This window comes from Amycolatopsis azurea DSM 43854, from assembly GCF_001995215.1.
Classification (GTDB): domain Bacteria; phylum Actinomycetota; class Actinomycetes; order Mycobacteriales; family Pseudonocardiaceae; genus Amycolatopsis; species Amycolatopsis azurea.
The window spans coordinates 480,953-523,329 of record NZ_MUXN01000001.1 but is presented as its reverse complement, the minus strand read 5'-3'; the positions used below and the strand labels follow the sequence as shown (position 1 = coordinate 523,329).

46 protein-coding genes are annotated in these 42,377 nt (G+C 69.6%); 27 read left to right on the top strand and 19 right to left on the bottom strand.

What is annotated here, in order from left to right; translation table 11 throughout:
- Window positions 1–614, top strand: a 614-nt coding sequence (locus tag B0293_RS02565) for an HNH endonuclease signature motif containing protein (protein ID WP_077241210.1), incomplete at its 5' end; no start/stop codon positions are given.
- A 364-nt stretch (window positions 615–978) separates the two neighbouring features.
- On the top strand, window positions 979–1,686 hold the full coding sequence (locus B0293_RS02560) for a hypothetical protein (protein WP_005155904.1): 708 nt from the start codon (window positions 979–981) through the stop codon (window positions 1,684–1,686).
- 8 nt (window positions 1,687–1,694) lie between these two features.
- On the opposite strand, the gene B0293_RS43465 is transcribed toward B0293_RS02560, so the two are convergent.
- Window positions 1,695–1,856: a hypothetical protein gene (locus tag B0293_RS43465; RefSeq protein ID WP_157376423.1), complete on the bottom strand. Its 162-nt coding sequence runs from the start codon at window positions 1,854–1,856 to the stop codon at window positions 1,695–1,697.
- Window positions 1,857–1,907: 51 nt separating this feature from the next.
- Window positions 1,908–2,396: a DoxX family protein gene (locus tag B0293_RS02555; protein ID WP_005155911.1), complete on the bottom strand. Its 489-nt coding sequence runs from the start codon at window positions 2,394–2,396 to the stop codon at window positions 1,908–1,910.
- Between the two features lie 82 nt (window positions 2,397–2,478).
- On the opposite strand from B0293_RS02555, the gene B0293_RS02550 reads away from it, so the two are divergent.
- Complete coding sequence (locus B0293_RS02550; protein WP_005155912.1) at window positions 2,479–3,024, top strand: TetR/AcrR family transcriptional regulator; 546 nt, start codon at window positions 2,479–2,481, stop codon at window positions 3,022–3,024.
- On the opposite strand, the gene B0293_RS02545 is transcribed toward B0293_RS02550, so the two are convergent.
- Window positions 3,025–3,792: an SDR family oxidoreductase gene (locus B0293_RS02545; protein WP_005155913.1), complete on the bottom strand. Its 768-nt coding sequence runs from the start codon at window positions 3,790–3,792 to the stop codon at window positions 3,025–3,027.
- A gap of 171 nt (window positions 3,793–3,963) precedes the next feature.
- Between B0293_RS02545 and B0293_RS02540 the strand changes: the two genes are divergently transcribed.
- The 3 genes from B0293_RS02540 to B0293_RS02530 all read left to right on the top strand — a co-directional run bounded on the left by B0293_RS02540 (window position 3,964) and on the right by B0293_RS02530 (window position 7,209).
- Window positions 3,964–5,520, top strand: a complete 1,557-nt coding sequence (locus tag B0293_RS02540) for a serine protease (RefSeq protein ID WP_052014424.1) — start codon at window positions 3,964–3,966, stop codon at window positions 5,518–5,520.
- A 112-nt stretch (window positions 5,521–5,632) separates the two neighbouring features.
- Window positions 5,633–6,001, top strand: coding sequence for a YciI family protein (locus B0293_RS02535; RefSeq protein WP_005155915.1), 369 nt, complete (start codon window positions 5,633–5,635; stop codon window positions 5,999–6,001).
- Window positions 5,989–7,209, top strand: coding sequence for an RNA polymerase sigma factor (locus B0293_RS02530; protein ID WP_005155916.1), 1,221 nt, complete (start codon window positions 5,989–5,991; stop codon window positions 7,207–7,209). The genes B0293_RS02535 and B0293_RS02530 overlap by 13 nt, the downstream gene beginning before the upstream one ends.
- Here the strand turns inward: B0293_RS02530 and soxR are convergent.
- Window positions 7,199–7,645, bottom strand: a complete 447-nt coding sequence (gene soxR, locus B0293_RS02525; RefSeq protein WP_005155917.1) for a redox-sensitive transcriptional activator SoxR — start codon at window positions 7,643–7,645, stop codon at window positions 7,199–7,201. The genes B0293_RS02530 and soxR overlap by 11 nt on opposite strands.
- Before the next feature lie 52 nt (window positions 7,646–7,697).
- On the opposite strand from soxR, the gene B0293_RS02520 reads away from it, so the two are divergent.
- The 3 genes from B0293_RS02520 to B0293_RS02510 all read left to right on the top strand — a co-directional run bounded on the left by B0293_RS02520 (window position 7,698) and on the right by B0293_RS02510 (window position 10,362).
- Complete coding sequence (locus tag B0293_RS02520) at window positions 7,698–8,321, top strand: antibiotic biosynthesis monooxygenase (RefSeq protein WP_245191932.1); 624 nt, start codon at window positions 7,698–7,700, stop codon at window positions 8,319–8,321.
- Window positions 8,318–9,142 (top strand): SDR family oxidoreductase, encoded by an 825-nt coding sequence (locus B0293_RS02515; protein ID WP_005155919.1) that lies wholly within the window; start codon window positions 8,318–8,320, stop codon window positions 9,140–9,142. Before B0293_RS02520 ends, B0293_RS02515 begins: the two co-directional genes overlap by 4 nt.
- A gap of 125 nt (window positions 9,143–9,267) precedes the next feature.
- Window positions 9,268–10,362, top strand: a complete 1,095-nt coding sequence (locus B0293_RS02510) for a methyltransferase (protein WP_005155920.1) — start codon at window positions 9,268–9,270, stop codon at window positions 10,360–10,362.
- Here the strand turns inward: B0293_RS02510 and B0293_RS02505 are convergent.
- Window positions 10,331–11,215, bottom strand: a complete 885-nt coding sequence (locus B0293_RS02505; protein ID WP_005155921.1) for a LysR family transcriptional regulator — start codon at window positions 11,213–11,215, stop codon at window positions 10,331–10,333. The two genes, B0293_RS02510 and B0293_RS02505, sit on opposite strands and share 32 nt — an antisense overlap.
- 70 nt (window positions 11,216–11,285) lie before the next feature.
- Here B0293_RS02505 and B0293_RS02500 point away from each other — a divergent pair, with 70 nt between their 5' ends.
- Together B0293_RS02500 and B0293_RS02495 are read left to right on the top strand one after the other, a co-directional pair.
- Window positions 11,286–12,620 carry an FAD-binding oxidoreductase gene (locus B0293_RS02500; protein WP_005155922.1) on the top strand — a complete coding sequence of 445 codons (1,335 nt, stop codon included), beginning with the start codon at window positions 11,286–11,288 and terminating at the stop codon, window positions 12,618–12,620.
- 97 nt (window positions 12,621–12,717) lie between these two features.
- A complete protein-coding gene (locus tag B0293_RS02495; protein ID WP_005155923.1) occupies window positions 12,718–13,899 on the top strand; it encodes an acyltransferase family protein in 1,182 nt (393 codons plus the stop codon).
- Between the two features lie 13 nt (window positions 13,900–13,912).
- Here the strand turns inward: B0293_RS02495 and B0293_RS02490 are convergent, their stop codons facing one another.
- Genes B0293_RS02490 through B0293_RS02480 form a run of 3 tightly spaced genes read right to left on the bottom strand, consistent with a single transcriptional unit; the run spans window position 13,913 to window position 15,429 of the window.
- On the bottom strand, window positions 13,913–14,329 hold the full coding sequence (locus B0293_RS02490; protein WP_005155925.1) for a nitroreductase family deazaflavin-dependent oxidoreductase: 417 nt from the start codon (window positions 14,327–14,329) through the stop codon (window positions 13,913–13,915).
- A 34-nt stretch (window positions 14,330–14,363) separates the two neighbouring features.
- Window positions 14,364–14,717, bottom strand: coding sequence for a PLDc N-terminal domain-containing protein (locus B0293_RS02485; RefSeq protein WP_005155926.1), 354 nt, complete (start codon window positions 14,715–14,717; stop codon window positions 14,364–14,366).
- Between the two features lie 37 nt (window positions 14,718–14,754).
- Window positions 14,755–15,429 carry a cytochrome P450 family protein gene (locus B0293_RS02480; protein ID WP_005155928.1) on the bottom strand — a complete coding sequence of 225 codons (675 nt, stop codon included), beginning with the start codon at window positions 15,427–15,429 and terminating at the stop codon, window positions 14,755–14,757.
- Between the two features lie 73 nt (window positions 15,430–15,502).
- Here B0293_RS02480 and B0293_RS02475 point away from each other — a divergent pair, with 73 nt between their 5' ends.
- Window positions 15,503–16,351: a PaaX family transcriptional regulator gene (locus B0293_RS02475; RefSeq protein WP_039917484.1), complete on the top strand. Its 849-nt coding sequence runs from the start codon at window positions 15,503–15,505 to the stop codon at window positions 16,349–16,351.
- 257 nt (window positions 16,352–16,608) lie between these two features.
- Here B0293_RS02475 and B0293_RS02470 read toward each other — a convergent pair whose 3' ends face one another.
- A complete protein-coding gene (locus B0293_RS02470) occupies window positions 16,609–17,007 on the bottom strand; it encodes a RidA family protein (RefSeq protein ID WP_005155930.1) in 399 nt (132 codons plus the stop codon).
- Between the two features lie 48 nt (window positions 17,008–17,055).
- On the opposite strand from B0293_RS02470, the gene B0293_RS02465 reads away from it, so the two are divergent.
- Window positions 17,056–19,407 (top strand): bifunctional salicylyl-CoA 5-hydroxylase/oxidoreductase, encoded by a 2,352-nt coding sequence (locus B0293_RS02465; protein WP_039917486.1) that lies wholly within the window; start codon window positions 17,056–17,058, stop codon window positions 19,405–19,407.
- A complete protein-coding gene (locus B0293_RS02460; protein ID WP_005155934.1) occupies window positions 19,404–20,543 on the top strand; it encodes an acyl-CoA dehydrogenase family protein in 1,140 nt (379 codons plus the stop codon). Before B0293_RS02465 ends, B0293_RS02460 begins: the two co-directional genes overlap by 4 nt.
- Here B0293_RS02460 and B0293_RS02455 read toward each other — a convergent pair.
- Window positions 20,518–21,912, bottom strand: coding sequence for a GH1 family beta-glucosidase (locus B0293_RS02455; protein WP_005155935.1), 1,395 nt, complete (start codon window positions 21,910–21,912; stop codon window positions 20,518–20,520). The two genes, B0293_RS02460 and B0293_RS02455, sit on opposite strands and share 26 nt — an antisense overlap.
- Before the next feature lie 97 nt (window positions 21,913–22,009).
- Here B0293_RS02455 and B0293_RS02450 point away from each other — a divergent pair, with 97 nt between their 5' ends.
- A complete protein-coding gene (locus tag B0293_RS02450; protein WP_005155936.1) occupies window positions 22,010–23,272 on the top strand; it encodes an ROK family protein in 1,263 nt (420 codons plus the stop codon).
- 165 nt (window positions 23,273–23,437) lie between these two features.
- Entirely contained in the window at window positions 23,438–24,679 is a 1,242-nt protein-coding gene (locus B0293_RS02445) for a glycoside hydrolase family 16 protein (protein WP_005155937.1), read from the top strand.
- A gap of 473 nt (window positions 24,680–25,152) precedes the next feature.
- Here B0293_RS02445 and B0293_RS02440 read toward each other — a convergent pair whose 3' ends face one another.
- On the bottom strand, window positions 25,153–25,800 hold the full coding sequence (locus tag B0293_RS02440; RefSeq protein WP_052014425.1) for a GntR family transcriptional regulator: 648 nt from the start codon (window positions 25,798–25,800) through the stop codon (window positions 25,153–25,155).
- A gap of 182 nt (window positions 25,801–25,982) precedes the next feature.
- On the opposite strand from B0293_RS02440, the gene B0293_RS02435 reads away from it, so the two are divergent.
- The 5 genes from B0293_RS02435 to B0293_RS02415 are packed head-to-tail and all read left to right on the top strand — an operon-like array spanning window position 25,983 to window position 30,280.
- A complete protein-coding gene (locus B0293_RS02435; protein WP_005155939.1) occupies window positions 25,983–27,227 on the top strand; it encodes an MFS transporter in 1,245 nt (414 codons plus the stop codon).
- Between the two features lie 26 nt (window positions 27,228–27,253).
- Entirely contained in the window at window positions 27,254–28,048 is a 795-nt protein-coding gene (locus tag B0293_RS02430) for a putative hydro-lyase (RefSeq protein ID WP_005155940.1), read from the top strand.
- Window positions 28,049–28,062: 14 nt separating this feature from the next.
- Window positions 28,063–28,821 (top strand): LamB/YcsF family protein, encoded by a 759-nt coding sequence (locus B0293_RS02425; protein WP_039917585.1) that lies wholly within the window; start codon window positions 28,063–28,065, stop codon window positions 28,819–28,821.
- Window positions 28,821–29,426 carry a 5-oxoprolinase subunit B family protein gene (locus B0293_RS02420; protein WP_039917491.1) on the top strand — a complete coding sequence of 202 codons (606 nt, stop codon included), beginning with the start codon at window positions 28,821–28,823 and terminating at the stop codon, window positions 29,424–29,426. The genes B0293_RS02425 and B0293_RS02420 overlap by 1 nt, the downstream gene beginning before the upstream one ends.
- Entirely contained in the window at window positions 29,423–30,280 is an 858-nt protein-coding gene (locus B0293_RS02415) for a 5-oxoprolinase subunit C family protein (protein ID WP_005155944.1), read from the top strand. Before B0293_RS02420 ends, B0293_RS02415 begins: the two co-directional genes overlap by 4 nt.
- A 28-nt stretch (window positions 30,281–30,308) precedes the next feature.
- On the opposite strand, the gene B0293_RS02410 is transcribed toward B0293_RS02415, so the two are convergent.
- From B0293_RS02410 to B0293_RS02385, 7 genes are all read right to left on the bottom strand, one after another.
- Window positions 30,309–30,938: an alpha-ketoglutarate-dependent dioxygenase AlkB family protein gene (locus B0293_RS02410; RefSeq protein WP_039917493.1), complete on the bottom strand. Its 630-nt coding sequence runs from the start codon at window positions 30,936–30,938 to the stop codon at window positions 30,309–30,311.
- Window positions 30,926–31,063 carry a hypothetical protein gene (locus B0293_RS43640; protein ID WP_005155946.1) on the bottom strand — a complete coding sequence of 46 codons (138 nt, stop codon included), beginning with the start codon at window positions 31,061–31,063 and terminating at the stop codon, window positions 30,926–30,928. The genes B0293_RS02410 and B0293_RS43640 overlap by 13 nt, the downstream gene beginning before the upstream one ends.
- Window positions 31,064–31,149: 86 nt before the next feature.
- Window positions 31,150–32,208: a zinc-dependent alcohol dehydrogenase family protein gene (locus B0293_RS02405; RefSeq protein ID WP_005155948.1), complete on the bottom strand. Its 1,059-nt coding sequence runs from the start codon at window positions 32,206–32,208 to the stop codon at window positions 31,150–31,152.
- 10 nt (window positions 32,209–32,218) lie between these two features.
- Window positions 32,219–32,605, bottom strand: coding sequence for a hypothetical protein (locus B0293_RS02400; protein WP_005155949.1), 387 nt, complete (start codon window positions 32,603–32,605; stop codon window positions 32,219–32,221).
- A 210-nt stretch (window positions 32,606–32,815) separates the two neighbouring features.
- On the bottom strand, window positions 32,816–33,499 hold the full coding sequence (locus B0293_RS02395; RefSeq protein WP_020631721.1) for a metal-dependent transcriptional regulator: 684 nt from the start codon (window positions 33,497–33,499) through the stop codon (window positions 32,816–32,818).
- A 35-nt stretch (window positions 33,500–33,534) separates the two neighbouring features.
- Window positions 33,535–33,984, bottom strand: a complete 450-nt coding sequence (locus B0293_RS02390) for a GNAT family N-acetyltransferase (RefSeq protein ID WP_005155952.1) — start codon at window positions 33,982–33,984, stop codon at window positions 33,535–33,537.
- The gene (locus tag B0293_RS02385; protein ID WP_039917497.1) at window positions 33,984–35,579 is read right to left on the bottom strand and encodes an amidohydrolase; all 1,596 of its coding nucleotides are present in this window, start codon (window positions 35,577–35,579) and stop codon (window positions 33,984–33,986) included. Before B0293_RS02385 ends, B0293_RS02390 begins: the two co-directional genes overlap by 1 nt.
- Before the next feature lie 47 nt (window positions 35,580–35,626).
- Between B0293_RS02385 and B0293_RS02380 the strand changes: the two genes are divergently transcribed.
- From B0293_RS02380 to B0293_RS02365, 4 genes are read left to right on the top strand one after another with little or no spacing between them, the layout of a single operon-like run.
- Entirely contained in the window at window positions 35,627–36,370 is a 744-nt protein-coding gene (locus B0293_RS02380) for an enoyl-CoA hydratase/isomerase family protein (RefSeq protein WP_039917500.1), read from the top strand.
- Entirely contained in the window at window positions 36,367–37,911 is a 1,545-nt protein-coding gene (locus tag B0293_RS02375) for an AMP-binding protein (protein ID WP_005155956.1), read from the top strand. Before B0293_RS02380 ends, B0293_RS02375 begins: the two co-directional genes overlap by 4 nt.
- Window positions 37,902–38,543, top strand: coding sequence for a TetR/AcrR family transcriptional regulator (locus B0293_RS02370; protein ID WP_005155957.1), 642 nt, complete (start codon window positions 37,902–37,904; stop codon window positions 38,541–38,543). The genes B0293_RS02375 and B0293_RS02370 overlap by 10 nt, the downstream gene beginning before the upstream one ends.
- A 58-nt stretch (window positions 38,544–38,601) precedes the next feature.
- Complete coding sequence (locus tag B0293_RS02365) at window positions 38,602–38,928, top strand: hypothetical protein (RefSeq protein ID WP_005155958.1); 327 nt, start codon at window positions 38,602–38,604, stop codon at window positions 38,926–38,928.
- Between the two features lie 69 nt (window positions 38,929–38,997).
- Here the strand turns inward: B0293_RS02365 and B0293_RS02360 are convergent, their stop codons facing one another.
- A complete protein-coding gene (locus B0293_RS02360; protein ID WP_005155959.1) occupies window positions 38,998–40,167 on the bottom strand; it encodes an acyl-CoA dehydrogenase family protein in 1,170 nt (389 codons plus the stop codon).
- A gap of 126 nt (window positions 40,168–40,293) precedes the next feature.
- On the opposite strand from B0293_RS02360, the gene B0293_RS02355 reads away from it, so the two are divergent.
- The gene (locus B0293_RS02355; protein WP_005155960.1) at window positions 40,294–41,634 is read left to right on the top strand and encodes a C4-dicarboxylate transporter DctA; all 1,341 of its coding nucleotides are present in this window, start codon (window positions 40,294–40,296) and stop codon (window positions 41,632–41,634) included.
- Entirely contained in the window at window positions 41,631–42,320 is a 690-nt protein-coding gene (locus B0293_RS02350) for a 4'-phosphopantetheinyl transferase family protein (protein WP_005155961.1), read from the top strand. The genes B0293_RS02355 and B0293_RS02350 overlap by 4 nt, the downstream gene beginning before the upstream one ends.
- Window positions 42,321–42,377 lie beyond the last annotated feature (57 nt).

Sequence of the window (42,377 nt, the reverse complement as noted above, 5' to 3'; positions counted from 1 at the left end):
GAACACTCAAAACCAGAGACGAAACCCGCACCCTCGACCAGCTCCGCGCCGACATCGCACTCGACCTCCTGCTCGGCGGCACCGGCGGCACGAGCGAACGCACCGAAGTGTTCCTGTACCTGGACCTCGACACCTACCTCGGCCTCAACAACGACCCGGCCGAACTAGCCGGACACGGCCACCTTCCCGCCACCCTCGCCCGGCACATCGCCACCGGCCCGAACACGGTGCTGCGCCGGATCATCACCGACCCGCTCTCCGGACAGGTCCTCGACCTCGGCCGCGAAAGATACCGCCCCACCGCGGGTCTCGGCGAGTTCGTCCGGGTCCGGGACCGCGAATGCCGAAGACCCGGCTGTCATCGTGTCGCGCAAGCCTGCGACCTCGACCATTCGCTGCCCTGGCAACACGGCGGCCACACCAACGCCGACGACCTCGTCGCCCTCTGCCGACGAGACCACCGGCTCAAAGACGAACCCGGCTGGACCTACCAGCTTGAGTCCGACGGCACCCTCACCATCACCACCCCCACCGGCCAGACCTATGACAGCACCCCACCACCGCTCCACCAACCCCGCCCACGAAGCATCGAGGAGGAACCGCCACCGTTCTGAGCCCCATCGCCGAAAACCGGCAACAGCTCGACCAACGTGAACCGACTTCGTCTTCGGCCCTTTAGCCACAGAGAAGCAGTAGCCGCGCCCGGCGGCACGGCAGCCATATGGCCGCCGAGAAACCGCCACTCCCTTGAGTCCCGCTGCCGTAAAATGACGATGACTCGCTTCAGTCGAGCCGGCCCGATTTGGATCTTTCGATCCGCGGCGTTCATCGCCCACCCCACCACTGTTCCACGGTCCATCGCCGAAAAACGGCAACGGCAAGGCTTAGCCCTCGAACCGGAGTCCGCCCACGGGCTGAGCCGGAAGTACAGACCGTGAGCCGATCCGTGCCGCCCCCGCGATCGGCAGGCTCGTCGGCATGAACACCGACCACGTCTTCCCCGGCCGCCGCGTCGCCGCGGTCTCGATGATCCTCGGCCCGATCCTGCTGCTCACCGGAACGCTCCTGCGGTCCCAGTTCAACTTCTTCTTCCCCGACCAGCTGAAGGCGATGAGCGCTCATCCGGCGCTGATGACGGCCGCGTACACGTGTTTCCTGGCGGGCAACGTCCTGCTGTGGCCCGCGATCGTCGCGCTCGCCACGAAGATCGGCCGGACCAGGCCGGCACTGGCCGCGTGGGCGGGAGTTTCAGTCCTTATTGGACTCTTCGAGCGAACCTTCCACGCCGGCGTCGACCAGGCCGCGCTGGGACTCGCCGAACGACGCGGCGCCGGGTTCGCCGAGAGCGTCGTCAGCGAGTCGTACCAGGACCTGCACCTGTTCAGTTTCCTGTCGTTCACCATCATGTTCGGCTGGTACGCGCTCGCCTTCGCCGCGTACCGCTCGAAAGCGCTCGGTGTCGTCCAGTCGATCGGACTGGCGACGATGGGGCTTCTGCCGCTCGGCGTGTTGAAGGGCACCGAAATCGTGTCGATCATCGGCACCGCCGGACTTTGTGTCGCGTTGCTTCCGGCCGGTGTTCGCGCATTACTGGAAAGTCCCAAACCGAGCCGCCGATCGGTTCTGCTCACGGCCGTCGCTGTTCCGGTTCTGGGCGCGCTCGCTTTCGCGAGCACCTTGGGCTGACGATTTCCTCAGGCCAGCCGCGCGGGCGTTTTCCCTGTTCTGTCACCGGATTCGTGATCGCGTCCCGCCGGGAGGCAGCTCATCAGCAGTACGACACCGACAGCACCGAGAAGCATGTGCCCGGCGAGGATGCACAGCCCACAGAATCCGATCCACAATGAGATCTTCATTCTCAGAGAATAGGGCCATTACCGGGAACGGACCCCGGACTTGGGAAAGACTTAAGGTCTCCTTTGGGCAAAGGGTCCGTTCGACACTCGCGCGTAATACACCACCAGCGATCCGGTCGCGGCCAGGAAGACCACCTGCATCAGGCTGCGCGGCACCAGTTCGTCCATCACCGAGTCCACCGGCCCGTGCAGCGCCTTGTAGACGTTCGCCGGGAACATCCCCAGCAGCAGGAGGGTCAAGCCGCCGGCCGCCCACGGCGCCGTGCGCGACCACAGCACCCCTGCGGCGCCGGCCAGTTCGAGGACGCCGGTGATCGTGACCAGCAGCCCAGGTGCGGGCAACGCGGGCGGCACCATCGCGACCAGTTCCTCGCGCATGCCGATGAAATGCGCGAGCCCGGTCGTGACGAACAGCGCCGCGACGCCGCCGCGCACGGCCACCGGCCAGGGCTTCAGCCGTTGGACGCCGAAGGCGCCCAGCAGGAACAAGGTCGCCGTGACAGCGACCAGCATCAGTACGGGTACCAGACCGGGATCCATGACATGCCCTCCGAGCAGCGAAACTTTCCACTGACAAGATGCGCGCTTGCAGGCCATCTTGTCAATGACTAGATTCGAGTTCATGAGTCCGTACCACCACGGCGACCTCCGCCGGGCCGTGCTCGACGCCGCCGTCGCGGCCGTCACCGAACACGGTCCGGCCGGGATCAGCCTCCGCGACCTCGCCCGGCGCGCGGGGGTCTCGCACGCCGGGCCGGTGCACCATTTCGGTGACAAGGCCGGGGTGCTCACCGCGCTGGCCGCCGAGGGGTTCGACCTGCTCGCGGACGCGCTCGCCGCCGAGGGCGACCGGGACTTCGTCGAGGTCGGGGTGGCCTACGTGCGGTTCGCGATCGAGCATCGCGCGCATTTCGAGGTGATGTTCCGCCCCGAACTCCACCGCGAGGACGACGAGGCGCTGACAGCGGCCCGTGATCGCGCGGGGCTCCTGCTGACCAGCGGCGCGTCGTCGGTCAGCGACGACGAGATGGCGGGGGTCGCCGCGTGGTCGCTGATGCACGGCTTCGCGAACCTGTGGCTGACGGGCGCGCTGCGCACCGAGCACCTCGAGGATCCGGACACCGCCGCCCGCGCGATCGCCCGGATCCTGTTCCCCGCCGTCCCCTGATCAGACCTGCGAGGTGGGCATGACGGTGACCTGCTGGAGGTTCACCCGGGCCGGGAGCGAGGTCAGGAACGCCACGGTCTCGGCGATGTCCCCCGGCTTCAGCCAGTTCACCGTTTCGCGCACGCCGTCCAGCCATTCCAGCGCGCCCGCGTCGGTGACGTGACCTTGCAGCTCGGTCTCGACCAGGCCGGGCTCGATCGCCGCGACCCGCACGTTCTTCGGGCCGAGGTCGGCGCGAAGGTTCTTCGACAGGTGCGTCACGAACGCCTTCGAAGCGACGTAGACGCCGAACGACGGGAAGATCGCCTGCGCGCCGATGGACGACGTGTTCACCAGGTCCGCGACGCCCTTTTCGGCCGCCGAAGCGACCAGATGCGGCATGAACGCGCCGATCGCGTTCATCAGGCCCGTCATGTTGACGTCGATCATGCGCTGCCAGTCGCCGGTCGCGAGTTCGTCGATCGGCGCGGCCAGCATCACGCCGGCGTTGTTGAACAGCAGGTCCGCCCGGCCCAGTTTCGCCTCGACCTCGGCCGCCGCGGCGCGCATCGCCCCGGCGTCGGCGACGTCGGCCGCGAGCACGAGCGCGGTACCGCCGTCCTGGTCGATCTCCTTGGCGAGCGTCTCCAGCCGGTCCGCGCGGCGCGCGATGAGCGCGACCGCCGCACCGGAGGCGGCGAGCCGCCGCGCGGTCGCCTCGCCGATCCCGCTGGACGCGCCGGTGATGACGGCGACCCTGCCCGAGTGCGGTGCCGAAGTGTTCGTCATTTGTCTCTCCTCCGTGGACTCGCGTTCTGAAGTCCAGGTAACCGGCTCACGCGGAGAGGTGGCACGGCCTGTTCGACCTGGGTCCGGCAGTACCAGGCAGGGACGAGCCGCGCACGGAACCGTTACCCGTTGATCGCGTTCCGCGGACACGGACCGGCCACCGTGATCCCCATGCGTATCCGATTCCGATCACTCGCGTTGCCGACCGGGCTCGCGCTGGCCGCGACGATGGCGGGCGCGGTCCCCGCGTCGGCCGTCATCGGCGGCACCGAGTCCACCCGGCCGTATTCGTTCATGGTCTCGCTCCAGTACGACTCGCCCCGCCCGGACGGGCACCGGTGCGGAGCGGTGCTCATCGCTCCCCAGTGGGCGGTCACCGCGGGCCATTGCGCCAACACCCCGACCGGCTCGACGGCCGGGGTCCCCCGCGGCTGGAAGGTCCGGGTCGGCTCACTGGACACCACTTCCGGGGGCGAGGTGACCGACATCGACAAGTTCTACCGGCGCCACAACACGTACGACCCTCCTGGCGAAGACATCGCACTGTTGCACCTGCGCACCCCGGTGCGGGCCAAACCCGTCAAGCTCGCCGAGGCCACTCCCGCCGACGGCACCCCGGTCCGCATCCTCGGCTGGGGCGCGGCCGGAACCTCCTGCGACGACTTCAAGGACACGAAGTGCTTTCCCGGCAAGCTGCGTGAAGCGGACACCGAAGTCGTGCCGCTCGATCGGTGCTGGGACGACGACGGGCACACCTTGCCGTTGTGCGTCGGCCGCGCCGAACCTCCCGTCGGACCGGGGACGACGGACTCCGGAGGCCCCGCGCTGATCCGTTCCGGCGATGGCTGGGCACTGGCCGGGACGGTCATCGGCCCCGGCATCAGGGGCGCCGACTTCCCCGACATGTACACGGATGTCGCGAAGAACTCCGCCTGGCTCAACGGAATCGTGACCGGCACCGACGTCCCGCCGGACACCCCGGTCCCGAACGTGGAGGGCACGGCCTCGGTGGGCGACTGCAAGGGCGCCGTGGTGCGCTCCGCCACCTCGCGTCCCGGAGACCCGGCGCTGGTGCTGACCAACGGCCACTGCGTGCCGAGCGGGCGGCCCGCACCGGGAACGGCCCTGGTCGACCGGCCCGCCGACCTGGCCCGGCCGGTCACCATCGCCGGCCGGGACGGCTACCCGAAGACCAGCGCCCGGGCCACCCGGCTGGTCTACGCGACGATGACCGGCACCGACGTCGCGCTGTACCGGCTGGACAAGACCTACGCGCAGCTGGCCAGGGAGGGAGCGAAGGTCTTCCGGCTGGCGACGACTCCGATGCGCGCGGGCGACCGGCTCCTCCTGTCCTACTCCAGCAGCCGCCCGAAGTGCACGGTGGAGGCCGTGGTGCCGCACCTGCGAGAGGCCGGGTACCAGCAGGACGACGCGGTCCGCTACGCCCCGAGCGACACCTGCGTGAGCGGGCCCGGCTACTCCGGCTCGGCACTGCTGACCCCCGACGCTCGCACGATCGCCGGGATCAACAACACCCACAACCGTGACGGCGGGCGCTGCACCGAGGACAATCCGTGCGAGGTCGGCCGCGACGGGACCGTGACCGCGGTTCAGGGCCGCGGTTACGGCCAGCAGGTCCATCGGATCTCCGCCTGCCTGGCCAGGGGGTCGCGGATCGACCTGTCCCGTCCCGGCTGCACCTTGACCGGTCCGCCGTCATCCGTTTGACCTGCGCCGATGTGCGAAGAAAGAAAAAAACGGGAAAGATCGCCGCCAGTGTCGAATCGGCGGGACGCCCTTCGTATAGGGAGTGAAAGACCGCACGAACGAGGAGGACGACATGACCCAGTACCTGATAAGCCTCTACCACCCCGACGGCCCCGTCCCGCCGCCGGAGTTCCTCGAACCGGTGACGCGCAAGATCCAGGCGCTCAACGACGAGATGAAGACCGCGGGCGTCTGGGTGTTCGCCGCCGGCCTGCACCCGCCGACCACGGCGACCGTGCTGCGAGCAGGCGAGAACGGCGAGATCGCGACGACGGACGGCCCGTACCTCGAGGGTAAGGAGCACCTCGGCGGCTTCACCATCGTGGAGGTGCCGGATCTGGACGCCGCGCTCGACTGGGCCCGCCGGGTCGCCGAGATCACCTATCTGCCCGTCGAGGTCCGGCCGTTCCAGGGCGTCGAAGACCCCTCGTGCGTGCCCTGACCACTGAAGACATCGGCCGGGTCTTCACCGAGGAATACGGCCGTGCGGTATCCGTGCTGGTCCGCGTCTTCGGCAGCATCGACGTAGCCGAAGACGCGGTCCAGGACGCCTTCGCCGAGGCGGTGGACCGATGGCCGTCCAGCGGCCCTCCACCGAGCCCGGCCGGCTGGATCATCACGACCGCCCGCAACAAGGGCATCGACAAATTGCGCCGGGAAGCCGCGCGCGACGACAAACACGCCCAGGCCGCACTGCTCAACGCCGACAACGAACCAGCGGAGGAGGGCCCGGTGCGCGACGACCGCCTGCGGCTGATCTTCACCTGCTGTCATCCGGCGCTCGCCCTCACCACGCAGGTCGCGCTGACGCTGAAACTGCTGGGCGGGCTGACCACCGGCGAGATCGCGCACGCGTTCTTCGTCCCCGAAACGACGATGGCGCAACGGCTGGTCCGGGCGAAGGGCAAGATCCGCGACGCGGGGATCCCGTACCGCGTCCCGGAGGACGCCGACCTGCCGGACAGGCTGCGATCGGTGCTCGCCGTGATCTACCTCGTGTTCAACGAGGGATACACAGCCAGTTCGGGCGAACGGCTGGTCCGGGAAGACCTGTGCGCCGAGGCGATCCGGCTCGGCAGGCTGCTGACCGATCTCATGCCCGACGAACCGGAGGCCACCGGGCTGCTGGCGCTGATGCTGCTCACCGAGTCCCGTCGCGCCGCCCGCACCGGCGCGGACGGCGACGTCGTCCTGCTGGCGGACCAGGACCGGTCACGGTGGGACCGGAAGCTGATCACCGAAGGGCAGGCGATGGTCCGCGCCTGTCTGCGACGGAACCAGCCGGGGCCGTACCAGATCCAGGCGGCGATCAACGCCGTCCACAGCGACGCCGCCGAAGCGAGCGGCACCGACTGGTCGCAGATCGTCCAGCTGTACGACCTGCTGCTGGACGCGAACCCGACACCGATCGTCGCGCTCAACCGCGCCGTGGCGGTGGCCGAGGTGGACGGCCCGGCCGCCGCGCTCGACCTGATCGACGGCCTGGAGCTGGCGGAATACCACCTGTACCACGCCATCCGGGCCGATCTGCTGCACCGGCTGGGCCGCTCGGCCGAATCGGCGCGGGCGTACGAAACGGCGATCCGGCTGGCGGAGAACAGCGCCGAACGCCGGTTGCTGGAACGGAAACTGGCCGTCGTCAGTCCGTGATCAGCCGCGCCGGGCCAGGTCCCTTCGCCGCGAGGACGTCACCGGGATTGACCAGCACGCACTGTTCGAAGGACAGGCAGCCGCAGCCGATGCATTCGGTGAACCGGTCGCGCATGCACTCCAGCTGTTCGATGCGTTTGTTGAGTTCCGCGCTCCAGCAGGCGGAGGCGCGCTGCCAGAACGCGCGATCCGGCTCCGCGCCCTCGGGCAGGTAGTCGAGCACCATGCCGATCACCTCCAGCGGGATCCCGAGGTGGTGCGACGCGCGGATGAAGGCGACCAGCCGGAGCGCGGCACGCGGGTACCGGCGTTGGTTCCCGCTGGTCCGCCTGCTGCTGATGAGGCCTTGGCGCTCGTAGAACCGCAGGGCGGAGGTGGCGACCCCGCTGCGCCGCGACAGCTCCCCGATGGTGAGTTCGGACGGCAGTTCGGACATGCCCGCCATCCTAGCTTGACTTAAACCCTTGTTTAAGTTTCATGCTGGAGGCATGACAGCACAGGGGACCTCCGAAATGACCATCCACAAGGGACACTGGCCGACACCGGACGATGAGACGGTCGTGGTGGCGCGGGAATGGCCGGACGCCGACGCGGCGCGGGCGGCGCTCGCCGAGCACGAAGGGCTCGTCTCCTTCACCGCGTACGAGGGCATCGACCACGACGGCGCCTTCACCTACGAGCAGTGGACCAGCGAAGACGCCATCCGGGGCTCGGACGGCGCGCCCGTCTACCGCCTCTATCGCGGACAGCGCGGCGAAGGCACACCCGGCTGCCTCGTGGTCGTCTCGGTCGAGTTCGAAGGCCCCGACGAACGACGGCAACGAGACTGGATCGACCTCGTCTTCGAGGCGATGGCCTCCGAACCCGCGCGACCGGAAGGCGGGATCTCGGGCTACTTCCACGTGAGCGCCGACGGGACCCGGGTGCTGAACTACGCGGAATGGACCAGCGTCGAGGCGCACCTCGCCGCGCTCGCGGCACCCGGTGCCGACGGCATCGGCACCACGGACGTGTGGAAGAAGGTGCAGACCTACCCGGGGATGTCGGGCGGGTCGGTCAAGCGGTACCGCCCGGTCCTTTCCGCGACGAAGACGGCGGGGGTGGCGGCATGAAGCCGATCCTGGTCGCCGGCGCGACGGGCAACGTCGGATCGCAAGTGGTCACCCAGTTGCGGGCGCGGGACGTCCCGGTCCGGCCGCTGAGCCGGAATCCGCCGCCGGACGGCGTCCGCGGCGACCTGACGGATCCGGGGACGATCGCGTCGGCACTCGACGGCGTCGACACGGTGTTCCTGATGCTCGCCGGATCCGCCGAGGCGCTGGCGCCCACCGTTTCGCTGCTCGGGGAGCGGGTGAAGCGGGTGGTGTTCCTTTCTTCGGGCGCCGTCGACGATTCTTTGACAGAGCAGGTGAACGCCATCGGAGCTTGGCACCGCACGGTCGAGGAGGCGATCGAGACCACGGGCCTGGAGTGGACTTTCCTGCGGCCGCACGGGTTCGCGGCCAACACTCTCGGCTGGGCGCCGTCGATCCGCGCGGACGGCGTCGTCCGCGGCGCGTACGGCGAGGCGTCGATGCCGCTGATCCACGAGAAGGACATGGCCGCGGTGGCCGTCGAGGCGCTGACCGGCGACGGGCACGCGGGGGCGAAGTACGCGCTCACCGGCACCCGGGCGATGACGCAGATCGAGCAGGTCCGGATCATCGGCGAGGCCGCGGGCCGTCCCGCGCGCTGGGAGGAGATCCCGCACGAGGAAGCGCGGGCCGCCCTGCTCACGAAGATGCCGGACTTCGTCGTCGACACCATGCTGACCGGGATGCGGGACCTGGTGGCCGAACCGGGCCCGGTCACCTCGACCGTCCAGGACGTCACCGGCAGGCCAGGGCTGGACTTCGAGGTCTGGGCGGCCGAACACGCCGCCGAGTTCCGGTAAACTCGGGTCCGTGTCGACACCGGTTCATGCCGCGGCGGTCCACTAGCCGCCGTTCCTGACCTTGTCCCCCGACGAGCAACGCCCGCGGGGTCTCTTCGCCGTGGGCGGATCCAGGAACGGAAACCATGAACCCCCTGTCCATAATGGACGGTGGTCGGCGCTGGCTGACCACCGTCGGCACCAAGCCGCCTCGAACCGTCGCCGCCGTCGGCGACGGGACCACCGCCGACGAGGCGTTCCGGCTCGCCGCGGCCGGCACCGGTCTCGCCTGGCACGGCGACTTCCCGAACGCGCGGAACCTCCTCGCCGCGATGTCCCGCCGCTGCGGGACGGCGACCGGGAAACCTTTTCCGGACCAGCGGAACCATCAGGCACGCCGAGCGCGGATCCTCGGCAGGCTGCTGGTTCCGCTGGATCCCGGGCACGTCCTGCCACTGCGCCGCGGGCCGGACGTCCGGCTGGCCTGCACCGAGGTCTACGGCCCCTCCGAAACCGCGTCGCTGGTGTCACTGCGCGAACTGCTCGGTGTCGTCGGCGCGCACGAATGGCGGGCGAAAGGCGTCGAGATCCCGGCGCTCGGCGCGAAGATCCACCCTCACCACGGGGTCTTCTCCCCCGTCCGCGGCGAGTACGTCGATCTGGTGGCGAGAACTCCTTTGCCCACAACGGAACTGGCGTTCGACATCGGCACCGGGACCGGCGTGCTCGCCGCTGTCCTCGCCCATCGCGGCGTCGAACGCGTGGTGGCGACGGACAACGAGCCGCGCGCCATCGCCTGCGCCCGCGACAACTTCGGGCGTCTCGGGTTCCGAGGACTCGAAGCCCTGGAGGCGGACCTGTTCCCGCCGGGTCGCGCGCCGCTGGTCGTCTGCAATCCCCCCTGGCTGCCCGCCCGGGCGCACACCCCGCTCGAACGCGCCGTCTACGACCCGGGAAGCCGGATGCTCAACGCCTTCCTGGACCGGCTGCCCCGGCATCTCACCCCCGGCGGGGAATCTTGGCTGATCCTGTCCGACCTCGCCGAACTGCTGGGCCTGCGGACACGCGAAGAACTCCTGCGGGCGTTCGAGCGTTCCGGTCTCGAAGTCCGGGACAGGGAGGACATCCGGCCGAGGCATCCCAAGGCCGCGGATCCGGGCGATCCGCTGCACGACGCCCGCGCGCGGGAAGTGACGTCGCTGTGGAAACTCACAACCCGAGCAGCGCCCGCGCCTGACTGATGAACACGCGGGCGGCGGGGCTGACCGGCCCCTCCGTCCGCCAGGCCAGCGCCAGTTTCGCCCGCAGCCCGGCCGGTCGCGTGATCTCCATGGCGTGCAGTTCCGTGTAGTGCGTCGCAAGCGACATCGGCACCACGGCGACGCCGAGGCCGCGCCCGACCAGTTCGGCGACGACGTTCGGGTCGCCCGCTTCCAGCGTCACCCGCGGCTGGGCGCTGTCGGCGAGGAAGGCCGCGTCGACGATCGCCCGCATGCCGGTGCCCTTCGGCAGGCTGACCAGCGAACGGCTCTCCAGTTCCGACAGCGTGATCGTGGCGTGCGCGGTGAGCGGGTCCTCCGGACCGGAGATGGCGACGAGCGGCTCGTCGAGGACGACTTCGAGGCCGATCCCCGGCGGCGGTTCGCCGGAGACCCCGATGAGGGCGATGTCGAACCGGCCGTCGGCGACACCCGCGAGCAGGAGGTCGGAGGTGGCCTCGGCGAGCGTGATGTCGACGGCGGGGTGGCGTTCGTGGAAGCGGGCGAGCAGATCCGGCAGGTTGACCGGGCCACGAGAAGACACCATGCCCATCGCGACCTGGCCGCGGACCAGCCCGGTGAGATCGTCGACCGCCTGCCGCACCCCGGCGACGGCGGCGAGCGCGGCCCGCGCGTGCGGGAGCGCGGCGGCACCCACCTCGGTCAGCCGCACCGCCCTGGCCGACCGGTCGAGCAGCGGCTGCCCGAGTTCGCGTTCGAGACGGCGGATCTGGGCGCTGACCCCGGGCTGCGCGACGTGCAGCCGTTCGGCGGCGCGGGTGAAGTTCGCCTCGTCGGCCACCGCGACGAAGTATTCGAGCTGACGCAGTTCCATAACCGATGATTCTAGTTGGCATACAAACTAGATCTTGGACTTCTGGCTGGATCGAGCCCACGCTGGTGTCATGACCACACTGCTCCGCTCCGGCGACGCCGGATACGACCAGGAACTCGCCGGCTTCCAGACCGCCGTTTCCCGCCGTCCCGACGTCATCATGGCCGCCGCTTCGGCCGCCGACGTCGTCGAGGCCGTCCGCTACGCCGCCGAGCACGACCTCCCGATCGCCGTGCACTCGACCGGGCACGGCGTCGGCGTCCCCTTCGAGGGCGGCGTCCTCGTCACCACGCACCACATGACCGGGATCCGGATCGACGACGGCATCGCACGGGTCGACGCGGGCGTGCGCTGGGGTGCGGTCATCGAAGCCGCGGCCGAGCACGGGCTGGCGCCGCTGAGCGGCTCCTTCCCCGGTGTCGGCGTCGTCGGCTACACCCTCGGCGGCGGCTTCAGCCTGCTCGGCCGCAAGTACGGCCTGGCCGCCGACCAGGTGACCGCGATCGAGGTCGTGACCGCCGACGGCGAACTCCGCCGGGCCACCCCGGACACCGAACAGGACCTGTTCTGGGCGCTGCGCGGCGGCCGCGACAACTTCGGGATCGTCACCGCGCTCGAATTCCGGCTCGTCCCGGTCACCCGGTTGTACGGCGGGAGCCTCCAGTTCGGCACCGGATCGCTGGCGACGGTGCTGCGCGCCTGGCGCGACTGGGCGGCGGAGATGCCGCGTGAGATGACGTCGTCGCTGGGCATGGTCCCGATGCCGGACCTGCCGATGGTGCCCGAGCCGCTGCGCGGGCAGCACGTCGCGCAGATCCGGATCGCCTACCTCGGCGACGCGGCCGAAGGCGAACGCCTGGTCGCCCCGCTGCGAGCCGCCGCCGAACCGCTGGGCGACACGCTCGCCGAGATCCCGTTCACCGAATCGGGCAAGATCGCGAACGAGCCGCCGTTCCCGCACGGCTACCGCGCCGACAACGTCACCGTGTCCGAACTCGACGACACGATGCTCGACGCGATCCTCGACCACGCCGGACCGGACGCCCCGGTGCCGACCGTCGTCCTGCTGGACCTGCTCGGCGGCGCGCTGTCCGAGCCGCCGGAGCACCCCGGGGTCGGCTGGGACCGTGATGCCGCCTTCACCGTGCGCGCACTGTCCGTAGTGGACGATGCCTCGATCGCCGAGATCAACTCCGCCCACGGGAAGCTGTTCGACGCGCTGAAGCCCAAGTCGACCGGCAAACTGCTGACCTTCGTCTACGGCGAAAGCGGCGCGGCCGAAGAAGCGTCCAAGGTGTACTCCCCGGGCGATCTGCGGCGTCTCGCCGAGGTCAAGGCGGCCGTCGACCCGGCGAACCGGTTCCGGCTGACGCATAACGTCGAACCGGCGCCTGACGCCGGGTGATCTCCGAATTCCGCTGTTCGGAGGCCTCCATCCGGGGCGAAGGCGCAGTGAACGGCACCCGTATACTTCCGGGCCGATACCGCCATTAGGGGGCACTGTGCGCACTTTGGACCATGACGAGTTCCTCGCCATGCGTCGGTTCCCCGCGCTCGACGGGCTGCGCGCGATCGCGGCCACCATCGTCATCCTCTTCCACTTCGCGGGTCCGAAGTGGAGCTGGCTGTCCGGCTGGGTCGGTGTCTACATCTTCTTCGTGCTGTCCGGTTTCCTGATCACGACGCTGCTGCTGCGTGAGCAGGACCGGACCGGCCGGATCTCGCTTTCGGCGTTCTACCTGCGCCGGGTGTTCCGGATCCTGCCGCCGTACCTGGTGATCCTCGGCGGGATCGTGGTCTTCGTGTGGCTGCGCGGCGAGTTCTTCACCCGCGACTTCCCGCACGCGCTGAAGTACTACCTGACCTTCTTCAACGAGTTCCTGCCCGAAAGCACGGCGAACGGCCCGGACAACTTCTTCAGCGGCTCGTGGACGCTGGGCATCGAGGAGAAGTTCTACCTGTTCTGGCCGTTCCTGCTGGTGGTCGCGGGCGCCGTCGGCCTGGCCGCGGCCTGGCGCAAGCTCGCGCTGGCGTTCGCCGCGTTCGCGCTGATGGCCGGGCTGATCGGGGTCACCGGCGGCTGGGTGCTCGACGGGCCGCAGGTGCCGATCTACCGCTCGACGGTGCACTACGCGATCCTGCTGATCGGCTGCGTGCTGGCGGTCGCGATGCACTACCGCCGGTCCTACGCGGTGATCAAACCGCTGACCCACCCGCTCGCCGCGATCCCGGTGTTCGGCGCGTTCGCCGTGCTGCACGTCAACATGGAGAGCCTGTGGAGGGGGACCGTCACCCACCTGGGCCTGCTGATCGCCTACGGCCTGCTCTCGGCGATGCTGCTGGTCGTGCTGGTGTCGCCGGGGCCGCTGCGCTGGCTGCTGGCGACGAAGGCGATGCGGTTCGTCGGTGAGCGCTCGTACTCGCTCTACCTGCTGCAAGGCCCGGTGCACTTCGCCGTCGTCGAGGCGATCCCGCCGCTGGGCGAGCACCGGATGATCAGCGCGCTGACCGTGTTCGCCGTCGGGCTCGGGATCGCGGACCTGATCCACCGCTGGGTGGAGCAGCCGATGATCCTCGCCGGCAAGAAGCTGATCGCGCGCCGCCAGGAACGCAAGGCGCTGCGTGCGGCCGAAGCCGAACTCAAGACGCCGACCGCGGTCGAGGCTCCCAGCGGCGCGCGCTGACCTCCCAGCTGACTCAGCGCGAGATCGTGACGACCGGGATCACCCGATCGGTCTTCTTCTCGTAGTCGGCGAAGCCGGGCATGACGCTGACCAGTTTGGCGAAAAGACGGTCACGCTCGGCGCGGTCTTCGAGCACGACCGTCGCGGTCGCTTCGAACTTCTCCGTGCCGACCTCGATGGTGACCTTCGGGTTCGCCACGATGTTGTGGTACCAGGCCGGGTTCTTGTCCGACCCGGCGTAAGACGCGGCGACGACGTACCTGCCGTCCTCCTCCATGAAGGCGAGCGGCGAGGTGCGCGGCTCGCCGCTCTTCGCCCCGATGGTGGTGAGCAGAAGCAGGGCGCCGCCCTCGAACGGACCGCCCACCTTCCCCTCGTTCTCGCGGAACTCCTTGATGATGTTCTTGTTCCAGTCGAGCATTTCGGACATCTGTTCCTCCAGTGTCGATCTCCCGCTGCCGAGGCTAGTCGGTCTCGCGGGCCTTGCGGCGCTGAGCTTCCGCGCGCTCCCTGCACTTCCGGAGGAACTCCTCGTCGTCTTCGACGCTCGTCGCGGCGAAGCGGCCGGGCCGGTCGTACTCCGGGAACGCCGGGGACTCGCGCTCGTAGCGGCCGCGCGGGGCACGGGCGGCGTGCTGCGGGCGACCGGCGACCAGCCAGACGATCGAGCCGACCAGCGGCACGATCAGTACCAGCAGCAGCCACATCGTCTTGGGCAGGTTGCGGCACGATCCCTCGTCCGTGGTGATCACGTCGACGATGCAGAAGATCCACAGGCCGAGGGTGAGAACGCCGAATAGACCATTGAAATACAGCATCGAAAATCTCCCCAGTTCCGGATTGCCGGGGTAATTCTTAGCACAGGAGGGCGTCGAGAATTCCCTTGGCCACCCCCAACGCGTGCGCCTCTCCCGGACATTTCCTGGGCCCTGCTCCGAACGGCCGTTCCGTCAGGTCCACCTCGACCACGGCACCGTTGATCCACCGCCTGGTGACCCGGACCGGAGGGTCCTCGCGCAGGACCCGGTCGAGCAGATCCGCGATGTCTTCACCGGGCCGGTGAGCGGTCAATGCCTTGCCGAGCAACGTCGCCGTCGCGGCACAGGCCTGCACCAGGAGCCCGATCCGCGCGGCCGTCCGCTCGTCGAGGTCGCCACCGCAGGCCTCGATCAGCCGCCGCACGGCTTCCTCGGCACCGGACCCGACTTCGGTATGCGGGTGATAGGCGGCGGAAACCGTCGCGATGTCGCGCGAAACGTCCGGTAACCCGAGTTCGCCCGCCAGAACGGCCACCGGAACCGTCCACAGGATCCGTTCCACCGGCTCGTCCCGCAATTCCCGGGCGAGCGCGAAAGCCTTCTCACGCAAAGAGTCCATCGGCGCGAGTTCGGCGAGCACGAGTGCCCTCCGGCGGGCGTGGTCCTCCGGACGGCTGAACCGGGCGACGTTCGCCCGCAGCCACCGGACACCACCCGGCTCGACGTCCCGCGGCACCGGCGGGACAGGGGCTTCGGTCAGCGGATTCTCCATACCGTGACGCTAAGTGCGGAACGCTTCGGTCACGACCGAAACGTCGGCCCGCCGTCGTTGTTATGGTGACCGGGTGACGGCCGTGTCGGAGACAACCGAAGTCGACGGCGCGGGGCGAACGGCGCAACCGCGCCAGTTGATCGTGACCGTGTACGGCCTCTACTCACGCGGTGAGGGCGGCTGGCTTTCGGTCCGCTCCCTGATCGACCTACTGGCCGGCGTGGACGTCGAGGAGCCGGCCGTCCGCTCGTCCATTTCCCGGCTGAAGCGGCGCGGGATCCTTTCCGCGGTACGCCGGAACGGGGCGGCCGGATACGAGCTTTCCGAGACCGCGCTGGCGATCCTGCGCGAAGGCGACGAGCGGATCTTCCGCCGCGACCGCGCCACGCCCGGCGACGGCTGGCTGCTCGCGGTGTTCTCCGTCCCGGAGGCCGAACGGCACAAACGGCACGTTCTTCGCACTCAGCTCGCCCGGCTCGGTTTCGGGACCGCGTCGTCCGGCGTCTGGATCGCGCCGGCGCATCTGCGCGACGCGACCTCCGACATGCTGCGACGGCTCGAACTGGAGGGGTACGCCGATCTCTTCCAAGCCGAGTACCTCGCGTTCGGCGACGTGCGGGAGAAGATCCGCGACTGGTGGGACCTCGACCAGCTGGAAACGCTCTACACCGCGTTCCTCGACGAGCACGCGGCCGCGCTCCGGCGCTGGCAGCGGCGCAAGACCACCGACGAGGCCGAGGCGTTCGCCGACTACGTCCGGGTGCTGACCGACTGGCGGCGCCTGCCCTACCTCGACCCGGGCCTGCCCGCCGAACTGCTGCCGTCCGGCTGGGCCGGGATCCGGGCCGCGGACCTGTTCTTCACCCTGCACTCGCGGCTGGGCGAGGCCGCGGCCGCGCACGTCTCGCGCACGCTGCCCTGAACCACGCTCTATTTGAGGATTAAGGCGGCCATGGCGTATTCGGGCAGCGGGTGAAGGGGCCCTTCGTTGCGTCTGCCGTGGCGAAGGAGACCTTCAGCCCTGGCCGAGTCGTGGGTCGCAGGAGTCGAGGCCGTGGCACTCAGGACTGATGTCCCCAATGCCACATTGGGGACACTGAGCGTCTCCAATGTGGCATTGGGGACATAGTGAAGGCCACTGAAGCCAACGTTTGCCCCAACACCTCGACAACCCGCTATCTAAACCACCGCGAAGCCCTGCACTTCCACCAGGGCTTCGACGTCCCAGAGCCGGCTGACGCCGATCCCGGCCATCGCCGGGTACTCGCTCCCGGCCAGCCGCTTCCACACCGCGCCGATCTCGCGCGCGTGGGCCTTGTAGTCGTCCATGTCGACGATGTAGATGGTCACGCTGCACAGGTCCGACGGCTCCCCGCCCGCCGCGCGCAACGCGGTGAGCAGGTTGGACAGCGCGCGTTCGAACTGCTCGACCACGCCGTCGCCGACGATGCGGTTCTCCTCGTCCAACGCCGTCTGACCGGCGAGGAAGACGAACCGTCCGGTCGCCGCGACGGCGTGCGAAAAGCCGGAGGGGCGGCCGAGCCCGGGTGGGTTGATGCGCTCCATACGGGTCAGCATATCCCGTATCGTTGACGGTCGTACATACCGCGACATACCCTGAGCGACGTGCGTATCGCGGTGTTAGGCGGCGGCCCGGCGGGGCTCTACTTCGCCACGCTGGCGAAACAGCTCCATCCCGATCACGAGATCACCGTCTGGGAGCGCAACGCGCCCGACGACACCTTCGGGTTCGGGGTGGTGTTCTCCGACGAGACCCTCGGCGGGATCGAGCACGCCGATCCGGTGATCCACGCGGCCATGCGGCGGGAGTTCGCGCGCTGGGACGACATCGACGTCCACTTCCGCGGCACGGTGCACACCTCGGGCGGGCACGGGTTCGCCGCGATGAGCCGCAAACGGCTGCTCGGCATCCTCCAGGAACGCTGCGCGGAACTCGGCGTCGACGTGCGTTTCCACACCGAGGCGCCGAGCGCGGCCGAAGCGAGCGCCGAGTACGACCTCGTCGTCGCGGCGGACGGCGTCAACTCGCCGACCCGGAACGCCCTCGCCGGGAGTTTCCGGCCGTCCCTGCAGACCCGTCGCTGCAAGTACATCTGGCTCGGCACGGATCTCGTCTTCGACGCCTTCAAGTTCCACGTCCTCGAAACCCCGCACGGGATCATGCAGATCCACGGCTACCCGTACAGCGACAAGGCGAGCACGTTCATCCTCGAACTGCACGAGGACGTCTGGCAGCGCGCGTTCGGCGACATCGCCGCGACCTCGCTCGCGCCGGGTGAGAGCGACGAGAAGTCGATCGAGGTCATCCGCGAACTCTGCGCGGACGTCCTCGGCGAGCACCAGGTGTTCGCCAACAACTCGAAGTGGACCGCGTTCGCGACCGTGCGCTGCGCGAGCTGGCGGCACGAGAACGTCGTCCTGCTCGGCGACGCCGCGCACACCGCGCACTTCTCCATCGGTTCCGGCACGAAACTCGCCATGGAGGACGCGCTCGCGCTCGCCGCCTGCCTGCACGAACAGTCCGATATGGACAGTGCGCTGGAGGCGTACGAAGCCGAACGCCGCCCCGTCGTCACCTCGACCCAGCGCGCCGCCCAGGCGAGCCTGGAATGGTTCGAGAACATGGGTCAGTACACCCATCAGGACCCGGCGCAGTTCGCGTTCAACATCCTCACCCGAAGCCGCCGCGTCACCTACGACAACCTCCGGCTGCGCGATCCCGAGTTCACCGCCGAGCTGGACGGCTGGTTGGCGTCCACTGTGGATGGTGAGGTCCGGCCGCCGATGTTCCAGCCGTTCCGGATCGGGAACCTGGACCTGGCGAACCGGATCGTCGTCTCGCCGATGGACATGTACTCCGCCGAGGACGGCGTCCCGACCGATTTCCACCTGGTGCACCTGGGCGGCAAGGCACTCGGCGGCGCCGGGCTGGTGATGACGGAGATGGTCTGCGTCTCCGAGTCCGGCCGGATCACCCCGGGTTGCGGCGGCCTGTACACCGGCGAACAGGAACGGGCCTGGGCCAGGGTCACCGACTTCGTCCACGGTCACACGCCCGCGCGGATCGGCGTCCAGCTCGGTCATTCCGGGCGCAAGGGCTCGACGAAACTCATGTGGGACGGCATCGACCAGCCGTTGCCGGAGGGCAACTGGGAGATCTGTGCCCCGTCCGCGCTTCCGTACGCCGAAGCGAACCAGACCCCGCGCGAACTGACCGTTCCCGAGCTGGCCGAGATCCGCGAGCAGTTCGCGCGGTCCGCCGGTGCCGCCGCGCGCGCCGGGTTCGATCTGCTCGAACTCCACTGCGCGCACGGCTACCTGCTGTCTTCGTTCCTGTCACCGCTGACCAACCGGCGCACCGACTCCTACGGCGGCTCCCTGGAGAACCGGCTGCGTTTCCCGCTCGAAGTCTTCGACGCCGTCCGCGCCGCGTGGCCCAAGGACCGGCCGATGACGGTCCGCATCTCCGCGACCGACTGGCACGAAGGCGGGATCGACGTCGACGAGGCCGTCGAGATCGCCCGCGCGTTCGCCGAGCACGGCGCGGACGGCATCGACGTCTCGACCGGCCAGGTCGTCAGCGAGGAGAAGCCCGAGTACGGCCGCAGCTACCAGACGCCGTACGCGGACAGGATCCGCAACGAGATCGGGCGCGAGTACGGGATCGCGGTGATCGCCGTCGGCGCGATCTCCTCCTACGACGACGTCAACTCGCTGATCCTGGCGGGCCGCGCGGATCTCTGCGCGCTCGGCCGGACCCACCTTTACGATCCACAGTGGACACTGCACGCCGCCGCCGAACAGGGCTATCCGATGCCGTGGCCGAAGCAGTTCGCGGCGGGCAGCCGGAAGCCACAGGGCGGCCGCACCGACGGGCCGAAACCACGGCTGGAACTGCTGCGCTCGGGGGAACCCGGTACCGCGCACGCCCGCTGGCGACCTGGGAGCGACCGATGACCGCCTTCGCACTGAGCCCGGAACAGCAGGCCTTCGCCGCCGAGGTCCGGCTGCTGGGCGCCGAGAAACTCCGCCCGCTGGCCGAATCCGGCACCGAGGGCGAGGTGAACCGGCCGCTGCTCAAGGAAATGGGCGCGCTCGGCCTGCTCTCCCGGCTCTTCCCCGGCGTCGAGAGCGGCAGCCCGAGCCGGGAGGCCGCCGCGACGGATCTCTGCATCCTGCGGGAATCCCTCGCCAGCCAGAGCACCGAAGCCGAGACGGCGCTGGCGCTGCAGGGGCTCGGCACGTATCCGGTCCTGCAATCCGGACAGGACTCGCAGGTCTCGAAGTGGGTGCCCGCCGTGGCCGCCGGTGACGCCGTCGCCGCTTTCGCGCTCACCGAACCGAACGCGGGATCGGACGCGGCGGCGCTGGAACTCTCCGCCGAGCCCGACGGCGACGGCTGGCGCCTGACCGGCGAGAAGATGTGGATCTCCAACGCCCCCGAGGCCGACTTCTACAGCGTTTTCGCCCGGACCACCAAGGAAGCGGGCTCGCGCGGGGTCTCCGCCTTCGTCGTCCCAGCCGACCGCGCCGGGCTTTCGGGCGAGCATCTCGACCTGGTCAGCCCGCATCCGATCGGCACCCTGGTGTTCGACGGCGTCCGGGTCGAGCGGGAGGAGCTGCTCGGCGAGCAGGACCGCGGTTTCGGCGTCGCCATGCGGACACTGGACCTGTTCCGGCCGAGCGTCGGCGCGTTCGCCGTCGGGATGGCGCAGGCCGCGCTCGACGCCGCCGTCGCCCACGCTCAGTCCCGGATCGCGTTCGGCGGACCGTTACTGCGGCAGCAGACCGTGGCGCACACCCTCGCCGAGATGGCGACCCGCACCGAGGCGTCGCGCCTGCTCGTCTACGCCGCGGCCGCCGCCTACGACGCGGGCGAGCGGAACCTCGCCGGCCGCGCCGCGATGGCGAAACTGTTCGCCACCGAGACGGCCCAGTACGTCGTCGACTCGGCCGTGCAGATCCACGGGGCGCGGGCGCTGCGGCGCGGGCACCTGCTCGAACACCTCTACCGCGAGGTCCGGGCGCCGCGGATCTACGAGGGCGCGTCCGAGGTGCAGCGGACGATCATCGCCCGTTCGCTGACTTCTTGACCCGCTCGACGATGTCGCGGTAGGCCAGCCCGCTCTGCTTGATCGTCCGCGCCTGTGTCTCGCGGTCGACCCGGACCAGGCCGAGCCGTTTGGCGTACCCGTAGGACCATTCGAAACTGTCCAAAAAGGACCAGGCGAAGTAGCCGCGGACGTCCGCGCCCGCCCGCCGCGCGGCGGCGGTCGCGGCGATGTGCGCGGACAGGTACGCGGCGCGGTCGTCGTCGCGGACGAATCCGGTCTCGTCGGGGACGTCGGCGAACGCGGCGCCGTTTTCGGTGACGTAAAGCGGCAAACCGGGATAATCCCGGCTGATCCGGACCAGCAGTTCGGTGAGCTTGTGCGGCAGGATCTCCCACCCCAGCACCGTCGACGGCGCCCCGAACGGGACCTTGCGGAACGCGGGCATCCCGAAATGCTCCACCGCGTTCCCGTTCTCCTCCACCCCGGAGTACCGCGAGCCGAAGTAGTAGTCGACGCCGAGGAAGTCGAGCGGCGCGGCGATGATCGACGGGTCCCACGGCTCGGACGGCAGCCGGATGCCCTGCCGCGCGAGGGTCTCGAGGACGTCCTCCGGATACCGGCCGTGCACGAGCGCGTCGAGGTAGAACCGCGTCCCGAGCCCGTCCTCGAACCGCGCGGCCTCGCGGTCGGCCTCACTGGGGGTGGCCGGATCGGCGGTGCTCAGGTTGAGCGTGATGCCGAACTTCGTCCCGGACGGCGCGAGTTCCCGCATCCGCCGCACGGCGAGGCCGTGGCCGAGCAGCAGGTGATGCGCCGCCGCCATCCCGGCCGCCGGGTCCCGTCGGCCGGGCGCCATCACCCCGTGGACGTATCCGTGCATGGCGGTGCACCACGGCTCGCTCAGCGTGGTCCAGTGGCGGACGCGGTCGCTCAACCGCTCGAACACGAGCATCGCGTAATCCGCGAACCGGACAGCCGTGTCACGCGCGGGCCAGCCACCCGCGTCTTCGAGGTGCTGCGGCAGATCCCAGTGGTAGAGCGTCAGCCACGGATCGATGCCGTTGTTGAGCAGTTCGTCGACGAGCCTGTCGTAGAACGCGATCCCGGCGGGGTTGACGCCGCCGCGCCCGCGCGGCTGCACCCGGGACCAGGACACGGAGAAGCGGTAGGTGTCGACGCCGAGTTCCTTCACCAGCGCGACGTCGGCGGGCATCCGGTGGTAGTGGTCGCAGGCGATCTCGCCGGTGTCACCGTTGTCGACCGACCACGACGACTGGGCGTACGTGTCCCAAATGGACGGTGTTCGTCCGTCTTCGGCGACCGCGCCTTCGATCTGGTGGGCCGAGCTGCCGACCCCCCACCGGAAGCCGGACGGCAGGGTGCCGATGAGGTCGTCCTCCCCGGTCATGACCCCCCTTCCTCCCGGCTCGCCGCCTTATTTCACCAGTTAATACATGGCGGAGGCTAAGGTCGTGGGGCATCCTGGAAAGGTCCGCCGCCATAAGATGGGTATCCGCATGCCTGCCAAGCGCACCACCGTCCGTGACCTGCGGCGGCACAACCGTTCCCTCCTGCTGTCGAAACTCTACTTCGACGGCCCTCTCAGCCGCCACGAATTGAGCGGTCTGACCGGATTGAGCGCCGCGACGGTCAGCAACGTGACCGCCGAACTCGGCGAAGAACGCCTCATCACCGAAGCCGGGCTGGTCGAATCCGACGGCGGCAGGCCACGTGTCCTGCTCCGCGTCGACCCGGCGTACGGCCATGTCGCCGGCGTCGACATCGGCGAGACCGGGGTGAAGGTCGAACTGTTCGACCTCGCGATGAACCGGCTCGCCACCGTCGAACACCCCCTGGCCTCGCCCCGGCCGGACGCGGCCGCCGCCGTCACGCAGGTGGCGTCCGGGATCCGGGAGGTGATCACGGAATCCGGGATCGACGAAGCGACCGTGCTCGGCGTCGGCGTCGGCGTTCCCGGCACCGTCGAACAGGGCGGCGTCGAACAGGGCAGGGCGCTCCGCGTGCACGCGCCCACCATCGGCTGGAAAGAGGTCCCGCTGACCGATCTCCTGCGCGCGGAGGGTGTCGGGCTGCCGCTGTTCGTCGACAACGGCGCGAAAACCCAGGGCCAGGGCGAAATGTGGTTCGGCGCCGGTCGCGGCGCGCGACACGCGGTGATCGTCCTGATCGGGTCCGGGGTCGGCGCGGCCGTGGTCACCGACGGCACCACCTACCGGGGTTCCACCAGCAGCGCGGGCGAATGGGGCCACACGACGATCGTCTACGGCGGGCAGGAATGCCGCTGCGGATCGCGTGGCTGCCTGGAGTCCTACGTCGGCGCGGAGGGCGTTCTCGCCCGCTATCGCAAGGCGCGCGGGGGAAAGACCGCGCCGGACGAGGACGAGCAGACGCAGTTCGCCGCACTGCTGGAGTCGGCGGGCAAGTCCAAGGCCGCGGCCAAGGTGCTGGAGGAGACGGCGGGTTACCTCGGCGCCGGGATCGGCAACCTGATCAACCTGTTCAACCCGGAGCGGATCGTGCTGGGCGGCTGGGCCGGGCTCGCGCTCGGCGAGGAGTACCTGCCCGAGATCCGGCGCGTGGCGGGCGAGCACGCGCTCGCGCACGTGTTCGACCAGACCGAGCTCGAACTCGGACAGCTCGGGCCGGATGCCGTCGCCATAGGAGCCGCCACCCTCCCGGTCGCCGCCCTGCTGGACCAGGGCGCGGACCCGCGGACGGCCGGGTCCAAGCGCGGGACGGCCGCCTGAGCCTTAATTCGAGGTTTGAAGAATAGGTCACCGGACACCTTGTCGCGGTGGTAAAGACCATGCATACTTTGTTGTCAGGCGCAACAAAGTGGTTCCGCCGTGCGCCTTCCGTTCGCCCGCGTCCCCTCCCGCGCGGGGTCCCCAACGGTCAGAGAGGCGACAACGATGTCCATCTCCTCCCGCTTTCGCTGGGCCGCGCTTCTAGCCGCCGGCGTCCTGCTCGGCTCACTCCCGGCCACGGCTCAAGCCCCCGCTTCCGCCGCCCCGGTCTCCGACGCCGCGGTCATGGCCGCGACGTTCACCGACGACTTCAACGGTCCCGCCGGCGCCGGGATCGACGGCTCGAAGTGGCATTTCGAGACCGGCGACAACGTGAACAACCACGAGCGGCAGTGGTACACGTCCGGCACGAACAACGCGGCGCTCGACGGCCAGGGCAACCTCGTCATCACCGCCAAGAAGGAGAACCCGGGCAACTACAACTGCTGGTACGGGCGCTGCGAGTACACCTCGGCCCGGCTGTCCACGCAGGGTCAGTTCACCCAGACCTACGGCCGGTTCGAAGCGCGGATGAAACTGCCGCGCGGCCAGGGGATGTGGCCCGCGTTCTGGATGCTCGGCGCCGACATCGGCAACGTCGGCTGGCCCAACAGCGGCGAGATCGACATCATGGAGAACGTCGGCTTCGAGCCGAACACGGTGCACGGCACCATCCACGGCCCCGGCTACTCCGGCGCGGGCGGCATCGGCGCGGGTTACAACGGCCCGAACTTCTCCGACGACTTCCACACCTACGCCGTCGACTGGGCGCCGAACCAGATCAAGTGGTACGTGGACGGGAACCTCTACCAGACCCGCACCCCCGCCGACCTCAACGGCAATCGCTGGGTCTTCGACCACCCCTTCTACCTGATCCTGAACCTCGCCGTCGGCGGTTACTGGCCGGGTGACCCGAACTCCAGCACCGTCTTCCCGCAGCGTCTCGTCGTCGACTACGTGCACGTCAACTCCAGCGACACCGCCGGGAAGACCGGGCGGATCACCGGCATCGGCGGCAAATGCGTCGACGTCGCCGCCGCGAACAGCGCCGACGGCACCCCGATCCAGATCACCGACTGCAACGGCAACGCCGCGCAGAACTGGACCATCGGGAGCGACGGCACGATCCGCGCGCTGGGCAAGTGCCTGGACGTCTCCGGCGGCGGCACCGCGGACGGCACGGCCGTGCAACTGTGGGGCTGCAACGGATCCGGCGCGCAGAAGTGGGCGATCAGCGGCGCGCGCGACATCGTGAACCCGCAGGCGAACAAATGTCTCGACGCCACCGGGAACAGCTCGGCGAACGGGACCAGGCTCCAGATCTGGACCTGCGGCGGTGGCGCGAACCAGAAGTGGACCACGCCGTAGGCACCCCACGCGTTTCGTCCTCTGAATGCGAGTCAAGTCGGCGCGACAATGACGCGCCTCCACTCCTGGGTCCGGGCATGTCGCGAGGACAGCTTTCGCGACATGCCCGCGACTGTCCACAGAAGACACAGCTCCTGGAATGACAGCGCCCGGTTCGCGCACTTCGCGCGGTCGTGCCGGGTCGGTGCGCGTGTCCAGGCATGCGGCACCGGAGCGCTCTGGTCCAAGGTGTTCGCGAGTGGGCTATTCGGGTTCTATCGGGCCGCAAGGCAGGTGTAAGGCAAAGGTGGCGTGTTCAGTCGCTCGCACGCCCCGACAACCGGGCACCCGCGCGACTCGGAGTGTCCCTTGTGGATAGCGAGTCGCGATCAACCCTCGCCGACACAGGTAGTCCGGACTACGGACTACGGCATTCAGTCCTCTGGATGCGGTAGTTCGTATCGCCGACTACAGCGTTCAGAGGACGAAACGCGTCATTGGGCGCGTTCGGCGTAGGCCTCGACGAGCTGGGTTTCGGCGTCGGTGAGGTACTGCGCGAGCAGCTTCTCGGCGCCCATGCCGTCGCCGATCTCCAGGCGTTCGAGGATCTCCGCGTTGCGCTTGAGATAAGGCTCGTGGAAGCGCCGCGGGTCGGCCATCATGTGGAAGACCAGCCGTAGTTCGGCCAGTATGCCGCGCATCAGCTCGTCGATCCGCTCGCTGCCGCTGAGTTCCGCGATCACCGAATGGAACCGGATGTTCGCGGTGCCGAGGTCCTGCCAGCGCTCACTCCGTTCGGCGAGCCTGCCGTCCTCGACCATCCGCGCGAGTTTGGCGAACGCCGGCGGCTTCTCCGTCACCGCCCGCACCGCGGAGCACTCGACGACCTTGCGCACCTTGTAGAGGTCGACGACGTCCTCGACGGAGAGCATCCGCACGAAGACGCCGCGGTTGAGCTCGTGGGTGAGCAGCCGTTCGTGCGTGAGCAGCCGGAACGCCTCGCGCAGCGTGTTGCGGGAGACGCCGAGCGCCGAGCCGATGTCGTGCTCCGAGAGCCGCACGCCGGGCAGGAAGAAGCCTTCCGCGATGCGCGTGCGGAGAACACCCGCGACCCGCTCGGCGGTGCTGGTGCGGCTGATCATGTCCCGGTCCGCTTCGAGTCCTCGCACCGATCCAGGACCACCCTCCGCGATCGTCACGTGACCGATCCTACCTATGCACAAGAGGTCAAGCCAGGGATCCTCTTGTGGAATTGTTGAACAATACCTACAGTGGCTATCCATGTGACCCGTGCCACGATCAGATTCACCCTCTGGAGGTGCCGATGAACGCGACAGCCACTACCGAAGACACACGCCCCTTCGCCTGGTTCCGCACGCTCGGTTCGCGAGGCCGCCGGGCCTTCGTCGGCGCGTTCGGCGGGTACGGGCTCGACTCGTTCGACTACCAGACCCTGCCTCTGGGCCTGGCCGCGATCACCGCCTACTACGGCCTCTCCGGCGGCGAGGCCGGCCTGCTCGGCACGACGACGCTCGTCGTCTCCGCGATCGGCGGCATCGGCGCGGGAGTGCTCGCCGACCGCATCGGCCGCGTGCGCACCCTCCAGATCACCATCGCGATGTACACGGTCTTCACCGTGCTCTGCGGGTTCGCGCCGAACTTCGAGACACTCCTGATCTTCCGCGCCCTGCAGGGTCTCGGTTTCGGTGGCGAGTGGGCCGCCGGTGCCGCGCTGGTGGCGGAGTACTCGCAGGCGAAGTACCGCGGCCGGACGGTCGCCTTCGTGCAGAGCGCGTGGGCGGTCGGCTGGGCGCTGTCGGTCGTCGTCTACACCGTGGTCTTCAGTCTGTTCAGCCCGGACATCGCCTGGCGCGTCATGTTCTGGACCGGCGTCATCCCCGCGCTGCTGGTGCTGTGGGTCCGCCGCAACGTCCAGGACGCGCCCGTCGCGGAAGCGGCCCGCGCCACCAAGAAGGAACGCGGTTCGCTCGCGGGCATCTTCAAGCCGGACCTGCTGCGCACGACGTTCTTCGCCGCGCTGCTCGCCACCGGTGTCCAGGGCGGCTACTACACGCTCGCGACCTGGCTGCCGAGCTACCTGAAGACCACCCGTGGCCTCACCGTCATCGGGACCGGCGGCTATCTCGCGTTCCTGATCTCCGGCGCCTTCATCGGCTACGTCACCGGCGGCTATCTCACGGATCTCTTGGGCCGCAAGAAAACGTTCCTGCTGTTCTCGGTGCTGTCCGCGGGCCTCATCGTCGCCTACACGCAGATCCCGGCGGGCGCGAACACGCTCGTGCTGTTCCTCGGCTTCCCGCTCGGGTTCTCGATGTCCGCGATCTTCAGCGGGTTCGGGGCGTTCCTCGCGGAGCTGTACCCGTCGGCGCTGCGCGGGACCGGCCAGGGCTTCACCTACAACCTCGGCCGGGCCATCGGCGCGACCTTCCCCGCCGTGGTCGGTTTCCTCGGCGCCGGCGGCGCGATGGTGTTCGGCGCGGTCGGCTACGGCATCGCCGTGCTGGCGCTGCTCGGCCTGCCCGAGACTCGCGGCCGCGAACTCCTGTGACGACAATCGGAAGAGGAGGCACCGCGATGACCACTTTCGACGAACCGGCGACGTTGTCCCCCGGCGAGGCCCGCGCCCTGTTCCGCGCGGGCACGGCCCGCCCGACCACCGGCTGGGCGAACGGGTTCACCCAGACCAACCTGATCGCCGTCCCCGAGGACTGGGCCTACGACGTCCTGCTGTTCTGCCAGCGGAACCCACAGCCCTGCCCGGTGCTCGACGTCAGCGATCCCGGCGACCTGTCGACGCGGCTGGCGCCCGGCGCGGACCTGCGCACCGACCTGCCGCGCTACCGCGTCTGGCAGAACGGCGCGCTGTCCGGCGAGATCCCGGACGCGAGCGGGTTGTGGCGCAGCGACATGGTCGCGTTCTCGATCGGGTGCAGCTTCACCTTCGAAGCCGCGCTGGCCGCGGAAGGCATCCCGCTGCGGCACGTCGACCAGGGCCGCAACGTGGCGATGTACGTGACGGACCGCGAATGCGTCCCGGCCGGGCGGCTGCACGGGCCGATGGTGGTCTCGATGCGGCAGATCCCCGAATGCCGCATCGACGACGCCGTGCGCGTCACCCGCGGGATGCCCGCCGTGCACGGCGCTCCCGTGCACATCGGCGACCCCGCCGCGCTCGGCATCACTGATCTCGGCAAGCCCGATTTCGGGGACCCGGTCGACGCGAAACCCGGTGACGTACCGGTGTTCTGGGCGTGCGGCGTGACCCCGCAGGCGGCGCTGATGGCCTCGCGGCCGCCGTTCGCGATCACGCACGCGCCGGGCTACATGTTCGTGACCGACAAACTCGACAGTGAGTTCAGGGTGGCCTGATGGATCTCAACGGCATCGATCTCAACAGCGACCTCGGTGAAGGTTTCGGCGCCTGGAAGATGGGCGACGACGACGCCATGCTCGACATCGTCACCAGCGCGAACGTCGCGTGCGGTTTCCACGCCGGTGACCCGTCGGTGATGCGGCGCGTCTGCGAACGCGCGGCGGAGCGGGGCGTCGTCATCGGCGCCCACGTCGCCTACCGGGACCTGGCGGGCTTCGGGCGGCGGGCGATGGACGTCGCCCCCGCCGACCTGGCCGACGACGTGCTCTACCAGATCGGCGCGCTCGACGCGTTCGCCCGCGCGGCGGGGACACGGGTGCGGTACGTCAAACCGCACGGGGCGCTGTACAACACGGCCGCGGTGGATCCGGAGCAGGCGGGCGCCGTGGTCGAGGGCATCCGGCGGTTCCACCCCGAGCTCGCGCTGCTGTGCCCGCCGGGGTCGGAAATGGCCGGGCAAGCCGAAAAAGCCGGGTTCCCCGCGTACGCCGAGGCGTTCGCGGACCGCGCCTACACGCCTGAAGGCCTTCTGGTCTCCCGGAAACTGCCGGGTGCCGTGCTCCACGACGCCGACGAGGTGGCCGAGCGGGCGGTCGCGATGGCGGCCACCGGCAAGGTCGTCGCCGTCGACGGAACGGAACTGGCCCTGCGGCCGCATTCGCTGTGCGTGCACGGTGACACACCCGGCGCCGTCGAACTGGCGCGGCGGATCCGCGCGGGGCTCAGCGCGTCCGGTGTCCACATCGGATCCTTCCTCGGGGCCGCGTGATGCGGGTGCTGCCCTACGGGGCGCGTGCGGCCATGGTCGACTTCGACGACTCGTCGGAGGTGCTCGGGCTGCACGCGTCACTGACGCAGGACCCGCCGGACGGCGTCGTCGAACTGGTTCCGGCCGCGCGGACCCTGCTCATCCGGTTCGACCCGGGCCGGACCCATCACGACCGGCTCGCCGGCGACGTCCTCGATCGGTCCACAGTGGACGTCGCGCCGCGCGAAGCCGCCGAGATCGTCGTGCCGGTGCGCTACGACGGTCCGGACCTGGCCGACGTCGCCGCGGCCACCGGCATGTCGGCGGAAGCGGTCGTCCGGCGGCACGAGGACGGGACCTATGTGTCGGCGTTCTGCGGCTTCGCCCCGGGTTTCGCCTACCTGACCGGACTCGACCCCGCGCTGCACCTGCCGCGCCGGACGAGCCCGCGCACCCGGGTGCCCGCCGGGTCGGTCGCGATCGCGGGCGAGTACACGGCGGTGTACCCGAACGTCTCGCCCGGCGGCTGGCAGCTGATCGGGCGGACCGCGCTGCCGGTGTGGGACGTCGAACGCGACCCGCCGAACCTCCTCGCGCCGGGTACGCGGATCCGGTTCACTTCATGACCGCGAAGATCGAAGTGGTCCGTCCCGGGGTCTTCGCCACCGTGCAGGACCTCGGGCGCCCCGGCCTGGCCGCGATCGGCGTCGGCCGGTCCGGTGCCGCCGACCGCGGTTCGCTGCGGCTGGCGAACCGGCTGGTCGGGAACCCCGAGGGCCACGCCGCCCTGGAGTGCGTGCTGGGCGGCCTCGTCCTGCGGTTCTCCGCCCCGGCGACCGTCGCCGTCACCGGCGCGCCGTGCTCGATCACCGTCGGCGCACGGGCGGCGGGCCCCGACTCGCCGATCTCGGTGGACCCCGGCGACGAACTCGTTCTCGGCACGGCCTCCCGAGGTTTGCGGTGCTACGTCGCGGTTCGTGGCGGCATCGACGTCTCTCCTGTACTGGGCGCGCGGGCGACGGACACCCTCGGCAAGCTCGGCCCGCCCGCGCTGTCCGCCGGGATGACCTTGCCGGTCGGGCGGCCGATACTGGCCCACCCCGGCGTGGATCTCGCTCCTCGTGCCCCCTTGGCCGACGTGCCGGTCCTGCGGGTCACCCCGGGCCCCCGGGTCCCGTGGTTCGTTCCCGAAGCACTGTCCACTTTGGTCTCCTCTGGTTATGCCGCCACCGCCGATGTCGATCGGGTGGGCGTACGACTCGATGGGCCCGTGCTGTCGCGGGCTCGGGACGGCGAGCTGCCGCCCGAGGCCGCCGTGCCCGGCGCGGTGCAGGTTCCTCCTTCGGGGCAGCCGATCCTGTTCCTCGCCGACCATCCGGTGACCGGGGGCTATCCGGTGATCGCGGTCGTGGAGGAAGCGGATCTGGATCTGGCCGCCCAGGTGCGGCCGGGGCAGCAAGTGCGGTTCCGGCTCGTCTGAGGGCCTGTTCCGTAACGCATTCGGTCGGCTAATTGCGTGGAAATCCCGAGACCCGCAGCGTGATGTTCAACCGCCCCGCCAACCCCAGCTCGGGATCCGCGGTCCCCGGCGACACCCGCGGCACCCCGTGGAAGGCCAGCCGCGACTCCCCGCCGAACACGAACAGATCCCCCGACCGCAGATCGACATCCGTGTACGGCCGCCCGCGATCCGACGTGTTCCCGAACCGGAAGACGCACGCGTCCCCGAGGCTCAGCGACACGACGGGCTCCAGCGAGGCCTCGTCCTTGTCTTGGTGCATCCCCATCTTCGCGGCGGAGTCGTAGAAGTTCACCAGCGCGATGTCCGGCTCGTACGACGAAGACCCATAGGCGTCGAGAACGGCCCGCCGACCGAGATCGCCCAGCCACGAAGGGAACGGGAGCACCGGCGAGCCGTCGTCGGTCACCTTCGAGTACCGGTACGGGTACCAGTGCCAGCCGAGACAGACCGTCCGCACCGACATGACGCCGCCGTTCGGCAGCCGCGTCCGCCGGTAACCACGCCAGCTTCGGCAGGCTTCGACCAGGCGGCGTTGCGCGTCGAGGTCGAGCCAGTCGGGCACATGCACGGCACCGGGCGCGACTTCGGCGCGCGGGCGAGGGATCAGCGCGTCCACGGGTCGAGTTTGCCAGGGCGCGCGCCGATGATCCGGTGGCCCCGCACGAGGACACCGGCCGCGGCGAACCGTCGCAGCACGCGCTCGGCCAACCGCGGACGGGACGGAGCAGCCCTGACTGTCACAGCGAAGAAACCTTCCACAACCGGCCGGGAGAAACCACCTTTCGGATTAGTCCGATCGGCGGGTTGACCACAATGCGTGCACCCGGTTACCGCGCGAGTTCGACCACCGTCACCCCGGCCTGGGCCGGGACAGGGTCGTTCATCGCCGCCAGCACCGCCGGGACGTCGTCGAGGCCGACGCGCTTGCCGATCATGGCCTCCAGGTCGATTCCGGCGGTCTCCACCACCCGCAGCATCTCGGGGTACTCGTGCGCTTGCAGCCCGTGGATGCCGACGATCTCCAGTTCCCCGCCGATCACCCGGTGCATCGGGATCGGCGCGATGCCCTGCGCGGGCGGCATCAGCCCGGCCTGGACGTGCCGTCCCCGCTTCCGGAGGCTGCCGATCGACGCCGCGCAGGTGGACGGCGAGCCGAGGCAGTCGAGGGAGACGTGCGCGCCGCCGCCGGTCAGCTCCCGGACGTGCAGAGCGACGGCCTCGTGGCCTTCGAACGTGGACGGATCGACGACCAGGGCGGCCCCCATCCGCGTCGCCAGCGCCCTGGCCCGCGGAGACGGATCCACCGCGACGACCGACGCGCCGGCCGCGACCGCCAGCAGGATCGCCGAGGCACCGACGCCACCGCAGCCGTGGACCGCGACCTGCTGACCGGGCCGGACCCCGCCTTGGCGCAGCACCGCCCGGAACGCCGTCCCGAACCGGCAGCCCAGCGCCGCCGCCTCGGCCGAGGACAGCGAGTCCGGCAGCGCCACGAGGTTGACCTCGGCGTTCTCGAGAGCGACGTACTCGGCGAACGAGCCCCAGTGGGTCGCGCCCGGCTGGAACTCGCGGTCGCAGATCTGCTGGTCACCCGCCGCGCACTGGGCACAGGTGCCGCACGCGCAGACGAACGGCACCGTCACCCGGTCACCCGCCGACCAGCCGCGGACGCCCTCGCCGAGCGACGCGATCCGGCCGGCGAGCTCGTGCCCGGCGACGTGCGGCAGCGTCACCGACGTGTCGTGCCCCTGCCAGGAGTGCCAGTCGCTGCGACACACCCCGGTCGCCTCGACGGCGATCACCACCCCGCCCGGCGGCGCGACCGGATCCGGCACCTCGCGCACCTCGGGCAGTACGCCGAACTCCTCGAAGACGACCGCCCGCACCGGCTCTCCTCTACGTTCCCGTGTCCCGGCCTCGCTGCGTCACCAGGCCCTCGCCGGGCACCGTACACCGGGCCGCCCGTCCGCGTGGCGGCCCGAGAAGCCGCGACAACGACTCCGGTGGAACCCCGAGTATCTCCTCGAGATTCTTCAGTACCAGCAGGGATTCCGGCCGTTCCGGACGGCAGCGGCCGGACTGCCAGTGGCTCAGTGTCGCGAGACTGACCGAGCACCCCCGCCCTCGCAGCCGGTACCGGATCCGGTCGAGACCGAGACCCCTCGCCCTGATCGCCGCCCTGAGGGCGTCCGCGAACGGCCCGGTCTCCAGCAGCCGCCTGAGTTCACGTCCTTCCGCCACCCCCCGGTCGATGGTGTGTGTCCGCTGACCGGTCATCGTCATCGCCTTCGCACGCTCGCTTAGCCACCCGGAATAGCGCAGCCTAGGCGCGGGAACACATGATCGGAAGGGCCTTAGATCACTCATCCGCACGGCATGTGGGTGACCTGCGCGGAATTCGAATTATGCAGAGACGTAGGGAAAATTCCCACCACGCGTGCCGTCCGTCCGGTAGGTGTCCACAGTGGACACGCGAGGCACGCCGGTCGCGGGTCAGCGCAGCGCGACCGACAGTGCCTGCGCGATCTCCTTGCCGATGGCGTGCGTCGCCGCGTCCGGCGGCGAGCCGACCTTGACCACCATCGGGCCGCCGAACGGCTGGCGCTCGACGACCTCGATCCGTTCGCCGAGGCCGATCGAGTGCTCGGTGAGGTAGCGCAGGAGTTCCGGGTCGGTGTCCCAGACGCGGACGATCTCGCCGACCGCGCCGGGCGGGAGGTCGTCGAGGATGCGCATCGGCATCTCCTCGACGCTGCCGTCGGGCGCGGGGATCGGGTCGCCGTGCGGGTCGCGGACCGGGTTGCCGAGCTTCGCCGCGATCCGCTCGACGAGCCTGTCCGACACCGCGTGTTCGAGCGCGTCGGCCTCGGCGTGCACCTCGTCCCAGGTGTAGCCGAGTTCGGACACGAGGTACGTCTCGATCAGCCGGTGGCGCCGGAGCACCGAACGGGCGAGCTGCCTGCCCTCGGTGGTCAGTTCGATCCCGCGGTACGGGACGTGCGCGACCAGCCCCAGCTGCGACAGCTTGGTGACCATGCCGGACGCCGAGGACGGGCTGACCTCCAGCCGTCCGGCCAGTGACGTGTTGGTGACGGCCTCACCGCGCTCCACCAGCCCGTAGATCACCCGGACGTAGTCCTCCACCGACGACGACCTGCGGTTCGCCCCTTCACCCATGGGTGCGAGTTTACGGCTTGCCGCTTGGCCGCGGCTCACCCAGCGTGCGGTCGCCAGCGGTACCGGATCCAGCCGGGGACGGGGTCGGCGCCGAGCTGGGCGTAGAACGCCTCGCCCTTCTCGTTGCCCTCCTGCATGTCCCATTCGACCCGCCCGGGAGTCCGCGCGCTCAGCTCGTCGAGCAGCTCGCGCCCGAGGCCGTACCGGCGGTGTTCCGGGCGCACGAAGAGGTCGTCGAGCCAGATCCCCGGCCTGGCCTCCCAGGTGGAGAAGTTCCAGCTGCAGAAAGCGAAGCCCGCCACCTTGCCCGGTTCGTCCGGCGGGGTGGCGAGCACCACCCACGCCTTCGGATCGGGTCCGAAGAGGAACCCGGCCATCTCCCGGCGGTCCAGCTTCAGATCGTGTTTGTCCTCGTAGACCGCGTGCTCCTCGATGAGCGCGCAGATCTCCTCGATGTCGTCCGCGACGGCGTCCCGTACCGGCATCAGTCTCCGCTCCGTTCGTAGACGAGGTCGCCGCCGACGGCGGTGGCGACGACGTGGATCGCATCCAAAGTGGACTCGTCGGTCGGGTCGGCCGAGAGGACGGCGAAGTCCGCGAGCTTGCCGATCTCCAGCGTGCCCAGGTCCTTCTCGGCGAAAGCGGCGTACGCGGAACCGTAGGTGTACGCGCGCAAGGCTTCGGTGGGCGTGAGCCGCTCATCGGGACCCAGCACGACCCCGGACGCGGTCTTCCGCCGCACCATGTCGGCCAGCGCGAGCAGCGGCGCGCCTTCGACGACCGGGCGGTCGGAGCTGGCGGGGAGCACGCATCCCGCGTCGAGCAGGCTCTTGAGCCGGTAGCACCACGGCTCGCGCTCGGGGCCGAGCGCGGCACGCATCCCGTCGCCGATCTCGTTGACGAACCGGCCCTGCGGTGACGCGATCAGCCCCAGCGACGCCAGCCGCTTCAGCTCCTCGGGCCGCAGCACCGCGCAGTGCTCGATGCGGTGCCGGTGATCGGGGCGTGGGGTGGCCTTCAGCGCGGCCTCGTAGGCGTCGAGGACGACGGTGATCGCGCGGTCGCCGATGGCGTGCGTCGCGATCTGCCAGCCGGCCTGGTGCGCGGCGGCGATCGTCCTCGCGATCTCGTCCTCGGGCACCTGGAAGTAGCCGACGTTGTCCGGTTCGCCCGCGAACGGCTCGTGCATCGCGCAGGTCCGGCCGATCAGCGAGCCGTCGGCGAACAGCTTCATCGCGCCGATCCGCAGCCATTCGTCGCCGAAGCCGGTGCGCATCCCCAGGTCGAGTCCGAAGCCCGCCCCGGCGTCGAGGTCGTGGAGCACACTCGCCGCGACCATCACCGTGCTCCGCACGCGCAGCACCCCGCGATCACGCGCGACCTGGTACGCGGCCAGTTCGGCGGGGGTCTCCCCCACGAGGCCCCCGCCGATCCCGGCCTCCTGGACGCTCGTGATGCCCTCGGCCAGGTAGCGCTCGCTCGCCCTGTCCAGCCCGCGGACGACCCGCTCGACCGGCGTCGGATAGGTCAGCGGCCGCAGCAGGAGCTGGGCCTGCTCCCGCAGCAGGCCGGTCGGTGAGCCGTCCTCATCGCGGACGACGTCACCGCCCACCGGCACGTTCCCCAGGTCCAGCCGCTCAAGGACGGCGGAGTTGACCACGGTCATGTGCCCGGACGTGTGCTTGAGCCGCACGAGATGCCCGGGGGCGGCGCGGTCGAGCCCCTGCCGCGTCGGATGGCCGCCCACGAGCTTGTTCTGGTCGTAGCCGCTGCCGATGATCCAACCGCCCGGCGGGATCTCGGCCGCGCGCCGCGCGACGGCGTCGTAAACCTCCTCGACGCTGCGGCAGTCCGACAGCGCGACGTCGTCGAGCGCCATGCCGAACCAGGCCATGTGGTTGTGCGCGTCGTGGAAACCGGGCACCACCACCGAACCGCCGAGGTCGACGCGCTTCTTCGCGGAAAGCGCGGCCGCGTCATGGCCCAACGCCACAATTCGGCCGTTCAGTGCCGCCAGCGCTACGGATTCCCCCGTGCCAGTGAGGAACCGGGCGTTCTCGTAAACCGTGTCGACCCGCATGGATTCGACCCTATCGATCGATCGATCGGTCGTCTAGGCTCGGCGTCATGAGCACCGTGGACTACGCACTCGACGACGGCATCGCAGTGATCTGGCTGAACCGCCCCGAACGGCTCAACGCGGTGGTCGCCGAACTGGTCGACGACCTGCTGGAGGCCCTGGACGCGGCCGCCAAGTCGGACGCGCGCGCCGTCGTGCTCGCGGGCCGGGGCCGCGCGTTCTGCGCCGGTCACGACCTCAAGGAGCCCACCCCGGAGGGTGATTCACGCCCGAGGCTCGACCGGCTACAGGACGTGACACGCCGCCTTCGCGGCCTCCGCCAGCCTGTCATCGCCGCGGTCCACGGCTACGCGATCGGCGCGGGCGCCGAGTTCGCGATGGGCTGCGACCTGATCCTCGCCGCCGACGACGCGGTCTTCGCCTTCCCCGAGGTCTCGCTCGGGCTGAGCGTCACGGGCGCCGCGTCCCGGCTGCTGCCGCTGCTGGTCGGCCCGCTGAAGGCCAAGGAACTCCTACTGCTCGGCGAACGCGTGAGCGGCGCCGAGGCGCACGAACTCGGCCTGGTCAACGCCGCCCTGCCCGTCGACGACCTGATGGACACCGCGCTCGCCTGGGCGGCCAAGATCGCCGCCCATCCGGCGGCCGCGGCCACGATGGCCAAACGCGCCCTCGATTCCGGCATCGACAGCTCGCTCGACGCCGCGCTCGAACTGGAGGTCAGCCACGCGCTGATCACCGAGCACTCCGCCGAGGTCGCCGCGTCGGCCGAGGCCTTCCGGAGCCGGACATGACCTCGCTCGCCGGGATCGACACCCTCCTCGGGCTGACCACCAGGGCCGCCTCGCTCTGGCCGGACAAGACGGCGTGGATCTTCGACTCCACCGGTGAGAGCTTCACGTTCGCCGAAGTCGACGCGCGCAGCACGGAGTTCGCCCGCGCGCTGCTGGACCTCGGCGTCCAGCCGGGCGACCGGGTCGCGGTGATGCTGCGCAACCAGCCCGAATTCCCGTTGCTGTGGCTGGCACTGGCCAAGATCGGCGGCGTGCTCGTCCCGGTCAACACCGGGTACCGCGAATTCGACGGCGCCCACGTGCTCCGGCATTCCGGCGCCAGGTTCGCCGTCGCGGCCGAAGAATTCCTGGAGCTGCTGACCAAGATCGCACCGGAGACCTCGCTGGAACGCGTGCTCACGCCGGGCGAACTCACCGACCCCGGCGGCACCCCGGCTTTCGGAAGCGAGGCCGAACGCCCGATCAACATCCAGTACACCTCCGGCACCACGGGCGCCCCCAAGGGCTGCGTGCTGCCGAACCGGTACTGGACGACGCTGGCGATCAGCCTGGCGACGGATTTCCCCGCCGTCGGCGCGGACGACGTCATCCTGACCGCGCAGCCGTTCCACTACATCGATCCACAGTGGAACGTCGCGCTGGGCCTCGCGGGCGGCGCGACGCTGGTGGTGCTCGACCGCTTCCACCCGTCCACGTTCTGGGCGAAGATCCGCGAGCACGGCGTCACCTGGTTCTACTGCCTCGGCCTGATGCCCACCCTCCTGCTGCGCCAGCCGGAAAGCGAGCTGGACAAGGCACATCAGGTCCGCGCGATCTGCGCGTCGGCCATCCCGCGTGACCTGCACGCCGCGCTCGAAGCGCGCTGGGGCGCGCCGTGGTACGAGGCCTTCGGCATGACCGAGACCGGTGGCGACATCCGGATGTACCCGGCGGATCACGAAGAGACCGTCGGCACCGGCTGCCTCGGCAGGCCCGCCCCCACGCGTGAGGTGATGATCGCGGACGCGGCCGGGAAACCGCTGCCACGCGGGGAAACCGGCGAGCTGCTGATCCGCGGGGTCGGCCTGATGCACGGCTACCACGACGACGTCGAAGCGACCAGGCGCGCGTTCGACGGCGGCTGGTTCCACACCGGCGATCTGGCCACAATGGACGACCAGGGCCGCGTGTACTACGTGGGCCGCACCAAGGACATGATCCGGCGCAGCGGCGAGAACATCTCCGCCGACGAGGTCGAGCGGGCACTGCAGCTGCATCCGGCGGTCAAGCTCGCCGCCGTCGTCGCGGTGCCGGACGAGATCCGCGGCGAGGAGGTCAAGGCGTACCTCGTCCTCGACGAAAACGAGGGCCACCGCTGCGAACCGGCCGAACTGGCGGAGTTCTGCGCGGCGAAACTGGCCTATTTCAAGATTCCGCGGTTCTGGGCTTTCGCGGCGGAACTGCCGATGACACCGTCGGAACGGGTCGCCAAAGGCGAGCTGAAGAAAGCGGAAGACCTCCGCGCCGGATCTTGGGACAGGACCACCGAATCATGGCTCTGAACACCAAGGAAAGAGTCCGGCAGGCGGCGGTGAAACTGTTCGCCGCCAAAGGTTTCCACGGCACCGGGATCCGGGATCTGGCGCAGGAGGCGGAGCTTTCGTCCGCCAGCCTCTACCACTACATGGGCACCAAAGAGGATCTCCTGGTGGCCATCATGAACGAATCGCTGCGGCGGCTGCTCGACGCGGCCGAGCGAGCGACCGCCGGGCTCACCGATCCCGTGTCCCGGCTCGGATCCCTGGTGGCGCTGCATGTCCTCGCGCACGCCATCCAGCCGGACGACACCCGCGTGGTGGACAACGAGGTGCACGCGCTCACCCCCGCCGCCAGGGCGGGCGTGGTGGGGCTGCGCGACGCCTACGAAAAGCTCTGGGCGGACGCCATCGAAGACGGTGTCGCGGCCGGCGTCTTCCATACCGGGCAGCCTTCGGTCACCCGGCTCGCACTGGTGGAGATGTGCAGCGGGGTCGCGCGCTGGTATTCGCCGAGCGGACCGCTCACCCTTGATCAGCTGGCCTCGCATTACGCGGAACTGGCGCTGCGCGCGCTCGCCTGTGAACGTCATCTCGACGTCACCGCGTTGCAAAACTGCCGTGAAGTGGTCTCGGGAGTGTGGCGAGTGCCCGTTTAGCGGCGACTTTAGGCTTGTACGCCTTGCTCAGACGGCTTCTCTGGGGGACGCTCGAAGGGTGACTGAGCAAACGATCCAACTCGAACTGGACGACTCGGGTCTCTCGCCGGCGTTGCCGGTGCCTTCGAACCCCCGTGATCAGGTGCAGGACGTCCCCTACCGCCCGGTGGGCTTCCGCGACGACGACCTGCCCACGGCCCTCGAACGGTGCGCGACATGGCTACGCCAGGCTCAGGAGTGGCTCGGGGAACCGGTCGATGTGCTGGCCGTCCATCTCGACTACGACGACCGCAAGGGTTCGCCGTACTACGACGTGAAGCTTCTCTGCAACGAGGAGGACCTGGCCGGGGTCCCGATCGCGATGCGGAACCAGAAGGAAGACTAGAGCCGACGATGAAGGGGCCTTTCCGGGCGGACAACGCCGGGAAAGGCCCCTTCGTCGCTCTGCCAGGCCTCAGCCCAGGGTGCCGCCGACCTTGACGTGCCCCTTGAGCAGGTTGCGCGCGATGGTCCGGCGCTGGATCTCGTCGGTGCCCTCGTAGATCCGCAGCAGCCGCAGTTCGCGGTACCACCGCTCGACCGGCAGTTCCCGCGTGTAGCCCATTCCGCCGTGGATCTGCAGGACGCGGTCGACGATCTCGTTCGCCTTCACGCCGCCGTACAGCTTCGCCATCGACTGGGCGTGCCGCGAGTCCAGCTTCTGGTCGACCTGCCAGGCGGCGTGCAGCACCAGCCAGCGCAGCGCCTCCAGTTCGGTGCCGGAGTCCGCGATCATCCACTGGATGGCCTGGCGCTCGGCGATCTTCTGCCCGAACGTCTCCCGCGTGTTGGCGTGCTCGATGGCCATCGAGATCAGCCGTTCGCAGGAGCCGATCGCGCGGGCGGGCAGCAGGTAGCGGCCGGCGCCGATCCACTGCATGGCCAGGTCGAATCCGTGGCCGAGTTCGCCGAGGATCTGTGTCTCGGGCACGCGGACGTCCTCGAAGACCAGCGCCGCCGGACCCCATTCGCCCATGGTGTCGATGTATTCGGACTTCCAGCCCGCGTCGCGGTCGACGAGGAAGCAGGTGACGCCGCCGTTCGCGCCCTTCTCGGGGTCGGTGATCGCGAAGACCATCACGAAGTCGGCCTCGTTGCCGCCGGTGATGAAGGTCTTCTCGCCGTTGATGACCCAGTCGGTGCCGTCCTTGCGGGCGGAGGTCCGGATGGCCTTGGCGTCCGAGCCCGCGCCGGGTTCGGTGATCGCGAAGCACGACTTGCGTTCGCCCGAGATCGTCGGGAGCAGGTAGCGCTCCTTCTGCTCGTCGTTGGCGTAGTAGAGGATGTTGTCCGCGGCGCCGCCGAAGCGGAACGGCACGAACGTGCGGCCGAGTTCGGCCTCCAGCAGCGCGGTCATCACCGCGGACAGGCCCATGCCGCCGTACTCCTCCGGCGTCTGCACGCCCCAGAAGCCGGACTCCTTCGCCTTGAGCTGCAGCTCGCGCAGCTCCTCACCGGTGAGCCCCGGCTGCCCGGCGCGTTCGCGGCGCAGCACCTCCTGCTCGCGCGGCATCAGGTCCCGCTGGACGAACGTGCGGACCCAGTCGCGCACCTCGCGTTCCTCGACGCTGAGAGAGAAATCCATGGTCAGCCCGCTCCTCTTCGGCATTGACTAAGCGCTCGCTTAGCTCAGCGTACCGCTTCGGTTGTCGTTCGCCGAGAAACTGTCATAAGTTTTCGCAACCTGTTCCCGTCTCGTCGAAGGGCACCCATGAGCACCCAGGCACCCGCGGCGAAGCGGGACCGGACCCATTACCTCTACATCGCCGTCATCGCGGCGGTGGCGCTCGGCATCGCGGTCGGCATCCTGTTCCCCGAGGTCGGCAAGGAACTGAAGCCGCTCGGGACCGGGTTCGTGAACCTGATCAAGATGATGATCTCGCCGATCATCTTCTGCACGATCGCGCTCGGCGTCGGCTCGGTGGCGAAGGCCGCGAAGGTCGGCCGCGTCGGCGGGCTCGCGATCGGCTACTTCCTGGTGATGTCGACGGTCGCGCTGGTCATCGGCCTGATCGTCGGCAACATCCTGCAGCCCGGCTCGGGCCTGCACCTGACCCCCGAGATCGCCGAAAAGGGCCAGGAACAGATCGCCAAGAGCGAGGGCACCGTCGAGTTCCTGCTCGGGATCATCCCGAAGACGCTGGTCTCGGCGTTCACCGAGGGCGAGGTGCTGCAGACGCTGCTGGTCGCGCTGCTCGCCGGGTTCGCGCTGCAGAAACTGGGCACGAAGGGCGAGCCGATCCGCCGCGGCATCGAGCACATCCAGCGGCTCGTGTTCCGGATCCTGGCGATGATCATGTGGGCGGCCCCGATCGGCGCGTTCGGCGCGATCGCCGCCGTCGTCGGCGCGACCGGCTGGAAGGCGCTCCAGAGCCTCGCGGTGATCATGATCGGCTTCTACATCACCTGCGGGCTGTTCGTGTTCGTGGTGCTCGGGCTGATCGTCGGCCTGTTCGCCAGGGTCAGCATCTTCAAGCTGCTGAAGTACCTCGGCCGCGAGTTCCTGCTGATCCTCTCGACGTCGTCCTCGGAGTCGGCGCTGCCGCGGCTGATCGCGAAGATGGAGCACGCGGGCGTCTCCAAGCCGGTGGTGGGCATCACCGTGCCGACCGGGTACTCGTTCAACCTCGACGGCACCGCGATCTACCTGACCATGGCGTCCATCTTCATCGCCGACGCACTCGACAAACCGCTGACCATCGGCGAGCAGATCTCGTTGCTGGTGTTCATGATCATCGCGTCGAAGGGCGCGGCCGGGGTCACCGGCGCGGGGCTCGCGACGCTGGCGGGCGGGCTGTCCTCGCACCGGCCGGAGCTGGTGGACGGGGTCGGGTTCATCGTCGGCATCGACCGGTTCATGTCCGAGGCCCGCGCGCTGACGAACTTCGCGGGCAACGCCGTCGCGACCGTCCTGATCGGCACTTGGACCAACGAGATCGACCGGGAGCAGCTGGACCGGACCCTGAACGGCGAGTCACCGTTCGACGAGGCGACGCTGCTCGACGAAAACTCGAAGGATGCCAGTGCGGAATCGGGTATGAAGGAGACGTGATCGAATGTGCGGTCCGCTGGTCGGCGCCCCTGCCCGCTGAACCCCGGTTCCTGGCCCTGCTCGACGAGCTCGAACAGGGCCGGTACGAGAACTACCGTCAGGACATCGACAAACGCCGGTTCCTGACCGGCCGGGTGCTGGCGAAGACCGTCGCCGCCGAGCGCCTCGGTCTCGCAGTCGAGGACGTGAGCTTCGACGCGACCTGCGAAGACTGCGGCAAACCGCACGGCCGACCCCGGGTCCCGGGGGCGGCGCTGATGCTGTCGATCTCGCATTCCGGCGACCTCATCGGCGTCGCGGCCACCGCCGGGACCGCGGTCGGCCTCGACGTCGAGACGGCCACCAGGCGGGCCGAAGACTCGCTCATGGAGTACGCGCTGACCCCGGCCGAGCAGGCCGCGATCTCCGGGCTGTCCGCCGAGCAGCGCGCGACGGCGTTCTTCACGTACTGGACGCGCAAGGAAGCCGTCATGAAGGCCACCGGGAAGGGCCTCAAGATCCCGCTGCAGAGCATCACGTTCTCCGGGTACGACGAGCAGGCCCGGCTGGTCCGGTCGAGCCACGAGGCACTCGACCCGGCACGGACCCGGCTCGCGGACCTGAAAGCGGCCGAGGGCTACCGGGCGGCCGTCGCGCTGATCACTTCGGACGACATCTCGGTCACCGAAGACTTCGTGACCCTCTGACCCCTCGCGTTTCGTCTCCCGGGCACGGATGCTTCATGTCCCCAATGCCACGTTGGG

Bases quoted from the DNA above. Each gene is read 5' to 3' on its own strand.
- B0293_RS43465 (WP_157376423.1), bottom strand. From the start codon at position 1,856: ATGAAGATCTCATTGTGGATCGGATTCTGTGGGCTGTGCATCCTCGCC.
- B0293_RS02380 (WP_039917500.1), top strand. From the start codon at position 35,627: ATGAGCACCGTGGACTACGCACTCGACGACGGCATCGCAGTGATCTGG.
- B0293_RS02435 (WP_005155939.1), top strand. From the start codon at position 25,983: ATGAACGCGACAGCCACTACCGAAGACACACGCCCCTTCGCCTGGTTC.
- B0293_RS02550 (WP_005155912.1), top strand. From the start codon at position 2,479: ATGAGTCCGTACCACCACGGCGACCTCCGCCGGGCCGTGCTCGACGCC.
- B0293_RS02360 (WP_005155959.1), bottom strand. From the start codon at position 40,167: ATGGATTTCTCTCTCAGCGTCGAGGAACGCGAGGTGCGCGACTGGGTC.
- B0293_RS02510 (WP_005155920.1), top strand. From the start codon at position 9,268: ATGAACCCCCTGTCCATAATGGACGGTGGTCGGCGCTGGCTGACCACC.
- B0293_RS02455 (WP_005155935.1), bottom strand. From the start codon at position 21,912: ATGACCGGGGAGGACGACCTCATCGGCACCCTGCCGTCCGGCTTCCGG.
- soxR (WP_005155917.1), bottom strand. From the start codon at position 7,645: ATGTCCGAACTGCCGTCCGAACTCACCATCGGGGAGCTGTCGCGGCGC.
- B0293_RS02445 (WP_005155937.1), top strand. From the start codon at position 23,438: ATGTCCATCTCCTCCCGCTTTCGCTGGGCCGCGCTTCTAGCCGCCGGC.
- B0293_RS02485 (WP_005155926.1), bottom strand. From the start codon at position 14,717: ATGCTGTATTTCAATGGTCTATTCGGCGTTCTCACCCTCGGCCTGTGG.
- B0293_RS02395 (WP_020631721.1), bottom strand. From the start codon at position 33,499: ATGGGTGAAGGGGCGAACCGCAGGTCGTCGTCGGTGGAGGACTACGTC.
- B0293_RS02480 (WP_005155928.1), bottom strand. From the start codon at position 15,429: ATGGAGAATCCGCTGACCGAAGCCCCTGTCCCGCCGGTGCCGCGGGAC.
- B0293_RS02540 (WP_052014424.1), top strand. From the start codon at position 3,964: ATGCGTATCCGATTCCGATCACTCGCGTTGCCGACCGGGCTCGCGCTG.
- B0293_RS02415 (WP_005155944.1), top strand. From the start codon at position 29,423: ATGACCGCGAAGATCGAAGTGGTCCGTCCCGGGGTCTTCGCCACCGTG.
- B0293_RS02390 (WP_005155952.1), bottom strand. From the start codon at position 33,984: ATGCCGGTACGGGACGCCGTCGCGGACGACATCGAGGAGATCTGCGCG.
- B0293_RS02450 (WP_005155936.1), top strand. From the start codon at position 22,010: ATGGGTATCCGCATGCCTGCCAAGCGCACCACCGTCCGTGACCTGCGG.
- B0293_RS02370 (WP_005155957.1), top strand. From the start codon at position 37,902: ATGGCTCTGAACACCAAGGAAAGAGTCCGGCAGGCGGCGGTGAAACTG.
- B0293_RS02460 (WP_005155934.1), top strand. From the start codon at position 19,404: ATGACCGCCTTCGCACTGAGCCCGGAACAGCAGGCCTTCGCCGCCGAG.
- B0293_RS02430 (WP_005155940.1), top strand. From the start codon at position 27,254: ATGACCACTTTCGACGAACCGGCGACGTTGTCCCCCGGCGAGGCCCGC.
- B0293_RS02555 (WP_005155911.1), bottom strand. From the start codon at position 2,396: ATGGATCCCGGTCTGGTACCCGTACTGATGCTGGTCGCTGTCACGGCG.
- B0293_RS02500 (WP_005155922.1), top strand. From the start codon at position 11,286: ATGACCACACTGCTCCGCTCCGGCGACGCCGGATACGACCAGGAACTC.
- B0293_RS02545 (WP_005155913.1), bottom strand. From the start codon at position 3,792: ATGACGAACACTTCGGCACCGCACTCGGGCAGGGTCGCCGTCATCACC.
- B0293_RS02355 (WP_005155960.1), top strand. From the start codon at position 40,294: ATGAGCACCCAGGCACCCGCGGCGAAGCGGGACCGGACCCATTACCTC.
- B0293_RS02560 (WP_005155904.1), top strand. From the start codon at position 979: ATGAACACCGACCACGTCTTCCCCGGCCGCCGCGTCGCCGCGGTCTCG.
- B0293_RS02385 (WP_039917497.1), bottom strand. From the start codon at position 35,579: ATGCGGGTCGACACGGTTTACGAGAACGCCCGGTTCCTCACTGGCACG.
- B0293_RS02470 (WP_005155930.1), bottom strand. From the start codon at position 17,007: ATGCTGACCCGTATGGAGCGCATCAACCCACCCGGGCTCGGCCGCCCC.
- B0293_RS02515 (WP_005155919.1), top strand. From the start codon at position 8,318: ATGAAGCCGATCCTGGTCGCCGGCGCGACGGGCAACGTCGGATCGCAA.
- B0293_RS02490 (WP_005155925.1), bottom strand. From the start codon at position 14,329: ATGTCCGAAATGCTCGACTGGAACAAGAACATCATCAAGGAGTTCCGC.
- B0293_RS02440 (WP_052014425.1), bottom strand. From the start codon at position 25,800: ATGATCAGCCGCACCAGCACCGCCGAGCGGGTCGCGGGTGTTCTCCGC.
- B0293_RS02520 (WP_245191932.1), top strand. From the start codon at position 7,698: ATGACAGCACAGGGGACCTCCGAAATGACCATCCACAAGGGACACTGG.
- B0293_RS02420 (WP_039917491.1), top strand. From the start codon at position 28,821: ATGCGGGTGCTGCCCTACGGGGCGCGTGCGGCCATGGTCGACTTCGAC.
- B0293_RS02375 (WP_005155956.1), top strand. From the start codon at position 36,367: ATGACCTCGCTCGCCGGGATCGACACCCTCCTCGGGCTGACCACCAGG.
- B0293_RS02505 (WP_005155921.1), bottom strand. From the start codon at position 11,215: ATGGAACTGCGTCAGCTCGAATACTTCGTCGCGGTGGCCGACGAGGCG.
- B0293_RS02400 (WP_005155949.1), bottom strand. From the start codon at position 32,605: ATGACGATGACCGGTCAGCGGACACACACCATCGACCGGGGGGTGGCG.
- B0293_RS02535 (WP_005155915.1), top strand. From the start codon at position 5,633: ATGACCCAGTACCTGATAAGCCTCTACCACCCCGACGGCCCCGTCCCG.